This is a genomic window from Streptomyces bathyalis, assembly GCF_015910445.1.
In the GTDB taxonomy this organism is placed as follows: domain Bacteria; phylum Actinomycetota; class Actinomycetes; order Streptomycetales; family Streptomycetaceae; genus Streptomyces; species Streptomyces bathyalis.
Genome location: NZ_CP048882.1, coordinates 4,181,737 through 4,237,714, shown reverse-complemented (window position 1 = coordinate 4,237,714; position 55,978 = coordinate 4,181,737). Strand labels below are relative to the sequence as shown.

At 68.8% G+C, this 55,978-nt stretch carries 53 protein-coding genes and 2 rRNA genes (1 of these 55 cut by a window edge); 28 read left to right on the top strand and 27 right to left on the bottom strand.

Going from position 1 to position 55,978, the window contains the following annotated elements; all coding sequences use genetic code 11:
• Positions 1 to 731, top strand: the 3' portion of a protein-coding gene (locus G4Z16_RS18435; protein WP_197351838.1) for a nitrite/sulfite reductase. Its footprint begins 616 nt before the window's first position; 731 of the gene's 1,347 nt are visible here — the last part of the coding sequence; its start codon lies beyond the left edge, outside the window; its stop codon occupies positions 729 to 731.
• 11 nt (positions 732 to 742) lie between these two features.
• The gene (locus G4Z16_RS18430; protein WP_197354734.1) at positions 743 to 1,369 is read left to right on the top strand and encodes a precorrin-8X methylmutase; all 627 of its coding nucleotides are present in this window, start codon (positions 743 to 745) and stop codon (positions 1,367 to 1,369) included.
• A gap of 95 nt (positions 1,370 to 1,464) precedes the next feature.
• Here the strand turns inward: G4Z16_RS18430 and G4Z16_RS18425 are convergent, their stop codons facing one another.
• The gene (locus G4Z16_RS18425; protein ID WP_197351837.1) at positions 1,465 to 2,691 is read right to left on the bottom strand and encodes an RNA-guided endonuclease InsQ/TnpB family protein; all 1,227 of its coding nucleotides are present in this window, start codon (positions 2,689 to 2,691) and stop codon (positions 1,465 to 1,467) included.
• A 179-nt stretch (positions 2,692 to 2,870) separates the two neighbouring features.
• Between G4Z16_RS18425 and G4Z16_RS18420 the strand changes: the two genes are divergently transcribed.
• Both G4Z16_RS18420 and G4Z16_RS18415 read left to right on the top strand, forming a co-directional pair.
• Complete coding sequence (locus G4Z16_RS18420) at positions 2,871 to 4,403, top strand: precorrin-2 C(20)-methyltransferase (RefSeq protein WP_197351836.1); 1,533 nt, start codon at positions 2,871 to 2,873, stop codon at positions 4,401 to 4,403.
• Positions 4,404 to 4,597: 194 nt separating this feature from the next.
• Positions 4,598 to 5,386, top strand: a complete 789-nt coding sequence (locus G4Z16_RS18415; RefSeq protein WP_246530931.1) for a hypothetical protein — start codon at positions 4,598 to 4,600, stop codon at positions 5,384 to 5,386.
• Positions 5,387 to 5,432: 46 nt separating this feature from the next.
• On the opposite strand, the gene G4Z16_RS18410 is transcribed toward G4Z16_RS18415, so the two are convergent.
• Positions 5,433 to 6,083: a CGNR zinc finger domain-containing protein gene (locus G4Z16_RS18410; protein WP_197351835.1), complete on the bottom strand. Its 651-nt coding sequence runs from the start codon at positions 6,081 to 6,083 to the stop codon at positions 5,433 to 5,435.
• Positions 6,084 to 6,225: 142 nt separating this feature from the next.
• On the opposite strand from G4Z16_RS18410, the gene G4Z16_RS18405 reads away from it, so the two are divergent.
• A complete protein-coding gene (locus tag G4Z16_RS18405) occupies positions 6,226 to 6,909 on the top strand; it encodes a haloacid dehalogenase type II (protein ID WP_197351834.1) in 684 nt (227 codons plus the stop codon).
• 71 nt (positions 6,910 to 6,980) lie between these two features.
• Positions 6,981 to 7,121, top strand: coding sequence for a hypothetical protein (locus G4Z16_RS18400; RefSeq protein WP_197351833.1), 141 nt, complete (start codon positions 6,981 to 6,983; stop codon positions 7,119 to 7,121).
• Positions 7,122 to 7,323: 202 nt separating this feature from the next.
• Here the strand turns inward: G4Z16_RS18400 and G4Z16_RS18395 are convergent, their stop codons facing one another.
• Together G4Z16_RS18395 and map are read right to left on the bottom strand one after the other, a co-directional pair.
• On the bottom strand, positions 7,324 to 7,812 hold the full coding sequence (locus tag G4Z16_RS18395; protein WP_425508172.1) for a GNAT family N-acetyltransferase: 489 nt from the start codon (positions 7,810 to 7,812) through the stop codon (positions 7,324 to 7,326).
• A 178-nt stretch (positions 7,813 to 7,990) separates the two neighbouring features.
• Positions 7,991 to 8,758 carry a type I methionyl aminopeptidase gene (gene map, locus G4Z16_RS18390; RefSeq protein WP_197351831.1) on the bottom strand — a complete coding sequence of 256 codons (768 nt, stop codon included), beginning with the start codon at positions 8,756 to 8,758 and terminating at the stop codon, positions 7,991 to 7,993.
• 62 nt (positions 8,759 to 8,820) lie between these two features.
• Between map and G4Z16_RS18385 the strand changes: the two genes are divergently transcribed.
• Entirely contained in the window at positions 8,821 to 9,096 is a 276-nt protein-coding gene (locus G4Z16_RS18385; RefSeq protein ID WP_197351830.1) for a helix-turn-helix domain-containing protein, read from the top strand.
• A gap of 98 nt (positions 9,097 to 9,194) precedes the next feature.
• Here the strand turns inward: G4Z16_RS18385 and G4Z16_RS18380 are convergent, their stop codons facing one another.
• Positions 9,195 to 9,959 carry a cobalt-precorrin-6A reductase gene (locus G4Z16_RS18380; protein ID WP_197351829.1) on the bottom strand — a complete coding sequence of 255 codons (765 nt, stop codon included), beginning with the start codon at positions 9,957 to 9,959 and terminating at the stop codon, positions 9,195 to 9,197.
• Between the two features lie 17 nt (positions 9,960 to 9,976).
• Between G4Z16_RS18380 and G4Z16_RS18375 the strand changes: the two genes are divergently transcribed.
• Complete coding sequence (locus G4Z16_RS18375; RefSeq protein WP_197351828.1) at positions 9,977 to 11,092, top strand: cobalt-precorrin-5B (C(1))-methyltransferase; 1,116 nt, start codon at positions 9,977 to 9,979, stop codon at positions 11,090 to 11,092.
• Between the two features lie 13 nt (positions 11,093 to 11,105).
• Here G4Z16_RS18375 and cobM read toward each other — a convergent pair whose 3' ends face one another.
• The 6 genes from cobM to G4Z16_RS18345 form a co-directional block, all read right to left on the bottom strand.
• A complete protein-coding gene (cobM, locus tag G4Z16_RS18370; protein ID WP_197351827.1) occupies positions 11,106 to 11,855 on the bottom strand; it encodes a precorrin-4 C(11)-methyltransferase in 750 nt (249 codons plus the stop codon).
• 92 nt (positions 11,856 to 11,947) lie between these two features.
• Positions 11,948 to 13,183, bottom strand: coding sequence for a precorrin-6y C5,15-methyltransferase (decarboxylating) subunit CbiE (gene cbiE, locus G4Z16_RS18365; RefSeq protein WP_246530930.1), 1,236 nt, complete (start codon positions 13,181 to 13,183; stop codon positions 11,948 to 11,950).
• A 184-nt stretch (positions 13,184 to 13,367) separates the two neighbouring features.
• Positions 13,368 to 14,138 carry a sulfite exporter TauE/SafE family protein gene (locus tag G4Z16_RS18360; RefSeq protein WP_197351826.1) on the bottom strand — a complete coding sequence of 257 codons (771 nt, stop codon included), beginning with the start codon at positions 14,136 to 14,138 and terminating at the stop codon, positions 13,368 to 13,370.
• 405 nt (positions 14,139 to 14,543) lie between these two features.
• Complete coding sequence (locus G4Z16_RS18355; protein WP_197351825.1) at positions 14,544 to 14,696, bottom strand: hypothetical protein; 153 nt, start codon at positions 14,694 to 14,696, stop codon at positions 14,544 to 14,546.
• A 230-nt stretch (positions 14,697 to 14,926) separates the two neighbouring features.
• Positions 14,927 to 15,829: a S1 family peptidase gene (locus G4Z16_RS18350; protein WP_197351824.1), complete on the bottom strand. Its 903-nt coding sequence runs from the start codon at positions 15,827 to 15,829 to the stop codon at positions 14,927 to 14,929.
• Positions 15,830 to 16,213: 384 nt separating this feature from the next.
• On the bottom strand, positions 16,214 to 17,005 hold the full coding sequence (locus G4Z16_RS18345) for an SDR family NAD(P)-dependent oxidoreductase (RefSeq protein WP_197351823.1): 792 nt from the start codon (positions 17,003 to 17,005) through the stop codon (positions 16,214 to 16,216).
• 243 nt (positions 17,006 to 17,248) lie between these two features.
• Between G4Z16_RS18345 and G4Z16_RS18340 the strand changes: the two genes are divergently transcribed.
• Complete coding sequence (locus tag G4Z16_RS18340; RefSeq protein ID WP_246530929.1) at positions 17,249 to 17,815, top strand: TetR/AcrR family transcriptional regulator; 567 nt, start codon at positions 17,249 to 17,251, stop codon at positions 17,813 to 17,815.
• Positions 17,816 to 17,962: 147 nt separating this feature from the next.
• Here the strand turns inward: G4Z16_RS18340 and G4Z16_RS18335 are convergent, their stop codons facing one another.
• Positions 17,963 to 18,781: an SAM-dependent methyltransferase gene (locus G4Z16_RS18335; protein ID WP_197351821.1), complete on the bottom strand. Its 819-nt coding sequence runs from the start codon at positions 18,779 to 18,781 to the stop codon at positions 17,963 to 17,965.
• Positions 18,782 to 19,096: 315 nt separating this feature from the next.
• Entirely contained in the window at positions 19,097 to 20,164 is a 1,068-nt protein-coding gene (locus tag G4Z16_RS18330) for a hypothetical protein (protein WP_197351820.1), read from the bottom strand.
• A 377-nt stretch (positions 20,165 to 20,541) separates the two neighbouring features.
• Here G4Z16_RS18330 and G4Z16_RS18325 point away from each other — a divergent pair, with 377 nt between their 5' ends.
• Complete coding sequence (locus G4Z16_RS18325) at positions 20,542 to 21,288, top strand: VOC family protein (RefSeq protein ID WP_197351819.1); 747 nt, start codon at positions 20,542 to 20,544, stop codon at positions 21,286 to 21,288.
• Between the two features lie 51 nt (positions 21,289 to 21,339).
• Here the strand turns inward: G4Z16_RS18325 and G4Z16_RS18320 are convergent, their stop codons facing one another.
• The 3 genes from G4Z16_RS18320 to G4Z16_RS18310 all read right to left on the bottom strand — a co-directional run bounded on the left by G4Z16_RS18320 (position 21,340) and on the right by G4Z16_RS18310 (position 25,027).
• A complete protein-coding gene (locus G4Z16_RS18320; RefSeq protein ID WP_197351818.1) occupies positions 21,340 to 22,419 on the bottom strand; it encodes a right-handed parallel beta-helix repeat-containing protein in 1,080 nt (359 codons plus the stop codon).
• A gap of 201 nt (positions 22,420 to 22,620) precedes the next feature.
• Positions 22,621 to 23,694 (bottom strand): hypothetical protein, encoded by a 1,074-nt coding sequence (locus tag G4Z16_RS18315; RefSeq protein ID WP_197351817.1) that lies wholly within the window; start codon positions 23,692 to 23,694, stop codon positions 22,621 to 22,623.
• Between the two features lie 280 nt (positions 23,695 to 23,974).
• Positions 23,975 to 25,027, bottom strand: a complete 1,053-nt coding sequence (locus G4Z16_RS18310; RefSeq protein ID WP_197351816.1) for a right-handed parallel beta-helix repeat-containing protein — start codon at positions 25,025 to 25,027, stop codon at positions 23,975 to 23,977.
• Between the two features lie 368 nt (positions 25,028 to 25,395).
• Between G4Z16_RS18310 and G4Z16_RS18305 the strand changes: the two genes are divergently transcribed.
• The 3 genes from G4Z16_RS18305 (at position 25,396) to G4Z16_RS18295 (ending at position 27,051) form a co-directional block, all read left to right on the top strand.
• Positions 25,396 to 25,902 carry a helix-turn-helix domain-containing protein gene (locus G4Z16_RS18305; protein ID WP_197351815.1) on the top strand — a complete coding sequence of 169 codons (507 nt, stop codon included), beginning with the start codon at positions 25,396 to 25,398 and terminating at the stop codon, positions 25,900 to 25,902.
• A gap of 27 nt (positions 25,903 to 25,929) precedes the next feature.
• Positions 25,930 to 26,577 (top strand): hypothetical protein, encoded by a 648-nt coding sequence (locus tag G4Z16_RS18300; RefSeq protein ID WP_197351814.1) that lies wholly within the window; start codon positions 25,930 to 25,932, stop codon positions 26,575 to 26,577.
• A gap of 147 nt (positions 26,578 to 26,724) precedes the next feature.
• Positions 26,725 to 27,051 carry a DUF2516 family protein gene (locus G4Z16_RS18295; protein ID WP_197351813.1) on the top strand — a complete coding sequence of 109 codons (327 nt, stop codon included), beginning with the start codon at positions 26,725 to 26,727 and terminating at the stop codon, positions 27,049 to 27,051.
• 131 nt (positions 27,052 to 27,182) lie between these two features.
• Here G4Z16_RS18295 and G4Z16_RS18290 read toward each other — a convergent pair whose 3' ends face one another.
• Positions 27,183 to 28,661, bottom strand: a complete 1,479-nt coding sequence (locus tag G4Z16_RS18290; protein ID WP_197351812.1) for a PP2C family protein-serine/threonine phosphatase — start codon at positions 28,659 to 28,661, stop codon at positions 27,183 to 27,185.
• Between the two features lie 196 nt (positions 28,662 to 28,857).
• Entirely contained in the window at positions 28,858 to 29,907 is a 1,050-nt protein-coding gene (locus G4Z16_RS18285) for a C40 family peptidase (RefSeq protein WP_246530928.1), read from the bottom strand.
• Between the two features lie 541 nt (positions 29,908 to 30,448).
• Between G4Z16_RS18285 and pstS the strand changes: the two genes are divergently transcribed.
• The 4 genes from pstS to pstB all read left to right on the top strand — a co-directional run bounded on the left by pstS (position 30,449) and on the right by pstB (position 34,731).
• On the top strand, positions 30,449 to 31,564 hold the full coding sequence (gene pstS, locus G4Z16_RS18280) for a phosphate ABC transporter substrate-binding protein PstS (protein ID WP_197351811.1): 1,116 nt from the start codon (positions 30,449 to 30,451) through the stop codon (positions 31,562 to 31,564).
• Between the two features lie 183 nt (positions 31,565 to 31,747).
• A complete protein-coding gene (gene pstC / locus G4Z16_RS18275; protein WP_197351810.1) occupies positions 31,748 to 32,776 on the top strand; it encodes a phosphate ABC transporter permease subunit PstC in 1,029 nt (342 codons plus the stop codon).
• Complete coding sequence (gene pstA, locus G4Z16_RS18270) at positions 32,773 to 33,855, top strand: phosphate ABC transporter permease PstA (protein WP_197351809.1); 1,083 nt, start codon at positions 32,773 to 32,775, stop codon at positions 33,853 to 33,855. The genes pstC and pstA overlap by 4 nt, the downstream gene beginning before the upstream one ends.
• Before the next feature lie 99 nt (positions 33,856 to 33,954).
• Positions 33,955 to 34,731, top strand: coding sequence for a phosphate ABC transporter ATP-binding protein PstB (gene pstB, locus G4Z16_RS18265; protein ID WP_197351808.1), 777 nt, complete (start codon positions 33,955 to 33,957; stop codon positions 34,729 to 34,731).
• A gap of 172 nt (positions 34,732 to 34,903) precedes the next feature.
• Here the strand turns inward: pstB and G4Z16_RS18260 are convergent, their stop codons facing one another.
• Together G4Z16_RS18260 and G4Z16_RS18255 are read right to left on the bottom strand one after the other, a co-directional pair.
• A complete protein-coding gene (locus G4Z16_RS18260) occupies positions 34,904 to 35,899 on the bottom strand; it encodes an inorganic phosphate transporter (RefSeq protein WP_197351807.1) in 996 nt (331 codons plus the stop codon).
• Positions 35,900 to 35,905: 6 nt separating this feature from the next.
• Complete coding sequence (locus G4Z16_RS18255; protein ID WP_028437850.1) at positions 35,906 to 36,526, bottom strand: DUF47 domain-containing protein; 621 nt, start codon at positions 36,524 to 36,526, stop codon at positions 35,906 to 35,908.
• Between the two features lie 272 nt (positions 36,527 to 36,798).
• Here G4Z16_RS18255 and G4Z16_RS18250 point away from each other — a divergent pair, with 272 nt between their 5' ends.
• A complete protein-coding gene (locus G4Z16_RS18250) occupies positions 36,799 to 37,176 on the top strand; it encodes a metal-sensitive transcriptional regulator (RefSeq protein ID WP_197351806.1) in 378 nt (125 codons plus the stop codon).
• 224 nt (positions 37,177 to 37,400) lie between these two features.
• Here G4Z16_RS18250 and G4Z16_RS18245 read toward each other — a convergent pair whose 3' ends face one another.
• Both G4Z16_RS18245 and G4Z16_RS18240 read right to left on the bottom strand, forming a co-directional pair.
• On the bottom strand, positions 37,401 to 37,679 hold the full coding sequence (locus G4Z16_RS18245) for a hypothetical protein (protein ID WP_425508171.1): 279 nt from the start codon (positions 37,677 to 37,679) through the stop codon (positions 37,401 to 37,403).
• Positions 37,680 to 37,824: 145 nt separating this feature from the next.
• A complete protein-coding gene (locus tag G4Z16_RS18240) occupies positions 37,825 to 38,874 on the bottom strand; it encodes a hypothetical protein (RefSeq protein ID WP_484600482.1) in 1,050 nt (349 codons plus the stop codon).
• Between the two features lie 97 nt (positions 38,875 to 38,971).
• Here G4Z16_RS18240 and G4Z16_RS18235 point away from each other — a divergent pair, with 97 nt between their 5' ends.
• The gene (locus G4Z16_RS18235; protein WP_197355071.1) at positions 38,972 to 39,214 is read left to right on the top strand and encodes a hypothetical protein; all 243 of its coding nucleotides are present in this window, start codon (positions 38,972 to 38,974) and stop codon (positions 39,212 to 39,214) included.
• Between the two features lie 54 nt (positions 39,215 to 39,268).
• Here the strand turns inward: G4Z16_RS18235 and G4Z16_RS18230 are convergent, their stop codons facing one another.
• Both G4Z16_RS18230 and G4Z16_RS18225 read right to left on the bottom strand, forming a co-directional pair.
• Entirely contained in the window at positions 39,269 to 40,033 is a 765-nt protein-coding gene (locus G4Z16_RS18230; RefSeq protein WP_197351805.1) for a phosphatase PAP2 family protein, read from the bottom strand.
• Positions 40,034 to 40,345: 312 nt separating this feature from the next.
• Positions 40,346 to 41,263: a C40 family peptidase gene (locus tag G4Z16_RS18225; RefSeq protein ID WP_197351804.1), complete on the bottom strand. Its 918-nt coding sequence runs from the start codon at positions 41,261 to 41,263 to the stop codon at positions 40,346 to 40,348.
• 235 nt (positions 41,264 to 41,498) lie between these two features.
• On the opposite strand from G4Z16_RS18225, the gene G4Z16_RS18220 reads away from it, so the two are divergent.
• The 9 genes from G4Z16_RS18220 to G4Z16_RS18180 all read left to right on the top strand — a co-directional run bounded on the left by G4Z16_RS18220 (position 41,499) and on the right by G4Z16_RS18180 (position 51,504).
• A complete protein-coding gene (locus G4Z16_RS18220; RefSeq protein WP_197351803.1) occupies positions 41,499 to 41,807 on the top strand; it encodes a hypothetical protein in 309 nt (102 codons plus the stop codon).
• A 313-nt stretch (positions 41,808 to 42,120) separates the two neighbouring features.
• On the top strand, positions 42,121 to 42,765 hold the full coding sequence (locus G4Z16_RS18215; protein ID WP_197351802.1) for an O-methyltransferase: 645 nt from the start codon (positions 42,121 to 42,123) through the stop codon (positions 42,763 to 42,765).
• A 166-nt stretch (positions 42,766 to 42,931) separates the two neighbouring features.
• A complete protein-coding gene (locus tag G4Z16_RS18210) occupies positions 42,932 to 43,750 on the top strand; it encodes a maleylpyruvate isomerase N-terminal domain-containing protein (protein ID WP_197351801.1) in 819 nt (272 codons plus the stop codon).
• A gap of 201 nt (positions 43,751 to 43,951) precedes the next feature.
• On the top strand, positions 43,952 to 44,392 hold the full coding sequence (locus tag G4Z16_RS18205; protein WP_197351800.1) for a VOC family protein: 441 nt from the start codon (positions 43,952 to 43,954) through the stop codon (positions 44,390 to 44,392).
• A 337-nt stretch (positions 44,393 to 44,729) separates the two neighbouring features.
• Positions 44,730 to 45,587, top strand: coding sequence for a DUF8175 domain-containg protein (locus tag G4Z16_RS18200; RefSeq protein WP_197351799.1), 858 nt, complete (start codon positions 44,730 to 44,732; stop codon positions 45,585 to 45,587).
• Positions 45,577 to 46,893 (top strand): hypothetical protein, encoded by a 1,317-nt coding sequence (locus G4Z16_RS18195; protein WP_246530926.1) that lies wholly within the window; start codon positions 45,577 to 45,579, stop codon positions 46,891 to 46,893. Before G4Z16_RS18200 ends, G4Z16_RS18195 begins: the two co-directional genes overlap by 11 nt.
• A complete protein-coding gene (locus G4Z16_RS18190; RefSeq protein ID WP_197351798.1) occupies positions 46,890 to 48,455 on the top strand; it encodes an SCO6880 family protein in 1,566 nt (521 codons plus the stop codon). Before G4Z16_RS18195 ends, G4Z16_RS18190 begins: the two co-directional genes overlap by 4 nt.
• 176 nt (positions 48,456 to 48,631) lie before the next feature.
• Positions 48,632 to 50,053 carry an ATP-binding protein gene (locus tag G4Z16_RS18185; protein WP_197351797.1) on the top strand — a complete coding sequence of 474 codons (1,422 nt, stop codon included), beginning with the start codon at positions 48,632 to 48,634 and terminating at the stop codon, positions 50,051 to 50,053.
• A gap of 2 nt (positions 50,054 to 50,055) precedes the next feature.
• The gene (locus G4Z16_RS18180; protein WP_246530925.1) at positions 50,056 to 51,504 is read left to right on the top strand and encodes a site-specific integrase; all 1,449 of its coding nucleotides are present in this window, start codon (positions 50,056 to 50,058) and stop codon (positions 51,502 to 51,504) included.
• Here G4Z16_RS18180 and G4Z16_RS18175 read toward each other — a convergent pair.
• The 3 genes from G4Z16_RS18175 to G4Z16_RS18165 all read right to left on the bottom strand — a co-directional run bounded on the left by G4Z16_RS18175 (position 51,476) and on the right by G4Z16_RS18165 (position 55,652).
• Positions 51,476 to 52,039: a GNAT family N-acetyltransferase gene (locus G4Z16_RS18175; RefSeq protein WP_197351796.1), complete on the bottom strand. Its 564-nt coding sequence runs from the start codon at positions 52,037 to 52,039 to the stop codon at positions 51,476 to 51,478. The two genes, G4Z16_RS18180 and G4Z16_RS18175, sit on opposite strands and share 29 nt — an antisense overlap.
• A gap of 243 nt (positions 52,040 to 52,282) precedes the next feature.
• Positions 52,283 to 52,399 (bottom strand): 5S ribosomal RNA (gene rrf, locus G4Z16_RS18170).
• Between the two features lie 126 nt (positions 52,400 to 52,525).
• Positions 52,526 to 55,652: ribosomal RNA gene (locus G4Z16_RS18165) — 23S ribosomal RNA — on the bottom strand.
• Between the last annotated feature and the right edge of the window lie 326 nt (positions 55,653 to 55,978).

Below are 55,978 nucleotides of genomic sequence, written 5' to 3'. Positions count from 1 at the left end.
TCGCAGCCGAAGCGTTTCTTCAGACGTCGGCAGCGATGCGCGGAGAGGCCTGGCGGATCGGTGAACTACCGGACGGGCCCAGGGAGTTGACGGACGCGGTCGTCCGCCGCCTCGACGAGAGGGGCGTAGCCGCGACGACCTCCGTGGAGCCGCCCGGGACCCGCGCGTCCGCACCCCTTCCCGGCGTGGTCACCGGTCCTCACGGTGAGGCGGCGCTGTCGGTGCTCGCCCCGATGGGCCGGATCGACGCCGCCCAGTGGGATGCAGTCGTCTCCGTCGCCGCGCGGGCAGGGCACCGGGAGCTGCGGCTGACACCGTGGCGCGGCCTCGTCGTGCCCGTCGTCCCCGGGGCCGGTGCCGGTGCCGATGAGCTGATGCGCACGCTCGCGAACGCCGGCCTGATCACCGACCCCGACTCGCCCCGGGTCGGAGTGGGCTCCTGCATCGGACGGCCGGGCTGCGCCAAGTCGCTGGCCGACGTCCGCTCCGACGCGGCAGCACTCACGGGCTCCGGACAGCTGCCCGTGTACTGGTCGGGGTGCGAGCGCCGCTGCGGCCACCCGCGCGGCGACCGCGTGGAGGTGGTGGCGGTCCCGGAGGGCTACCGGGTCTCGGTCGTGTGCGACGGCCGCGTCCGTTCCGCGACCACGACCAGCCGTGCCCGAGTCGCCGCCGACGTCGCTGAAGCACGCAAGAGCGGCCCGAAAGCCCCGACACCCGTGAAGCGATGAGTGGGAGCACAGTGTTCGACTACGAGAAGGACGGCGCCGCCATCTACCGGCAGTCCTTCGCCACCATCCGGGCCGAGGCGGATCTCGAAGCGCTGCCTCCGGACGTCAGCCAGGTCGTCGTCCGCATGATCCACGCCTGCGGAATGGTCGATCTCGTACGCGACATCGTCCACACCCCGGCGGTCGTGGCCCGCGGCCGCGAAGCCCTGCGGGCGGGTGCGCCCATCCTCTGCGACACCTCCATGGTCGCCAGCGGCGTCACGCGCAGGAGGCTGCCCGCGGACAACGAGGTGGTGTGCGCCCTTTCCGACCCGTCCGTGCCCGGACTCGCCGCGGAGATGGGCACCACCCGCACCGCCGCCGCTCTCGAACTGTGGCGGGACCGCATGGAGGGAGCGGTCGTCGCCTTCGGCAACGCGCCCACCGCTCTCTTCCGGCTCCTGGAGATGATCGAGCAGGGCGCCCCCAGGCCGGCCGCCGTCATCGGCGTCCCCGTCGGCTTCGTCGGCGCCGCCGAGTCCAAGGACGCGCTCGCCTCCCACCCGTCCCGTCTTGAACACCTGGTCGTGCGCGGGCGGCGCGGAGGCAGCGCCATCGCCGCCGCAGCGCTCAACGCGATATCGAGCGAGGAAGATTGACTGCTCCGATCCGCCTGAAGTCGGGGGATTCCCGCTCGTCCTTGCGGACGTGCGCCCCTTGCGGGGTGCCGTCAAGCGTCTGCCGGATTCCAGGCTCAGGCAGCCTCCGGGGCCGGCGGCCCCGGAGGTCTTACACCCTCAACACCTGCCGGGCTCAGACCCGCCCGGATCAGCATCACATACGCGGAATTCTTGTCTCTCTCAAGGACAGCTCCGCACGCGGTGCAGGTATAAGTGCGCTCACCCAGCGGCAATGCATGCTTGGCTCTCGTCATGCAGTGCGCGCAGTCCATGGTGGTGTGCGCGGGATTGACCAGGTGCACGGCCCGGCCGTGCTTGCGGCCCATCTCGACCAGCGAGCACTTGGTCGCCCTGATCGCGGCGTCGGCGGCCTTGCGGGCCATGGTGGTCTTCGCGAGGAATTTCGGCCGGAAGTCCTCCACCGCGATCGCGTCGTGGTCACGCACGACCTGCTTGGCCCACTTGCGTCCAGTGTCCTGCCGCTGGCGTGCGAGCTTCTTGTGCAGCTTCGCCGCCTGCCGCTTCGCCTCCCGGTAGCCCTTCGACGCGGTCTGCCCCTTCTTCGGCTTACGCCTCGCCATCATCCGCTGGTACTTCGCGAGCTTCTGCGGCGCGGTCTTGCCGTACTGCGGGTGGGGCAGGTCGTGCGCGTGGGAGGTGGTGGTGGCGGTCTGGGCCACGCCCCAGTCGATACCGATCACGGCGCCGATTTCGGGCAATTGCTCGGTGGTGGCGGCGGCCACGAAGCTCACGTACCAGTGGCCGAGGCTGTCTCGGTACACCCGCGCGCTGGACGGCGGCTCGGGCAGCTCCCGGGACCACACGGGCCTGACCACGATCCCGCCGGCCAGGTGCAGGCGGCCCTCCTTCAGCCGGAAGCCGCGGCGGGTGTAGTTCAGGCTGAGGTCGGCCTCGCGCTTCTTCTTGAACGTCGGCATCCCTGCGCGCTGCCGCATCGGCAGCCGGGCTTTGATGTCCTTCAAGGCCTTGGCCCGCGACTTCGCGAAGTCGCGTATGACCTGCTGCTGAGGAACCGACGCACCCGCCGAAAGCCACGACGTGCGACCGCGGGTCTCGGTCAGCATCCTGTCGAGCTGGCCAGGACCACAGGTCAACTTCCCCTCGGGATGGGCCTTGTTGCGTGCGTGCACGGCCTTCGACTTCGCAACACACTCATTCCACAGCCACCGGCAGCGAGCCCACTCCGCCTCCAGGGCGGCCTGCGCAGTGGACGACACCCGCAGGCGGTAGGTGTACCGGGCGTGCTCGGCACCCTCCACCGTCTGCATCGCTGTCGTCATGATCCTCAAACTATCCGGGAGGACTGACAGATGAGAGTTCGTGATCAAGGCGGGCTCGCTCACTTCCGTGCGGAGTGGACGCCGTATCGCCCGGGCGGCGATACGGCTGCCTCTGCCCTGCACCACAGGAGTCCGATTCTTCCCTGGCCCGAAGGCCGCGGCATCCTCGGAGGAATCCGGTGACCGAGACCACGCAGACCGCCGGCAGGCTCTACGGTGTCGGGCTCGGTCCCGGCGACCCGTCGCTGATGACCGTACGTGCCATCGAAGTCATCGCCGAGGCGGACGTGATCGCCTACCACAGCGCCCGGCACAAGAGGTCCATCGCCCGCTCGATCGCAGCCCGGCACATCCGCGACGACCACATCGAAGAGGCCCTCGTCTACCCGGTGACCACCGAGGGCACCGACCATCCCGGCGGCTACCGGGGCGCGTTGGAGGAGTTCTACACCGAGGCGTCGGGCCGCCTTGCCGCGCACCTCGACGCGGGCCGCAGCGTCGCGGTGCTCGCGGAGGGGGATCCGCTCTTCTACGGCTCGTACATGCACATGCACAAGCGGCTCGCCGACCGCTACCCCACCGAGGTCATTCCTGGCGTCACCTCCGTAAGCGCCGCGGCGGCCCGGCTGGGCACGCCGCTGGCCGAGGGCGAGGAGGTGCTGACGATCCTCCCCGGAACCCTGCCGGAGGAGGAGCTCACGGCACGCATGGCCTCCGCCGATCCGGCCGTGGTGATGAAGCTCGGCCGTACGTTCGCCAAGACCCGCCAGGCGCTGGAGAATTCGGGACGCCTGGCAGAGGCCCGGTATGTGGAGCGGGCGACGATGGCCGGGGAGCGCACCGGCAACCTGGCCGACGTGGAGGCGGGTTCGGTGCCGTACTTCTCGGTGGCCGTGCTGCCGAGCCGGGCCGGCGCGAAACCGCCGGAGCCGGAGCCGGAACAGAAGCGGGAGCCGGGCGAGGTCGCCGTCGTGGGCACCGGTCCGGCTGGCCCCTTGTGGCTCACCCCGGAGACTCGCGGCACCCTGGCCGCGGCCGACGAGCTCGTCGGCTACACGACCTATCTGGACCGCGTTCCGGTACGTCCCGGTCAGGGCCGCCACAGCACGGGCAACCGCGTGGAGTCCGAACGCGCCGAATTCGCCCTGGACCTGGCGCGACGCGGCCGGCGCGTGGCCGTCGTCTCGGGAGGCGACCCGGGGGTGTTCGCGATGGCCACCGCGGTGCTGGAAGCGGCGTCGCAGGACCGGTACGCGCATGTCCCGGTGCGGGTCCTGCCGGGCGTGACCGCCGCCAACGCCGCCGCGGCCCGCGCGGGCGCGCCCCTCGGACACGACTACGCCAGCATCTCGCTCTCCGACCGGCTCAAGCCCTGGGACGTCATCGCCCAGCGCCTGCACGCCGCCGCAGCCGCTGACCTGGTGCTCGCTCTCTACAACCCCGGGTCGCAGAGCCGCACTTGGCAGGTGGGCAAGGCCCGGGAACTGCTGCTGCAACACCGGGCGCCGGACACGCCGGTCGTCGTGGCCACGGACGTCGGCGGACCGGACGAGACGGTACGGATCGTGCACCTCGCCGATCTGGAACCGGAGGAGGTGGGCATGCGCACGATCCTCATCGTCGGCTCCTCCCAGAGCCGGACCGTACGGCGCGGGAACGGCGAGACGATCGTCTGGACACCGCGCCGGTATTCGCCGGGTGAGGCGGACTAGGGGCCTGTCCGGCGGATCATGGCCGGGGGGTGGCCTGCCATACCCCGAGCGGGAGGCAAACCGCAGTGACCGGGCAGCGCCCGCGCGAAATGGTCAACGACATGTCAACGACGTCACGACCCACCGGCGCGCACGGACCGTTTCGATCCGCAGGTATCTCCGGTCGCGCACTCATTGTGCTCGTCGCTCTCGCCGTGGCCCTCGTCCCCGCCTTCATCTTCGCGCCCCGCCCAGTGGCGGCGAGCATGTCGGGCGGCGGCTTCGGCGATCAGCGCAACTTCATCGACAGCCTCTCCGAGTCGTTCGTCGACTACTGGAGTTCCGGCGACCGGAACCTCCCCCCGGGCTTGAAGAGGCTTGTCGAATACTGGTTCTACTACCACCTGGTCAAGGCCGTGATCGCCGCGATCTTGCTGATCGTGCTCATTGCGCTCGGCGTTCTTCTCTGGAAGGCATTTCTGCGGGCCGGCGGGCTCGGTGCGGGAAGCAGGGCAACTCTCGCGTCGGCCGGGGCCATCGTCACGGCGCTCGCGCTGTTCTCGCTGGTGACGGTAGAGGGCAACTTCCAGGATGCGATGGCGCCTTTCTCCTCAGTGATGTCGATGCTGCCGGTCCACGCGTCCCACGGGGAGCTCGCCGATACGCTCCATCAAGTCAGGCAGCACCTGGCCGACTATCCGGACACCGGTGCCCGAACTCCGCCTGCCCTCAAGGTGATGGTCGGCGACTTTTCCCGATTCCACGCGGTGAGAGTCGTGACCGCCACGATCTTGGCGGCCGTCCTCATCGGCATGAGTGTGGTGTCGTTCAGGAGGATCGCGAGGACAGGGGCGTCCGACAGGCGAACGCGGCGCGTGTTCAGGTCGTTCGGTCTTCTCTCCGCCTTGTTGGCGCCGGCCGTCATCGTTGTCGCTTGGGCGAACGTCACCGTCACAGCCGACCCGGCACCGGCGCTCCTGGGCTTCTTCAAAGGCGGATGGTGATGCGCCGCGTCAGACGTTGAGGTAGTCGGGAGCGCCGGTCGCTCACTCATGAGCCCCGCTCGGAGCCGGTGCGCCCATCGCGCGTTGCGGCTCGACGGGCGCGGTGGTTGGCGACGTTGACGCGGTTGCCGCACAGACCCGGCATGCAGTAACGGCGGCGACCGGGCCGGGTGGTGTCGATGAACGCTCCCCGGCAGGTGGGCGCGGAGCACGCGCGGAACCGCTGCTCGCCCAGGGTGTGCAGGACGCCGAGGATGCCGATCCCGCAGACCAGTGAGAGGGCGTCGGCGACGGTTGCTCCGTCGCGGAGCGGGGCGGCCCAGCGTGCGCGGTTCTCGTGTGCGGGGTCGGGAAGCAGGGTGAGGCCCTGCGCGGATGAGGTGAGCGTGGTCGCGCCGGGGACGAGGTGGTCCCGGTCGGGGTGATCGATCAGGTCGCGCACGGTCGTCCGGAGTGCGTGGACCGCCTGCAGGCCGGCTGCGCGTCCGCGGCGGGCGAGGGCGGACAGCGCGCCCGGGACGTCATCGCTTCCGGACCGCTGGGCGTGCAGGTCGCAGAAGGCGACGAGAGCGGCCGGGTCGGGCAGGCGGTCCTCGCCGCGCCAGACCTCTGCGGTGGTGTTGACCAGCTCGGTCGCGACTCCCGCCGCCCAGGCGTAGTCGTCCAGCGCCACGTGCATCCGTTTGCGAGCCTCCAACTCTCCATGCTCAGCCCCTCGGCTAACTGTCACTTTACCCCTTACATTTGTGTGGCCGGCTCGCTCCGGACTGGCTGCGTGGGTGAGGGGTGACGGCTGCCGCCCACGCATCTGCTTCTGCTACGTCGAGGAGACCTCGCCCATGTCAGAGCTGAAGATCGACGTCCTCGTGTTCGACGTGCTGGGCACCCTCGTCGACGAACCCGCCGGTATCCGCGCCGGCATCAGCGAACTCGGCCCGTCGCTCGACGATGCGAGGACCAAGCAGCTCCTGTCGCTCTGGCAGCAGCACATCGACCGGGAGCAGCGCCGCATTCTCGACGGCTCGCGGCCCTACGCCACCAGCGACGCGCTCGACCGGGAAGCCGCCCGGCTCGTTGCCGACGCCGCCGGAGTCGAGGACCCGGCCGCCGTGGAGACGCTGGCCCTGTCAGGGCGCCGGCTCCCGGCATGGCCGGACACCGTGTCAGGGCTCGCCCGGCTCGCCGAACGGTTCCCGCTGATCGGACTCTCCAACGCGAGCCGGACCGCGCTGCTGGGAATCAACGCCCACGCGGGACTGCGCTGGCACCAGGCCCTGTCAGCCGAGGACGCCCGGACCTACAAGCCGCACCCGGCGGTCTACGAGCTGGCCGTCACCGCCTCCGGACTACCGCCCGAGCGGCTGCTGATGGTCGCCACCCACGCATGGGACCTGCGTGGTGCGCAGGAACTCGGCCTGCGCACCGCCTACGTCGCCCGCCCCATCGGTGACCCGCCCGCATCCTCGGACCGGTTCGACCTGCACGCGGATGACCTGGCCGGCCTGGCCGGGCAACTCGCCTAGGCCGTTTCGTTCGGATCATCTGATCTGGCCCGGGCCCGCGAGAAGGGGCCCGGCGGGCGAGCCGGACGATCATGCCTCGGAAAGTCACCGGCGCCGAGCTGGTGGTCGTCGACGGCATGGGCCACGACATGCCCCGCGCACTGTGGCCCGAGATCATCTCGCTGATCACCGACCTCGTCCAGCGCGTCGAGGCGGCGGGGCTCAGCGACTGACCGGCGAAACAGTGCACCGCCTGCGGCGCGGCAGCCGGGGGGCAGACCACCCGCCGCCGTCGAGCGCAGGGTAAGCGGCAGCGCAACACCGTCCAGCGGCGCGCGGTCTCGCCACCCGCTACGGACCAACCACACGCGACTACTTCGCCGGCCCCCATCGCCGGGATCTCCTCCGGTCCGCCATTGATCCGAACGGAACTGCTCAGGCCGTACCGGACCGAGCGGCGCGGACGCCGACCCGTCGGGCCAGCACCTGTCCGGGCCAGGTCCCGTGCAGGAAGCGATCGGTCGGAGTGAAGCCGTTGCGCTCGTAGAACCTCACCAACTCGCCCCCGCCGCCTGCCCAGCAGTCGACCCGCAGCAGATCCACTCCCGTACGCCGGGCCTCCTCGGCGGCATGGACGAGCAGCGCCGCACCGATGCCCAGTCCGGCGAACCGCCGGTGGGAGACCAACAGCCGTACGTACTGCTCCGGTTCACCGGCCGGCTCGATCGGCATCTGTGAGCTGGGGCCGGAGTCCAGCACCAGGACTCCGGCGGGTGTTCCGTCCAACTCCGCGATGTACGGGGTCATCTCGGACGTGTACCGCTCGACCCGCTCAACTCGCCCGGGCCTCTCCGACCACGGTGTGGTGCCCCACTGCTCGGTGTTTCCGCGTTCGTTCATCCAGACCACCGCGGAGTCGAGCATGTCCAGCACGGCCGGTGCGTCGGCGATGCCGCCCGGTCGGATTCGTATGTCATGTGGGGTTTCGTGCACGTCGGCAGTTTAGTCTCCGGCTCCCGAAGTCTCCTGCGGGCGCGGTGAGTTCGGCCGGCGGCCGGCGTCGTCCGGCGCCGCGCGCTGCCGCGCGCGAGCGGGTTCGAGGTCAGGGCAGCGTGAGAATGCGGGGGCCGTCCTCGGTGACGGCGATGGTGTGCTCGATGTGGGCGGCGCGGCTGCCGTCGATCGTCCGCAGGGTCCAGCCGTCGGGGTCGGTGCGGTACTCGTTGCGCCCTCCGGCCATGAGCATGGGCTCGATGGCGAGGGTGAGGCCGTGACGCAGGGGGAAGCCGCGCCCGGGCCTTCCGTGGTTGGGGACGTGGGGATCCTCGTGCATCCGGCGGCCGATGCCGTGACCGCCGAAGTCCGTCGGCATGCCGCATTCAGCCGTGCGGGCGACGGCGCCGATGGCGTGGGAGATGTCTCCGATGCGGTTGCCGACGGTGGCGGCGGCGATGCCGGCATCCAGTGCCCGCTGGGTGGCGTCGATGAGTTCCAGGTCGGCCGGACGGGCGGTGCCGACGGTGAAGCTGATCGCGGCGTCGCCGGTCCAGCCGTCGAGCTCGGCTCCGCAGTCGATGCTGACCAGGTCGCCGTCGCGCAGGCGGTGGTCGCCGGGGATGCCGTGCACGAGGGCGTCGTTGACGGACGCGCAGATCACCGCGGGGAAGGGGGTGGGTGCGAAGGAGGGCCGGTAGCCGAGGAACGGGGAGCGCGCCCCGGCCTTGGCCAGGACGGTGCGTGCGGCCTCGTCGAGCTCGCGCAGGCGGACCCCCACGGCTGCCGATCGGCGGGCTGCCGCGAGGGCGTCGGCCACGACGCGTCCGGCTTCACGCATCGCCTCCAGTGCCGTGCCGGTCTTGATCTCCACCATGTGCCGTGACTCCCCGCGATGCGACGCTACCCAATTCTTATACCGGTATTAGTATCACGGGCATGGTGAGAGTTCCCTTGAGCCCGCAGGAGCGGCTACGCGGAGAGCGGTTCGGCACCCTGCTCCGCGAGGCCCGTGGCGACCGCAGCATGGTGGACGTGGCAGCGGCGGCCGGGGTGTCCGCGGAGACCCTCCGCAAGATCGAGACCGGCCGGGCCCCGACCCCGGCCTTCTTCACCGTGGCGGCCCTGGCCCACGCGCTGGACCTGTCGCTCGACGACCTGGCGGCAGCCTGCGCGAAGGAAGCCGACAGCGGTGGCCGGGCCATGTCGGCGTGAACGTCAGGAACCCCGCCGTCCGGCCGAAGGACGGATGCAACTGAGCGACGGGCGGATGTTCCTGTGACGGCTCGGGAGTGCCGGGTTTCTCAACTGCCTTACGCCACAATGCCGTCGGTGCCGTCGAGGTGCCCAATCAGCCACTCGAGGGCCTGCTCGGGCTCGGCCGTGACGGGGACCTCCTCGGGCACGGGCGGCCTGCGCACCACGACCACCGGGACGCCCGCCTCGCGCGCCGCGACGAGCTTCGGCGCGGTGCCCGAGCCGCCGCTGTCCTTGGTGACGACGACGTCGATGCGGAAGCGGCGCAGCAGTTCGCGCTCGCCGTCGAGGTCGAAGGGTCCCCGTTCCAGCAGCGCTTCCATGCTGCGCGGGTGAGGCGCCTCGGGCGGGTCGACCGACCGCACGAGGAACCACAGCTCGTCCAGTGCCGCGAAGGCGGCGAGACCCATGCGTCCGGTGGTGAGGAAGACCCGGCTGCCGAGCGTGGGCAGCACGGCTGCGGCTTCCTCCAGGGAACCGGCCGGATGCCAGTCGTCCCCCTCGACGGGGACCCAGCCTGGGCGGCGCAGAGCCAGCAGCGGAGTATGGGTGACGGCGGCCGCGTGCGCCGCGTTGAAACTGATCGTCCCGGCGAAGGGGTGGGTGGCGTCGATGAGTGCATCCACATCGTGCTCGCGCAGCCACCTGGCGAGCCCGTCCGCGCCGCCGAAGCCGCCGATACGCACCTGCCCCGGCAGGCTGCGCGGAGAGGCGACCCTGCCGGCCAGCGAGGACGTCACCCGCAGGTGCGGCGCCTGGGCGTTCAGCATCTCGGCCAGGCGCCGGGCCTCGGTCGTTCCCCCGAGAAGGAGCACGTGCACGGAGTCCGGGTCCATTCATGAGTGAGGCGAAGGGTGGGCGCGGTGCCCAACTCAAGCACACCGGGCTTCGGCCCGGCTGGACGACCGGTGCCTGCGCGACCGCCGCTGCCACCGCCGCCTACACCGCGCTGCTGACGGGCGACTTCCCCGACCCGGTCACGATCACGCTGCCCAAGGGGCACACGCCGTCGTTCGCGCTGGCGGCGGAGGAGCTGACCGATGCGCACGCCATGGCGGGGATCGTGAAGGACGCGGGGGACGATCCGGACGTCACGCACGGCGCGCTGGTGCGGGCCACGGTGCGGCGGCTGCCGGACGGCCAGGGTGTGATCTTCAAGGCGGGTCCGGGGGTCGGGACGGTCACCCGTCCCGGACTGCCCCTGCCCGTCGGGGAACCAGCGATCAATCCCGTACCGCGGCAGCTGATCCGCGACCACGTCGCGCTCGTCGCTGACACGCACGGAGCGGGCGGCGATGTCGAAGTCACCCTCTCCGTGGACCATGGTGAGGAGATCGCCCGCTCCACCTGGAACCCCCGGCTCGGAATCCTCGGCGGGCTGTCGATACTCGGCACCACCGGCGTGGTCGTGCCCTACTCCTGCTCGGCGTGGATCGACTCGATCCGGCGGGGGGTGGACGTGGCACGTGCCGCCGGACGCACCCACGTCGCCGGGTGCACGGGCTCCACCTCGGAGAAGACCGTCGTCTCCGAGTACCACCTGCCCGAGGACGCCCTGCTCGACATGGGCGACTTCGCGGGGGCGGTGCTGAAGTACCTGCGGCGCCACCCCGTGGACCGGCTCACGCTCTGCGGCGGTTTCGCCAAGCTGTCGAAGCTCGCGGCCGGGCATCTGGACCTGCACTCGGGACGCTCCCAGGTCGACAAGGCGTTCCTCGCCCGGCTCGCCCGCGACGGCGGCGGGGACGACGCGCTGTGCCGCGAGGTCGCCGACGCCAACACCGGCCTGGCGGCACTGGAGTTGTGCGCCGCGGCGGGGGTGCCGCTGGGGGATCTGGTGGCGGTGGCCGCCCGCGATCAGGCCCTGTCCGTGCTGCGCGAGGCACCGATCGACGTGGATGTGATCTGCATCGACCGTGCCGGCACGGTCGTCGGCCGCAGCAGCCGCGCGTAGTCGGGCGGAACGCTCAGCAGACGTGCCGCTCCCGTTCCGGCGAGTACAGATGGCTGTCGCCGAACTGCTCGGCGGCGAGTGTGCGTCCGACCATGATGACGGCGGTACGGACGATGCCCGCCGCCTTCACCGACTCCGCGATCTCCCCGAGCGTGCCGCGCAGCACCTGCTCGTCGGGGCGGCTGGCGTACGCGACGACGGCGGCGGGGCAGTCGGCACCGTAGTGCGGCAGCAGCTCGTCGACCACACGGTCCACGTACTTGGCGGCGAGATGCAGCACGATCAGCGCCCCGCTGCGGCCGAGGGTCGCCAGGTCCTCCTTCTCGGGCATCGCGGTGGCGCGGTTCGCGATCCGGGTCAGGATGACGGTCTGGCCCACCGTCGGCACCGTGAGCTCCCGCTTCAGGGCGGCGGCGGCCGCGGCGAAGGCAGGCACCCCGGGGACGATCTCGTAGGGCACGCCCGCCGCGTCGAGCCTGCGCATCTGCTCGGCGACGGCGCTGAAGACGGACGGATCGCCCGAGTGCAGCCTCGCCACGTCGTGACCGTCCTTGTGGGCGCCGGTCAACTCCTGCGTGATCTCGTCCAGGTTGAGCTGCGCGGTGTCCACCAGCCTTGCGTCCGGCGGGCATTCGGCGAGCAGTTCCGGCGGCACCAGGCTGCCTGCGTACAGGCAGACCTGGCAGGCCGCGAGCGTACGGGCGCCGCGCACGGTGATCAGGTCCGCGGCGCCGGGTCCGGCGCCGATGAAGTACACGGTCACTTGTCTGCTCCTGGTGCTGTGGTGTGCGTGTGCGTGGTGGCCTGGATCGGTCGGGCCTGTCAGGGGTTTCCGAAAGGGGCAGCGGCTTGGGGTCAGGGCGCCCTCTCGACGGCCCACTGGGTGATGGGCATCGCCTGCCGCCACCCGGTGAAACCGCCGACGGGCGCGGCGTGTGCCACCGACAGCCGCACCAGGTCCCCGCCGAGCCGCTTGTGCCACTGGGCCAGCAACGCCTCCGACTCCAGTGTCACGGTGTTGACGACGAGCCGCCCGCCGCCCGGCAGCCGGTCCCAGCATGCTTCGAGCAGACCGGGCGCGGTGAGTCCGCCTCCGATGAACACCGCGTCGGGAGTGGGCAGTTGGGTCAGGCTCTCCGGTGCGGTACCGGTCACGACGCGCAGGCCGGGCACGCCGAGGCGGTCCGCGTTGCGTTGGATGCGCTCCGCGCGTACGGGATCACGCTCGACCGCCACGGCCGCGCACGACGGGTGCGTGCGCATCCACTCGACGCAGATCGAGCCGGAGCCCGCGCCGACGTCCCAGAGCAGTTCGCCGGGGGCGGGAGCCAGCGCGCCGAGCGTGGCGGCGCGCACGTACCGCTTGGTGAGCTGCCCGTCGTGCTCGTACGCGTCGTCCGGCAGCCCGGGAACGGCACCGAGCCGCAGCGCGTCCGGGGCGCGGCGGCACTCGACGGCGACGATGTTCAGGGCGTCGACGGATGTACCGGGCCACTCCTCGGCCGTGGTCACCGACGTGACGCGCTCTCGCTCGCTGCCGAGCTGTTCGAGCACACGCATCCGGCTCGGACCGAACCCGCGGTCACGCAGCAACTCGGCCACCTCGCCGGGGGTTCCGGTGCCTGCACTGAGCACCAGCAGCCGCCGCCCCTCGTGCAGGGCGGCCGTGAGCCGTGCGGCGGGACGGCCGACGAGGGTGACGACCTCGGTGTCCTCCAGCGGCCAGCCGAGCCGGGCGCACGCGTAGGAGACGGACGACGGGTGCGGCAGGATTCGCAGCCGCTCCCGGCCGAGCTCCTCGCCCAGCAGCTTTCCGATCCCGTAGAAGGAGGGATCGCCGCTGGCGAGGACGGCGATGCGTCGGCCGGCGTGTTCCGCGATCAGGCCGGGCACTGCGGGGCGCAGAGGCGAAGGCCAGCTGACCCGCTCCCCCTCGCACTCCGGCGGCAGCAACGCCAGCTGGCGCCCGCCACCGATGAGCACGTCGGCCCCGCTGAGCGCGGCGCGCGATGCTCCGGGAAGTCCGTCCCAGCCGTCCGCCCCGATCCCGACGACGGTCACGTCCGGCGCTGCCGGGGATGCACTGGTCACTGCCTGATTCCTAGGGGCTCTGAACGGGGGGACCGAGTCGCACTCTACTGAGCCGCGGCTCCGCGCCCCTGCCGGGGCTCGGCTCCGAGCGGCCCAGTTGCTCGTCAGGAGAGCGACGCCGGCCTGTCCGGCGCCTGTCGAACGTCACCCGAAGGGGCCGCATCAGCGGGATGCGGATCGGATCCTATTCGCCCGGGTTGATCCACAGCTGGATGGCGAGGCCGATACCGATCAGTGCGACCAGCCAGCGCAGCAGCGTGGCCGGCAGTCGGCGGGCAACCCTCGGGCCGAGCGTGGAGCCGATGAACATGCCGAGGCCCAGCGGCAGCACCGCCACCCAGTCGACGGGTCCGAAGACAGCGAAGACGAGGGCCGAGACGAGTGTCAGGGCGCCGATGAGCATGTTCTTCAGGGCGTTGGCGGTGGCCATGTGTGGCTCGGCCGTGATCAGCAGGAGAGCGAGGGTCATCACGCCGGACCCGGCGCCGAAATAGCCGCCGTACACGGACACCGCGATCAGCCCCACGGGAAGAACCGCACCCCGCACCCCCGAGGTGTGACCGTGCCGGCGCCTCGACGCGTCGCCGACGAGCCAGGGCTGTACGAGCAGAGCAAGCGAACCGGCGGCCACCAGGAACGGCACCACGCGAGCGAACGTCCCCGGCGGCGTGGACAGCAACAGCACCGAACCCATCGCTCCGCCGAGGGCCGACAGCAGCACCCAGCGGCGCAGCCACCGTCCCCGTCCCGCCAGCTCGGGCTGGGAGGCGAGAGCCGCGCCGGGCCAGCAGGCCACGCCCGCCACGAGGTTGGTCACGTTCGCCGACAGAGCGGGAAGGCCCACGGCCAGCAGGGCGGGATAGGAGAGCAACGAAGTGATGCCGCCCGCCGACCCGACAAGCCCGGCGATGACCCCTGCGGCGGCCAGCAGCGCAATGTCGTCGAGGCCCGTCATGACCGGACCGCCCGAGCCGCGGTCATGCGATCGATGGTCTCCATGACCTCCAACGGAAGGGCCCTCCCCCGGTCAAGCCCCACAACGAGCAGCTCGTGCCAGTGTAGGGACGATCAAGATCCGCCCCTCCGCCGCCCCCGGCCCGGCCACGCGCCCATCCGCTGCGGCACGGGAGCGTCCCGGGCAGGCGGCCACGCGAACCGACCCACGATCGATGCGCTCGGCCGCGTCACCTCGGTCCCGCCCGGCCCCGAGCGAGCCGGGCCACCAGCCGTTCGGAAATCGCCGAACCCCGGCGCGACCACTGGCACCGGGGTTCGACGGCAAGAGAAGACCAGCTGCGTCATCGCACGCGAGCGACGCGATGAGGTGACCGCTCATGGGAGTTGGGGTGCTCGCCTCCGGTCAGTGGGGCGGCCTGGGCAGTTGCGTGAACGTGCACGGCCCGAGCGGCTGGCCGGCGGTGGCGGCGCACGAGCCCTCCCAGGCCCGTCCGTTCTTGGTCAGCACGGAGATGAACACCGGCCCGCCGGCGACGTCCCGGGTGTTGGAGGCCACCGATACGTCGGTGACGTGGCGGGGGGCTCTCGCGTTGACCCAGCCGCCGACGGGCGTCCCGGGCGTTGTGCGCTCGTCACGGCTTCACCCACGAGCGCCCCAGGTTGGTCTGATCGACCGCGGCCGGTACAGCGGGCCAGGGGCCCCGGCTTCGCCGGGTGGAACCGACAGAGCCCGGGTCGATGCTCGACCCGGGCTCGTGCCGACGGTGACAGTGCCGTCAGTTCACATCAGTACACGCTGACGCCATAGGCGTTGAGCGCTTCGGTGACGGGCTGGAAGAACGTCGTACCGCCCGAGGAGCAGTTGCCACTGCCGCCCGAGGTCAGGCCGATGGCCCTGCTCCCCGAACGCAGCGAGCCGCCGCTGTCGCCCGGCTCGGCACAGACGTTCGTCTGGATCATGCCGTAGACGATGTCGCCGCCTCCGTAGTTCACGGTGGCGTTCAGGCCGGTGACGGTGCCGCTGTGGGTGCCTGTCGTGCTGCCGTGCCGGGTGACGGACATCCCGACTGTGGCGTTGGCCGCGCTGGTGATGTCGGCGCCTCCCGCGGTGCCAGGGTGGCTGGCGGACGCGGAGCTGTAGCGGATGAGGCCGTAGTCGTTGACCGGGAAGCTCGACCCGACGGTCGGGCCGATCGTGGAGGTGCGGGCCGAGTTGGACCACCACGTGCCGGCGCCGTCCGTGCAGTGCCCGGCGGTGACGATGTAGTACGTGGTGCCGCTGCGGACGTTGAAGCCCGCCGAGCAGCGCCAGCTGCTGGCGTAGATGGCGTCGCCGCCCTGGAGCAGCTTGCGGATCTTGCCAGGAGTGCGCTCGATCTTCAGGGCCGCGGCCTCGGAGCCGGTCGCCTTCTTGATCTTGGCTATCTCGGCGCGGGAGACGGTGCTGTCCGCCGTGACGACGAGGGTGTCGGTCTTCTTGTCCACGTGCCACGCGGTGCCGGCGACGTCGGCGTCGAGCACCGCGTCACTCGCCGCGGACAGCTGGGAGGCGCTGAACCGGGGGGTGGGGGCGTCGGCAGCAACGGCAGGCGTGGTGAGCGCTGCAGCGGCGACCAGTCCGGACGCGATGGCGATCAGCCGGATGCGTCTCTGGGTGCCCGTGGTGGGGGTGATGCGCCTGATCCTCACTAATGCCTCCAGGAGGGGAATCGGGGACCCGTTTCACGGGCCCGTACGGCGCAGTCATGGGCACGGCGGAGCTGTGGCTCTCGTGCCCATGACAAGCGCCGAGAGGGAGTATTTGGTGCCCCCGAACCGAAAGACAAGAGGCTTGTCCGTTGTGATTCATGTTTTGACTGATCTAACCCCTTCTGTAGTGCTGTTTTCTGACAAGACAGTTGTGAGGGTGAGAAAAAGTGACGAAGCGGAAGGACGTGCGGACGACAGGACACCGGGGTCCGCGTGAGGATGAACCGGGTGATCAGCCGTGCCAGGACCGGGAGTTGACCACGACGACGGCCGATCGGACCGGCCACCGGGACAGCACCGGCGAGCGTCGTGGTCGGCCCCCTGTCACCGCTTACTGCGCTGGGCGGCCACGATCTGCCTGATCGTGCCTTCGGCGCCGGAGCGGCGCTGGACCTTCTCCGCGAAGCCGGGGAACTGCCCCGCGATGGCGCTGAGCAGCCTCATCTCCGGCGGGGCGACGTTGAGTTCGCACAGATCCCGTTCGACGGCACGCGTAACGCCCGCCGCGACCTGTGCGGGAGAGACCGTGCGCATGCCGCCGGGCGGTGTGGCGCCCGTCGCCGCGAACATGCCCGCATCACGTACGAAGCCGGGCTGAACGACGGAGACTCCCACTCCTGTTCCGTGCAGGTCCTGCCGGAAGCCGGCCGCGAAGCCGCGCAGACCGAACTTGGTCGCGTTGTAGAGGGACGAGGACTTGGTGGCCGCCTTGCCGGAGATGGAGCCGATCATGGCGATGTGGCCCCGCCCCGCCCCGACCATGCGCGGGGCGAGGAGCCGGGCCAGGACGATCGGGGCGCGGAGATTGACGGTCAGGGCCCGGTCGATCTGCTCGGGTGTGTAGTCGAGGAGATCGCCGCTGGAGGGGAGGGCGGCGTTGGCTATGAGGATGTCGGTGTCGGCACAGCTTTCGGCGAGACGGTCGACGTCGGCCGGGTCGGCGAGATCTGCGACGACGGCGCGGGCGCCGAACTCGTCCGCGATCGACTCCAGGGCATCGGCACGGCGCCCGGAGACAACCAACTTGGCTCCCCTGGCTGTGAGTTCACGCGCGAGGGCGTGGCCGATACCGCCCGTGGCGCCGGTGAGCAGAACGGTTGATCCGGTGATGCGCATGGTTCAGGCCTCCCATATATTGTTCGTTCGAACGAACAATATATGGGGAACGGCACGGCCACGGCGGGCCTTTGAACGGCTCGGCTCGGAGCTCGGATCGGAGCTCGGACGGGCGGCACGTCCGACGAAGCCGGAGTCGACGAGGCCGCCTCCGGGCCACCCAACTCGCCATCGGACGCTGCCTATCGGTGAGCCGACAGCTGCCGCTCATGCGGCAGGGACTCGAATGGAACAATGATCCGCGTGCCCAAGGCCTCCGAGACCCGCCAGCGAATCATCGACGCGGTCCTGCGCATCATCGGACAGGACGGCATCGCAGGCGTCACCAACCGGCGGATCGCCACGGAGGCCGCGATCTCCCTCGGCTCCGTCACGTACCACTTCGAGACGCAGCACGAGTTGCTGCGCGAGAGCCTGTTGCACTTCGTCGCGGAGGAGACCCGGCGTCTCGCCGAGCTCGCCGATCAGTGCCAGGCGCAAGTGATCGACCTCGACGGCGCCGCAGCGATGGTCGCCCAGGTCGCGGGCGGCACCGAGTTCGACAGCAGGCACATCGCACCCTTCGAGCTGTACATCCAGGCAGGCCGCGACGAGCGGCTGCGGGCCGCGGCAACCGACTGTTTCGACGCGTACGACCAGCTCGCCGCCCAGATCCTGACCGGGCTCGGCGTGCCGGATGCCGAACGGCTCGCACGTACCTGTGTGGCCCTCGTCTTCGGCCAGCAACTGCGCCGCCTGGCAACCGGATCACCCGCCGAGGAACTCGTCGACGCGCTGCTGGTTCTCCTGCCCGGGTTGCACGGCGACTGACGTGCGCCTGCCGCAACTCGTCGGCACGCAGCGGTAATTGGTGCCTGTCCGGGCTCCCGCGTCGCCACGTCACCGCGTCACCGAACGGCGCCCGACACCGCCGAGCCGCGGTCTCAGGGCGTGCGCGGCCTCAGGGCGTGCGCGACCTCAGGGCTTGCGTGCCAGGCCTCCCACGATGAGCCGCTCCCAGACGGACAGCTCGTGTTCTGACGAGCTGATGCTGGTCAACTCCCCTGCCGAGTCGGGCCGCCACAGGGAGCAGGGCACGATGCCCGGCTCAAGGATCTCCAGGCCGTCGAAGAGGGAACGGATCTCCTCGTCGGTCCGCCATCGCCCGCGGCCGAAGGTGGCTTGGAGCACCGCCTCGGCCTCGAGGGTCTCCGGGTTGTCGCCGCTGCGGAAGTGGGAGATGAAGAAGTAGCTGCCCGAGAGGACCTGCTCCTGCCAGTAGCGGACGATCGCGCCGGGGCCCTCGTCGTCGTTGAAGTGGTGCAGGACGGCGCTGTGGATCACGGCCACGGGACGCTCGAAGTCGATCAGGCCGGTGGTGTCCGGATGCTCTCGGATGCTCCGGGGGTCCCGGCCATCGGCTGGGACGACGCGGGTGCCCGGGTTGTCCTCGAGCAGGGCGCGGCCGTGGGCGAGGACGATGGGGTCGCTGTCGATGTAGACGACGCGGGCGTCGGGGGCGTGGCGTTGCGCGACCTGGTGGACGTTGTCCGCGGTCGGCAGCCCGCTGCCGATGTCGATGAACTGGTCGATCCCCGCGAGCGCGATCTCCCGCACGGCGCGTATCAGGTTCTGCCGGTTGGCGTGCGCGATGGCCACCGACCCGGGCAGATCGTTCTTGAACTTGTCCCCGATGGCACGGTCCGCCTCGTAGTTGTCCTTGCCGCCGAGGAGATAGTCGTAGACCCGGGCGATACTCGGCTTCGACTGATCCACTTCGGAAGAGGCCTCGGTCATGACAACTGCCTTTCCGTCGGCGCGGGTTGCGAAGCGTCATCGTAGGAGAGAGCGGTGGTTCCCGGGACCGGTCCGGGATTTCGGGATCTGCGCCTCCCCGCCCGCCTGGCAGGGGTGCTGCGTGCAGTGAGATCACGCGAATGACCAGCGCGCGCAGAGAAAGGGTGGGACCCAGCGAGTGGGTCCCACCCTCCTTGTCGTTCACCGGAGTTGCCGCTCTTGCCGTTCACCTGTGTTGCCGCGAGGTCCATCGGGCCCCGGCCGTACGGGAGTTGGTCAAAGGCTGGTGGCCGTGTCCGTCCCGTTCCCGGCGACCTACTTGCGGACCTTGTTGTCCTTGGCAGGCGGCGCGAGTTGCGAGGCGGGAGGTGTGACGACGGTCGCGGGGTTGGTGCATCCGGGCACGCTGCCCGCGGGGCTGCAGTTGTCCGGCCTGTTGCGGACGACCCTGCTGTCGGTGAGCGTGACCTGACCGCCCGGTTCATTGAGGATGCCGCCACCGGCGGTGATCGCCGTGTTGCGCGTGACCAGGCTCCGTACCAGCGTGACGGTACTGGTGCCGAGCACGGAGTTGTTCGAGATACCCGCGCCCGACACGGCGATGTTGTCGCGGACAGTGGTCGACCTCAGGTGCAGGGTCGAGGCATTCGTGTTGCGGAGGCCGCCACCGATCGTGGCCGTGTTCCCCCTGACCGATACGGAGTCCAGGGACGCGGTGCCCCCGATGTTTTCCAGACCGCCGCCAGGACCGGTGACTGCACGGTTCCTGAGCAGGGCCCCGCCCTTCATCGTCATCGTGCCGTTGCCGCCGTTGACGATTCCACCGCCGAAGCTGCTTGCGGTGTTGCGCTCGACGGTGCTGCGGTCGAGGTCGATCCGTCCACCGCTGTTGCCGATGCCGCCACCCGTGCCGGCAAGGTTGTTCCTGACGACCGTGCGGTTCAGGTTCAGCGTGCCGTTGGTGTTCGCGATGCCGCCGCCGGAGAGGGTGGCGCCCACGCGGCCGTTGCTGACGGTGAGCGAGTTCAGGGTGAGGGTGCCGCCGGAGACGACGTGCAGGATGCGGAAGTCCTGCGTCGCACTCGGGGCACGCCGGATGGTGGTGTCCCGGCCGGTGATCGTCACGTTCCCGGTGATCTCCGGAAGCCCGTCGTCGGCATTGTCGGGGGTGGTCAGGTTGTAGGTGCAGTGGGGTGCGAGCGTGATGCGGCCGGCATTGGGGCTGGCGTTGGCCCGGTTGATCGCGTTCACCAGGCCGGTGATGTCGTTGCACCGCACATGAGCACCGGCCGCTGCTTTCGCCGACCCGGTCGGCAGGACCGCAAGGGACAGCCCCACACCGAACGCGGCCGCCACGGCACCGGACCGCAAGACGTTCTTCATCGCTACGACTCCCTCGAGACTGGAGAGTGAAACGGCACGTCACCGGCAGCCAGCGGCAATGCTGGAGGAGCCGGGGTGCTGAGATGACGTCTCATCCGTAGCCCCAGGTGACGGCAGCCTCACCTGGCCCACCGCCGAACGGCCCCAGCCCCCTCGCAGACCTCCAACCCGGCGCCCCTCGGCCGAGGTTGCGGCGGCCGGTCCGAAATCGCGTGGCTTCCGCACACGTCAGAGTCCGAGGGCGGCAACCGGGCTCCACGAACCTGGGCGCCGACGGCCCTCAACAGCCGACTGGAGACGTCGGCTTGAGAGTTGACCCCGTTTTTGCCGATGGTTCCGCTGATGTCGTCGCAGAGCGGGCACATAGGATCGCCGGCATGGCACTGCGACCTGTTCAGGTGAACATCAAGGCCCTCGATCACTCGGCGGTCGGCCGGTTCTGGGCGGAGGCGCTCGGCTGGAGTGTTCGCGGCGGGGAATCCGGCATGACGACCTACGTCGGACCCGCCGGCGACTTCGCTTGGCCCGACCCGGTCGCGCTCGGCATCGACTTCATCACCGTCCCGGAGCCCAAGACGACGACAAAGAACCGGGTGCACCTCGACCTCGCCACCACCTCCGAGGTCCATCAGGCGGAGCTGGTCGCGCGTCTGCAGGCTCTCGGTGGGACGCCCGCCCACGTGGGCCAGGGCGAAGTGCCGTGGACGGTCCTCGCAGACCCGGAGGGCAACGAGTTCTGCGTGCTGGAGCCTCGGGAGATCTACCAGGACACCGGTCCGATCGCCGCGGTGGTGGTCGACTGCGAGGATCCGCGGGCCATGGCCCGGTTCTGGGGTCAGGCGACGGACTGGACCCTGCATGAGGTGACTGACGATCAGGCAGTGTTCCGCTCCGCAAAGGGTGTCGGCCCGTACCTCGAGTTCCTTCGCACGCCCGGCGTGAAGACCGTGCCGGACCGCGTCCACCTCGACCTGCTGCCGTACCCCGGTGACGACAAGGCAGCGGAGGCGGCCCGGCTGCGCGCCCTCGGCGCCGCCGACCTCGACGTCGGCCAGGGTGACGTCCCATGGACGTGCCTGACCGACCCGGAGGGCCACGAGTTCTGCGTCCTCGGCCCGTCCTGACGCGCCGTCCTCGGCCCGTCCTGACGCGAAGCGTGTTCCGTTCTCGGATTCCTACCTTCGGGACTTGCTCTCCGTGGCCGGCGCGGGCAGCTGCGGGGCCGGAAGCGTGACGGCGTTCGCGGGGTCGGGGTTGGTGCACCCCGGCACACTCCCTGCGGGGCTGCAGTTGTCCGGTGTGTTGCGGATGACCTTGCTGTCGATGAGGGTGACCCGGCTGGGGGGCGGGTTGTCGATGCCGCCGCCGTTGTTGATGGCCGTGTTCCGCGTGACCAGGCTTCGCATCAGAGTGGCTGTGGAGTCGAGGTTCGAGAGGCCCGCGCCTGACACAGCGACGTTGTTGCTGACGGTGCTGGACGTGAGGCGCAGTACGCCCCTCTGTGTCTGACGGATGCCGCCACCCAGAAGGGCCGTGTTCCCCCTCACGGATACCGAGTTCAGGTGAGCGGTGGCCTGGCGGATGTTCTCCAAACCGCCGCCGTTGCCGATCGGGGACCGGTTGTTGATCAGGGACCCGCCCCTCATCTTCATCGTGCCGCTGTCGGTGTTGAAGACGCCGCCACCGGCGGTGGCGCCGACGGTGGTGTTGGTGTTGCGCTCGACGGTGGTGCGGTCGAGGTTGAGGCGTCCGCCGAAGTTGTGGACGCCGCCACCCTGCGAAGCCTCGTTGCCCCTGATGATCGAGCGGTTCAGGTTCAGCGTGCCGTTGGTGTTCGCGATGCCCCCGCCCATGGTGTCGGCAAGGGAGAGGCGTCCCCCGCTGACCGTGATCGAGTTCAGGGTGAGGGTGCCGCCGGAGACGACGTGGAAGATCCGGAAGTCCTGCGTCGCACTCGGGGCACGCCGGATGGTGGTGTCGCGGCCGGTGATCGTCACGTCCCCGGTGATCTCCGGAAGCCCGTCGTCCGCGTTGTCGGGCGCGGTCAGGCTGTAGGTGCAGTGGGACGCGAGGACGATGCGGCCGGCATTGGCGCTGGCGTTGGCCCGGTTGATCGCGTTCTTCAGCGCGGTGATGTCGTTGCACGGCACACGGATCGCCGCCGCTGCACCGGCCGGCACGGCCGGCAGGACAGCGAGGGACAGCCCCACACCGATCGCGGCGGTCGCGGCACCGGACCGCAAGATGATCTTCATCGCTACGCCTTCCTCAGCGGTCGAGAGTGAACGGCACGTCACCGGCGCCCGGCGGCTTGCTGGGCAATCGGAATGATCAGACGACGTTCCATCCGTAACCGCTGCCGCGCGCAACTTCACCTGGCCTACCGCCGAACGGCCTCCGGCCCTCGCACCTCCGGCCCGCGACACCGTCCTGGCCGCGCTGTCGCTCCCGACGGCCTACTTGCGGGCCTTGCTGCCTTTGGCAGGCGGGGAGACCTGCGAGCTCAGCGGAGTCACCGTGCGCGTGGGGTCGGTGCATCCGGAGACGCTGCCCGCGGGGCTGCAGTTGTCCGGCCTGTTGCGGACGACCCTGCTGTCCCTGAGCATGACCGAGCTGGAGTTCTCGTTGAAGATGCCTCCGCCCGCGGTGATCGCCGTGTTGCGCGTCACCAGGCTTCGGACCAGCGTCGCCGTGCTGAAGGAGTTTCTGAGGCCCGCTCCGGTCACCGCGATGTTGTTGCTGAGGGTGGCCGACTTCAGGTGGAGGGTGCCGACGAACTGGTTGATGCCGCCGCCCCGGGGAGCCGTGTTTCCCTTGACCGCGACGGAGTCCAGGTTCGCGGTGCTTCTGAGGTTCTCCAGGCCGCCACCGCCGTCGTTGAGTGCCCTGTTGTTGAGCAGCGCCCCGCCCTTCATCGTCAGCGTGCCGGGTTGGTCGAGGAGTTGGTTGCGTCCGTTGAGGATTCCGCCGCCGTTCCGGGTCGCGGTGTTGCGCTCGACGGTGCTGTGGTCGAGGTTGAGCCGTCCGCCGGTGTTGTGGATGCCTGCGCTCGTCTCAGCGCGGTTGTCCCTGACGGTTGTCCGGTTCAGGTTCAGCGTGCCGTTGTTCCACAGGCCCCCACCGGCGAAATTCGGCAGACTGCCACCGCTGACCGTGAGCGAGTCGAGGGTGAGAGTGCGTGGGCCGCCGGCGGCCGGTACGTGGAAGATCCGGAAGTCCTGCGTCGCGCTCGGGGAGCGGCGGATGGTGGTGTCGCGGCCGGTGATCGTCACGTTCCCGGTGATCTCGGGGAGCCCGTCGTCGGGGTTGTCGGCTGTGGTGAGCGTGTAGGTGCAGTGGGACGCGAGGACGATGCGCCCGGCATTGGCGCTGGCATTGGCCCGGTTGATCGCGTTCTTCAGGGCGGTGATGTCGTTGCACGGCACGCGGATCGCCGCCGCTGCGCCGGCCGGGACGGCCGGCAGGACAGCGAGGGACAGCCCCACACCGATGGCCGCGGTCACGGCACCGGATCGCAGAATGATCTTCATCGCTACGCCTTCCTCATCGGTCGGGAGTGAATCGGCACCGGCACCCATCGGCCACGCGGGCGGGCCGGATCGAGTTGACGTGTCGTCGGTAACCGCAGACGCAGCGGCCTCACTTGGCCTACCGCCGAACGGGCCCGGCTGCGCAGGCCCTTCGAACCGACGCAAGGGCGGGACCCAGAGTGGGCCCCGCCCTTCTGCGCCGCGCACCGGTGCGTGCTACGAGCCATCAGCCGTACCGGAGCCGGTCAGAGGCGCATGGCCGTATTCCGTTCCCGGCGGCCTACTTGCGGACCTTGCTGTCCTTGGAGGGCGGGGGCAGCTGCGAGGCCGGAGGTGCGACGGTGGCCGCAGGGTTGGTGCATCCGGGAACGCTGCCCGCGGGGCTGCAGTTGTCCGGAGTGTTACGGACGACCCTGCTGTCGGTGAGCGTGACCTGACCGCCACCCTGGTTGAGGATGCCGCCACCCGCGGTGATCGCCGTATTCCGCGTGACCAGGCTTCGGACCAGCGTGGCGGGGCTGGCGTTGTTCGAGATTCCAGCGCCGAACACAGCGATGTTGTCCCGGACAGTGCTCGACTCCATGCGCAGGGTCGAGCCATTCGTGTTGCGGATGCCGCCACCCACGATGGCGGTGTTGCCCCGCACCGAGACGGACCGCAGAGTCGCGGTACCGAGGATGTTCTCGAGCCCGCCTCCGTTGTCGGTGGCGGCCCGGTTCTTGAGCAGGGCCCCGCCCTCCATCGTCAGTGTGCCGTTGCCGCCGTTGACGATTCCGCCGCCGAAGCTGCTCGCGGTGTTGCGCTCGACGGTGGTGCGGTCGAGGTCGACCCGTCCACCGGTGTTGCCGATGCCACCGCCCTCCCGGGCTGAATTGCCCTTGAGGACCGTGCGATTCAGGTTCAGCGTCCCCCCGAAGTTCAGGATGCCGCCGCCAAAGCCGCTGGCAAGGCTGCCGCCGCTGACCGCCAGGGAATCGAGAGTGAGGTTTCCCCCCACCTGCACATGGAAGATGCGGAAGTCCTGCGTCGCGCTCGGGGCGCGGCGGATGGTGGTGTCCCGGCCGGAGATCGTCACGTTCCCGGTGATCTCCGGAAGCCCGTCGTCGGCATTGTCGGGTGCGGTCAGGTTGTAGGTGCAGTGGGACGCAAGGACGATGCGGCCGGCATTGGCGCTGGCGTTGGCCCGGTTGATCGCGTTCTTCAGGGCGGTGATGTCGTTGCACGGCACGCGGATCGCCGCTGCCGCGCCGGCCGGGACGGCCGGCAGGACCGCAAGGGACAGCCCCACACCGAACGCGGCCGCCACGGCACCGGACCGCAAGATGATCTTCATCGCTACGACTCCCTCGACGCTGGAGAGTGAAACGGCACGTCACCGGCAGCCAGCGGCAATGCTGGTCGAACCGGGGTGCTGAGATGACGTCTCATCCGTAACCGCAGGTGACGGCAGCCTCACCTGGCCCGCCGCCGAACGGCCTCAGCCCCTCGCAGACCTCCAACCCGGCGCCCCTCGGCCGAGGTTGCGGCGGCCGGTCCGGAATCGGCGTGACTTCCGCACACGTCAGAGGTTCAAGGTCGGCAACCGGCACCTCACGAACCTCAGGGAGTCCTCCGCGACAGCCGTGTGCACGTCCTGCCCGACAGACACACTTGCAAGCAGGGCGCTTGCAAAAGTTAGCAAAGCCAGGCATGGTGGTGGCCATGGCTTCCCTGAACGTCGGCAATGTGGGCGAGTTCCTGCGTGAGCAGCGGCGCAACGCCAAGCTCTCGCTGCGGCAGCTCGCCGACGCCGCCGGGGTGTCCAACCCGTACCTGAGCCAGATCGAGCGCGGCCTGCGCAAGCCGAGCGCCGACATCCTGCAGCAGCTGGCCAAGGCCCTGCGGATCTCGGCCGAGACGCTGTACGTGCAGGCCGGAATCCTCGACGAGCGGGAGCGGGACGATCTGCTGCAGGTACCGGCAGCGATCCTCGCCGATCCGTCGATCAACGAGGGTCAGAAGCAGGCGCTGCTGCAGATCTACGAGTCCTTCCGCAAGGAGAACGGGTCCGCGCAGCAGAACGGCGCCGGCCGGGATGCCGGGGAGGACAGACGCGGCGAGCACGCCGGCCGCAGGCGCGGCAAGGACAACGAAGGCTCGGAGAACGCGGAGAACGCCGAGAACGCCGGGGAAGACGAAGCCGAGGCCACAGGGGCCGACGCCCGATAGCAGTCAGTCCACAGGGAGAGACCTCTCATGCCCAGCACGAACGACATTCGCAACACCCTCACCGACCCCAAGCCCCTCTACTTCGCCGCCGGTGTGATCGACAAGATCCGCGAGGAGGCTCCCGAGCGCATCGCGGCCGTACGCGCGACCGACCCCAAGGAAGTCCAGGCGCGGTTCACGAAGCAGGCCAAGGAGACGCAGGCGAAGGTCAGTCAGACCCTGGGCAGCATCGACACCGACATCAAGAAGCTGCGCGAGCAGGCACAGCACCTGGCCCTGCAGAGCGTGGGCATCGCCGCGGAGTACGCGGTCAAGGCCCGCGAGGCGTACGACGAACTGGCGGACCGGGGCCGGGGCGCCGTGGCGAACTGGCGGGGCGAGGAATCCGGCACGACCGAGGTGACCGTCGAGCGCGAGCCGGTGAAGGTCGCCGAGCCGCCGGCCCAGCCGCGTGGCACCACGAAGCCCGGCGCGACCAGCACCACGAGCACGGCCGGCACCACCGGCACGACCGGTACGTCGAAGAACGGCCAGGGCTCCGCCGGCGCTGCCTCCTCCGCGGCCAAGAAGAGCGCAGCCGCCCGGAAGACCACCACGGCCAGGACGACCACCCCGAAGCCGGGCACGGCTAAGGCCAACGGGAGCAAGAAGACGCCCCCGAAGTCCGATTCCTGAGCCGACGCCCGCCTCCTCCCTGCCGAGCCGTTCGCCGGGCCCGGGTTCCCGGTCCGGCGAACGGGTACGGTGGCATGACGAGCGGCACCACAGCAGGCCGCCGGCCAGGCCACTCACGGATTACGGACTCGCAGGGAAGTGAACGACATGATGCAGGGATTCCAAGGGCTGCTGTGGGTGATTTCCCTGGTCCTGCTGGCGATGGCGGTGTTCGCGTTCATCGACGGTGCGATGCGCCGGACCGACGCCTATCCCGCCGCCGGCAAGCAGACCAAGCCGTTCTGGCTGATCATTCTCGGCCTCACGATCGCCGTGAACATCTACCCGATCGTCTTTCTGCAGATCGCGGGTCTGATCGCCACGATCGTCTACATCGTCGACGTACGTCCCGCGCTCAAGCAGGTCATGGGCGGCGGTCCGCGATTCGGCGGCAGCAGCAGCGACGGTCCCTACGGGCCGTTCAACGGCCGCTGAAAGCAAGCCTGTCGGGACTCCCCGGCCGGACACCGGGCTGCGGCAGCACGCTTCCAGTCGCACACGTGGCCGCGCGCCCTTGAGGCGCACTCCGCATCGGCACCGGGCTGCCCGCGGGCGCGGGCGTCCGGTCACCTCCGGTCGAGCAGCAACACAGCCACGTCGTCGGTGAGTTCGCCGCCGTTGAGGCGTCGTACGTCCTCCATCGTCGCGTCCAGCAGACGCTCGCCCTCGATGCCCTGCGCCATGCGGCCGGCGACGATGTCGATCATTCCGTCCTGGCCGAGACGCTGACGGCCCTCCCCGATATGGCCCTCGATCAGGCCGTCGGTGTACATCAACATGCTCCAGGAGCGGCCCAGTTCGACCTGACGTCGCGGCCACCGCGCGTTCGGGACCACACCGAGCGCCGGACCGCTGTCGTCGTACGGGAGCAGCCGCGGCACCGAACCGGCCGCTCCGGCGACGAGCGGCGAGGGGTGTCCGGCCAGGCAGACACCGGCCCGGTGTCCGTCGGGCGCGATGTCGACGGTGCACAGTGTGGCGAAGATCTCATCGCTGGCCCGCTCGTTGTCGAGCACCTTCTGCAGTGTCCCGAGAAGTTCGTCGCCGCACAGGCCGGCGAAGGTCAGCGCACGCCATGCGATGCGGAGCTCGACGCCCAGGGCCGCCTCGTCGGGACCGTGACCGCAGACGTCACCGATCATCGCGTGGACGGTGCCGTCGGCCGTGCGGACCGTGTCGTAGAAGTCGCCGCCGAGCAGGGCGCGGGAGCGGCCGGGGCGGTACCGGGCGGCGAAGCGGAGTTCGCTGCCGGACAGCAGGGGTGTCGGGAGCAGTCCGCGCTCCAGACGGGCGTTCTCCTGGGCGCGCAGCCGTGACTCGGTCAGCTGGCGCTGGGCGAGGTCGGAGCGCTTGCGTTCGACGGCGTAGCGGATGGCCCGGATGAGCAGCCGCCCGTCGAGTTCGTCGCGGAAGAGATAGTCCTGTGCCCCGACGCGTACGGCCTCGGCGGCACGCTCCGCGTCCGTTCCGTCCGTCAGCGCGAGCACCGCGTGCCGGGGCGCGAGCCGCAGCACATGGCGAAGGATCTCCAGTTCACCGGCGGCGGGACCGCCGTCGGCGGGAGGCTCCGGGGCGTCCGCCGCAGGCCCGGCGGTCCCGGTCCCGGTCCCGGTCCCGGTCCCGGCAGTAGCCCACTCCGTGCCTCCCGTGTCCTGTGCGACGGGGGCCGACGGGGATTCGGACGCGGCGGGGGCGGCAGCCGCCGCGGGCCTCGTTCCGCTCGCCCCGGTCAGCGCCAGGTCGAGAAGGATGCACTGCACATCGTCCGTCAGCAGTCGAGCGGCCTCGGTGAGGTTACGGGCCGTGCGTACCTTGATGCGCCGGCCGGAGGCCTCGGAATGCGCGTCACCGGGCAGGTAGCCGCCCGCCGCGTCGAGGATCTCGGGCACGCTCCGGCCGCCGGCGCGCATGTCCTCGATGACGAGGAGCGTGAGAGCCCCCTTCACGCTCGCCCCGGACCGCTCGTGCGATCCGTCGCTCTGCTGGGGCACCGACGCGCGAGGAGGCGCGGAAACAGCGTCCTCACGTGGCACGCCTACGGGCATACGTGTTCCTTTCCCTCCCCCCGAGGGCGCGGTCGTGAGCCAGCCGGCACACCACCAAGCCCGGTGCGGCGGCGATGGGTCCTGCGCGCCTGCACACGACCGGGCTGTCCTGGGGACCCTAGCGCCCCCGTACGCAGGTACGGAATGGCTGGAGGCAATCCGCCCCTGTCATATGCCAGCGGCCATGGAATCGCCCTCATTTGTCCGGACGGACGACACCCTTGATCACGAGGGAGCCGGCCCCGGCGACGGTGATCTGACGGCCCGTGCGCGGCGCGTGGATCATCTCGCCCCCGCCGACGTACATCCCGACGTGGCTCGCGTCACGCTTGTAGATGATCAAGTCGCCGGGGCGCATCTTCCTGATCGGCACGCGCTTCAGCTGCCTCCACTGCTCCTGCGAGGTCCGCGGGATCTCCTTGTCCGCCGCCTGCCACGCACGCAGCGTCAGCCCCGAGCAGTCGAACGTACGGGGGCCCTCGGCGCCCCACTCGTAGTCCTTGCCGATCTGGTTCGTGGCGTAGGCGATGGCCTTCTTGCCGGCCTTCGACGCCTTGCCGGATATCTCGTCCAGTACCCCGGATTCGAGCCACTTCGACTGCCGCGCCCGCGCCGCCTCGTCCTCCAGCTCGATGAGGCGCTCCAGCTCCTTGGCCGCCAGCTGGGACTCGATCTGCTCGGCCGCCTCCAGATCCTTCTCGATCTTCTTCTTGGCGGCCGCCTTGCGCTTCTTCTCCGCCTCGAGCTTCCGCAGCTTCTTCGAGGCCTCTCCGGCGTACTCGTCCAGCCGGGACTCGGTGTCGGCGAGGGTGCTGATGACGCCCTTGGCGGCCTGCTGCCCCTTGCGCATGATCACCGCGTCGTGCATGAACTCTTCGGGGGTCTTGCGCAGGATCAGATGAGCCTCGTCGGGCATTCCGCCGCTCCGGTACTGGGCCCGCGCCAGCGCTCCGGCCGTCTTCTTGTACTTCCCGCGCGTCTCCCGCAGGGAGTCGATCTTCTCGGTGAGCCTGTCGACGGCCTTCTGCTGCTTCTCGGCGCGCTCCTGTGCGCCGTTGTACGCGTCCGTCGCCGACTCTGCCGCGGCGTGGAGGCGGTCGATCTTCTTGCTGATCTCCTCCAGGCTCCGCGGCCCCCCGTCGCCCGGCTCCGGCGCGGCTGCAGAGGCGCTTCCCGCCAAGGGTCCCGCCAGCAGCCCCAGCGTGCAGGCCACCACCAGTATCCGGCGCTTCCCCGTCCCGCTCACCTGGCCCCCTCGCCGTAGTCCGTCCCTGCGGGTCTTCCTCGTTCCTGGTCGTGCTCGGTGCTCGTGGTCCTGGTCGACCGCGGCGCCCTGTGCCACTGCCCCTTAGGCCGGCTTCACGCCGTCCCGGCGGACGGGCCCCTGGCCTACGTCTTCCACCGCCGGCTCCGCCCAACCGCCCCTGATGCAGCGGATGTTGCCATGCACGAGCGGAATCCGACAGGGCGGCAGCCGGTCCACGCCCCCCTTCCCGGGCGCGGAATCAGTGGTTCCAGTCCGTACCTCCGCACGTCACGCGCGGTACGGCAACCACTCGTACCGGGCGGAACACGGCCTGCCCGATCCTCCGGCGCGGCCGCTCACCGGGCCACTGGGCCGACCGCCGAGGTTCACCGTGCGTTCATTCACCTTCGTGAGCCGCTTCACCTGATCTGTCTAATTTCAGCCTTACGGAGCGCGAACGTACGCACTCCGAAAACCAAAAGATCTGAACGTCTCGCGCGCCGCCCCCCAACGGCGGGCTCCAGGAAGGAACCGAACGAAAGTGATGCTTCAGCGCACGATTCGACTGCGCGCCCTCGCTCTCGGCGCCGTCGCGGTCTCCGGCGCCCTGGTACTCACCGCCTGCGGCTCGGACACCAACACCAGCAAGGATGCCAAGAAGGCCGCCGCGAACATCAAGTGCGACGGCAAGGGCAAGTTGCTCGCCTCCGGCTCCACGGCGCAGAAGAACGCCGTCGACGCGTGGGTGAAGAACTACCAGACCGCCTGCAAGGAAACCCAGATCAACTACAAGGACATCGGCTCCGGCGGCGGCGTCCAGGAGTGGCTGCAGGGCACCACGGCCTTCGCCGGCTCCGACTCGGCACTCAAGCCGGAAGAGGTCGCCAAGTCCAAGAAGATCTGCAAGGGCGGCCAGGGCGTGAACCTGCCCATGGTCGGTGGCCCCGTCGCGGTCTCCTACAACGTGCCCGGCGTCGACAACCTGGTCCTGGACGCGTCCGCAGTCGCCAAGATCTTCGACTCGAAGATCAAGAAGTGGAACGACCCCGAGATCAAGAAGCTCAACCCCGACGCGAAGCTTCCGAGCACGGACATCCAGCCCTTCCACCGCTCCGACGAGTCGGGCACCACCCAGAACCTGGGCAAGTACCTGGGCACCGCCGCCAAGGACGACTGGAAGTACCCGGACGAGAAGTCCTGGCCCGCCAAGGGCGGACAGTCCGCCTCCGGTTCCGCCGGCGTCGCGCAGCAGGTGAAGCAGACCGACGGCGCCATCGGCTACTTCGAGCTCTCCTACGCCACCGCGAACAACCTCGACACCGTCAAGCTCGACACGGGCGCCAGCGAGCCCGTCGAGGCCACCACGGAGAACGCCTCCAAGGCCATCGCGGACGCCAAGGTCGTCGGCAAGGACAAGGACCTCGCGCTCGACCTGAACTACGCCACCAAGACCGAGGGTGCCTACCCGCTGATGCTCGTGACCTACGAGATCTTGTGCGACAAGGGCAACAAGCCGAGCAGCCTCAAGGCCGCCAAGTCCTTCCTGACCTACACGGCCAGCGAGGACGGCCAGGGCGAGCTGGCGAAGCTCGGCTACGCGCCGCTGCCGGACGAGATCGCGAAGAAGGTCCGCAGCGCCATCCCGGAGCTCGCCTGATCGCCACTGCCGCACGGGCCACAGCAACGGCCACGGCGCACGACGCGTGAACGGCCGGCCCGGGACCCGGGCCGGCCCCACGCCACGTCACCTCCGAGACAGACCGAACCCACCGACCGACACCTGCGACCCATCCGGTGCACCGCCGCCAGGGGACCCATCCCCGACCAGACCGGAGACACCATGGACACCACCAGCACTTCCGAGAAAGCACCGCCGCCCACCGATCCCAAGGCCGGCGACACCGCCGCCCCCGGCACGGCCGCCCAGGTGAAGGGCACCTCCGTACGCCCGGGCGACAAGGTATTCCTCGGCCTCTCCCGCGGCTCGGGCATCACACTGCTCGTGATCATGGCCGCGATAGCCGGGTTCCTGGCTTACCGCGCCTCCATCGCCGTTTCCAAGGACTCGGTCAACTTCCTGACCGCCTTCGAGTGGAACCCGCAGGGCGACCCGCCTGCGTTCGGCATCGGCATCCTCGCCTTCGGCACCGTGGTCAGCTCGCTCATCGCGATGATCATCGCCGTGCCCATCGCCGTGGGCATCGCCCTCTTCATCTCGCACTACGCGCCGCGGCGGCTCGCCGCCCCTCTCGCGTACGTGATCGACCTGCTGGCAGCAGTGCCCTCGATCATCTACGGCCTCTGGGGCGCGCTGTTCCTTGTCCCGTACCTCGACGGGCTCACCCGCTGGCTCGACCAATTCCTCGGCTGGACAACGGTGTTCGAGATGTCGAACCCCGGCAGCCCGGCCCGGTCGATCTTCACGGTCGGCATCCTGCTCGCGATCATGATCCTGCCGATCATCACCAACGTCTCCCGCGAAGTCTTCCTGCAGGCACCGAAGATGTACGAGGAGGCGGCGCTCGCGCTCGGCGCGACCCGCTGGGAGACGATCCGGACCTCGGTCCTCCCCTTCGGCCGCTCCGGAATCATCTCCGCCTCGATGCTCGGCCTCGGCCGCGCGCTCGGCGAGACGATGGCCGTGGCCACGGTCCTCTCGCCCGGCTTCCTCTTCAGCCTGCACATCCTCGACCCGGGCAGCGGCACCTTCGCGCAGAACATCGCCGCGAAGTTCAACGAGGCCGACGACTTCGGCCGTGACGCCCTGATCGCCTCCGGCCTCGTCCTCTTCGTCATCACACTGCTGGTCAACGGCGCGGCCCGCTGGATCATCGCGCGCCGCAAGGAGTACTCGGGGGCCAACGCATGAGCAACACGATTCTGGAAAAGCCGCAGATCACCGACCCGCCTCCATCCTCCGCACCCCTGGCGCGCCGCCGCCTGCCGCGGTGGTCCCCGGTCGCCGTCGCCCTCGTCTCCGCAGGGCTCGGCATCGGCATCGGCAATGTCGCCGGTTGGGAGAGCCGCGTCCAATGGGGCCTGATCGCCGCCCTGTTGTTCGTGGTCATCACCTACGCCGTGACCACGCTCGTCGAGGACCGCCGTCAGGCACGCGACCGGGTGGCCACCAGCGTCATCTGGGTCTGCTTCGTCCTCGCCGTCGTCCCGCTGGTCTCTCTCGCGTGGACGACGACCAGCCGCGGCGCGAAGCTCCTCGACGGATATTTCCTCTCCCACTCCATGGGCGGCATGACCAACCTGGAGGAGGGCGGCGGCGTCTACCACGCGCTGCTCGGCACCCTCGAACAGGTCGGTCTGGCAACCCTGATCGCCGCTCCCGTCGGCCTGCTCACCGCGATCTACCTCGTCGAGTACGGGCGGGGCCGTCTCGCCCGAGCGGTCACGTTCTTCGTGGACGTCATGACGGGCATCCCGTCCATCGTCGCGGGCCTGTTCGTCCTCGCCTTCTGGAATCTGGGCCTCGGCTTCGGCCCGTCCGGGTTCGCCGGCTCCATGGCGCTGGCGATCCTGATGATGCCGGTCGTGGTCCGCTCCACCGAGGAGATGCTCAAGCTCGTACCGAACGAACTGCGTGAGGCGTCCCTGGCGTTGGGCGTGCCGAAGTGGCGCACGATCCTCAAGGTCGTGCTCCCCACGTCGATCGGTGGCATCGCCACCGGCGTGATGCTCGCGATCGCCCGAATCACCGGCGAGACGGCGCCCGTCATGCTGCTCGTCTTCGGCAACACGCTGATCAACCCGAACCCGTTCTCGGGCGCGCAGGAGTCCCTGCCGCTCTACGTCTGGAACCAGTACAAGCTCGGCAACGCGGCGAGCATCGACCGCGCCTGGGCCGGAGCGCTCACGCTCATCGCCTTCGTGATGCTGCTCAATCTGGTGGCCCGAGGCATCGCCCGCTGGAAGGCGCCGAAGGCGGGGGGCCGCTGATGCCCGCTCCCGCTTCCGCCTCCACGCCCGCGTCCGCGCCCGTACGCGCGAACGCCCCGAACTCCTCGTACTTCCCGCACCCAGAAAGTGACTGACACCATGGCCAAGCGCATCGACGTCAGCGGCCTGACAGCCTTCTACGGCTCCCACCGGGCCATCGACGACATATCCATGAGCGTCGAACCCCGCTCCGTCACGGCCTTCATCGGGCCCTCCGGCTGCGGCAAGTCCACCTTCCTGCGCACCCTCAACCGCATGCACGAGGTCACCCCCGGCGGACGCGTCGACGGCAAGGTGATGCTGGACGACGAGGACCTGTACGGGTCGCAGGTCGACCCCGTCGCCGTACGCCGCACCATCGGCATGGTCTTCCAGCGCCCCAACCCGTTCCCGACCATGTCCATCTACGACAACGTCGCGGCCGGCCTGCGGCTGAACGGCGAGAAGAAGAAGCGTGACCTGGACGAGACGGTCGAGCGTTCCCTCAAGGGAGCCAACCTCTGGAACGAGGTCAAGGACCGCCTCAACAAGCCGGGCTCGGGCCTCTCGGGCGGTCAGCAGCAGCGTCTGTGCATCGCCCGCGCCATCGCCGTGCAGCCGCAGGTGCTGCTGATGGACGAGCCCTGCTCGGCGCTCGACCCGATCTCGACGCTGGCGATCGAGGACCTCATCGCGGAACTGAAGTCCCGGTTCACGATCGTCATCGTCACCCACAACATGCAGCAGGCGGCGCGCGTCTCGGACCGCACGGCGTTCTTCAACCTCGCCGCGGTCGGGGAGCCGGGCAGGCTCATCGAGATCGACGACACCGAGCGGATCTTCTCCAACCCCTCGGTCCAGGCCACGGAGGACTACATCTCCGGCCGCTTCGGCTGAGCCGTCCGAATGCGCCGGCCGGCCGGGCCCGTCCGTCCCGGCCGGCGCTCATACGGCCTCGCGGTGCTGCATGGCGGTGCCACCGCAAGGCGGCGGGCTCGTCCCCGACACCACCGGGGGCGAGCCCGCACACGTTTCGCGCCTGCAGCAACGTCTCTGGGACGCGGCTGTCTCAGCCGAAGAACAACAGGATGATCCCGTAACAGAGCCCCGCCACGAGCGCCGCCGCGGGCATCGTGATGAACCAGCCCATGACGATGTTCTTCGCCACGCCCCAACGCACCGCGGAGACACGTTTCGTCGCCCCGACGCCCATGATCGCGGAGGTGATGACGTGCGTCGTGGAGATCGGCGCGTCGAAGATGAAGGACGCCGTGTACATCACGGACGCCGCCGTGGTCTCACCGGCGAAGCCCTGCGGCGGGTCGAGTTCGATGATCCGGCGCCCCAGCGTCCGCATGATGCGCCAGCCGCCGGCGTACGTACCGAGCGAAAGCATCCCCGCGCAGGCGAACTTGACCCACAGCGGGATGCCCTTGCCCTCCTGCACATCGGCGATGGTCAGCGCCATCACCACGACGCCCATGGTCTTCTGCGCGTCCTGCAGACCGTGCCCGAGTGCCATTCCCGCGGCGGAGACCGTCTGCGCTATGCGGAATCCCCGCTTGGCCCGGTGCGGGTTGGACCGCCTGAAGAACCACAGGATGCCCACCATCACCAGATAGCCGAGGACCATCCCGACGATCGGCGAGATGAACATCGGGAGCACGACCTTCTCGACCACGCCCGTCCAGATGACAGCCGTGCCGCCCGCCAGCGCCGCTCCCACCAGGCCGCCGAAGAGGGCGTGCGAGGACGAGGACGGCAGCCCGAAGTACCAGGTGATCAGGTTCCATACGATCGCGCCCGCGAGCCCCGCGAAGAGGATGGCCATACCGTTCTGGCCGTGCGGGGTCTCGATCAGACCCTTGCTCACCGTCTGCGCGACGCCGCTGCCCAGGAAGGCGCCCGCCAGGTTCATCACGGCGGCCATGGCCAGCGCGGCGCGCGGCGTCAGGGCACGCGTGGAGACGGACGTGGCGATGGCGTTCGCCGAGTCGTGGAAACCGTTGGTGTACGTGAAGAAGAGCGCGACCCCGATGGTCACGACCAGAGCGAACGTGTCCACAGGTGGTCAGGACTCCTTGACCGCGATGGTCTCGACCGTGTTCGCGACGTGCTCGAACGCGTCGGCGGCCTCCTCGAGCACGTCCACGACCTGCTTGAGCTTCATGACTTCCATCGCGTCGTACTTGCCGTTGAAGAGGTACGCGAGCAGCTTGCGGTGGATCTGGTCGGCCTGGTTCTCCAGCCGGTTGACCTCGATCCAGTACTCGGTGAGGTTGTCCATCGTGCGCAGGTGCGGCATCGCTTCGGCGGTCAGCTCCGCGGCCCGCGCGAGCACCTCGATCTGCTGCTCGATGCCCTTGGGGAGATCCTCGATCTCGTAGAGCACGACAAGATCGACGGCCTCCTCCATGTAGTCCATGATGTCGTCGAGCGAGGAGGCCAGCTTGTAGATGTCCTCCCGGTCGAACGGCGTGATGAAGGACGAGTTGAGCTGGTGGAAGATCGCGTGCGTCGCGTCGTCGCCAGCGTGTTCCGCCGCCCGCATACGTTCGGCGATCTCGGCGCGAGCGGAGGACTCCGCCCCGAGCAGTTCCATGAGGAGCTTCGAGCCGGTGACGATGTTGTCCGCGGACGCCGCGAACATGTCGTAGAAGCTCGTCTCCCTGGGGGTCAGACGAAAGCGCACTGGAGATCCTCGGGGTGCATCGGAAACGGTCTGGCTGATGCTAAGCACATCATCCGGCCACACGAGGCGGCCTCAGACAGTGTCGCCCATAGCTGCTTGTGCCCTGAAGCGCCCTCCCCGAATCCGCTACGATATACCCACGAGGGGTATGTTCCTCGCAGGTACCGGCCCAGTTGTCCGACCCGGCCCGGGCCTCCGGACCGTACATTTCCGGCCATCGGCTCTTCCCGGACGCCCCTCTCCGAGGCCGCCCGACGACTATCGGAGGACCCATGACGAAACCCGCCACCTCCGGAGATCCGGGCGCCGCCGACGCACACGGCGGCGCCGGCACGGACGACCAGTGCTCGGCACACGCGGCCACCGGCGAACACGGCTACAGCAAGGACAAGGACGCCCATCTCAAGCGGCTCCGCCGCATCGAGGGCCAGGTGCGCGGTCTGCAGCGCATGGTCGACGAGGACGTTTACTGCATCGACGTCCTCACGCAGGTCTCCGCGTCGACGAAGGCACTCCAGTCCTTCGCCCTGCAGCTGCTCGAGGAGCATCTGCGCCACTGCGTCGCGCACGCCGCGAAGGAGGGCGGCGCGGAGATGGACGAGAAGGTGGAGGAGGCCACAGCCGCCATCGCTCGCCTGCTGCGCACGTGAGTTCTAGATCGAGGGGCGGGCGAACGGGGCGAGAAGGCATCAGGGCCGACGGAATACTGACGGAACGGGCCAAAGGTGCGAGGGCGTACGGGGCGTACCCGAGGCGTGGATAAAGGCGCGTCCGCACACCGCTCTCAGTGACGGATCACACAGGAAGCATTCGCGGCGGAGCTCAACTTCCGCTCAAGTGCGGGCTCGCACCGGTCCTGGGAGTTCCTACGGGTTCAGCTTCGCTGCCCGGAAGGCTGAGTGGACCGTCCGGCCTGTGCGGGTCTGGAGGACGCCGAGCATCGCGGACCCGGCCGCGGTGCCGCCTTCCAGGCACCCTCGTCCACCTCACCGGGCACGGTGCCGAGAACCTCGTCGATGCGCGCGAGACTCAGCCGCTCCTCGCCGGCGGCCTCCGCCGCGGAAGCCGCGATCATCAGCTCGCCGCACAGCTCGATCTCGGCGAGGGCCACGTGATCCTGGACCACAGAACCCCGCGGACCACGTCCGGGCACACCGGGAACGCCTCCAGGCACACGCACCACCTCCTCGTGTATCCCCACAGTAGGGATGGACGCACCCTCCGCACATGGCAATTCCGAACCATTTCGCACTCGTCACCGCAGCCGCAGCGTGCCGTGCGAACCCGGTCCAAGACGCCTAGAAGGGCGCGATCTTTCCCGCGTAGATGTCCTCCGGTTCCGGCATCACGACCTTCACGTGCGCACCGTAGCCGTGGAACCACGTGGTCGACGCGACAGCGACTCCGTCGTCGGGGCCGCCGGCGGCGTCCGCCCCGGAGCCGGACTCCGTCCCGTCCCGGCCGCCCGGCGCACCGCCCGCAAAGGTGAACAGATGCCGAACCTTCCGGAGGCGCCCCTGCCCATCGATCTGCGCGTCAAACGGGACGGTTCTCTCCGAGAATCCGTGCGCCGCCGCCTTCAGTTGACCCCGCCGGTGCGGGGACGCCGCCCGCGCCGCATCGCCCAGGTCGAGGGTGCCGCGGTAGCGCCGCAGCACCGCGCCGCCGGCAGCGCGCACCTTCCCGGTGTACCTCACCTGCCGCGCGCCTCGGAGCAGTTCCGCCGCGCTCACCGGGTCGGTCGCACCGGCGGTGATCAGATTCCCGTCGGCGAGCTCGTTCGTGTCCACGCGCACCCACTTCCCGTCGGGCACTCCCGCGCCCCGGTTCTTCATGTAGAGCGCGCCGGGGACGACGAGTTCCGTGACGGTACGGCGCTCACCGGGCCGCGCACCCGAAGTTCCCTCCGGAAGCCGCACGGTGAGGCTGCCCTCCCCCTTGCCGTAGTCGAAGCCGCCCTCGCCCTCGACGGCGAGACGGGTGCCGCCGCTCGCCATCGACATGGACGTGCGGGTACGTGAAGTGCCGTACCCGGCCAGGGCCTCGGCCGCCGCCGTCACGGCCTTGCGGGGGTCGGAGGGAACCGGGTGGCCGGGTGATCCGGCCGTTCCGTGCGCCGCGCGCGACCCCGCTCCCGGATCACCGGACGAACCCTGCCGATTCTTGTCGCTGGCGGCGGCCGTCCCGTCGTCCGTGCACCCCGTGGCCAGGAGCAGCGAAGCTCCTGCGGCAACAGCCGCGACGAGAGTGATCCACGCGTGCCTGCGCCCACCCCCACGACCTCTCGGCCCGAGTAGGGGATCCCCCGGGGGAGCCGGGGGGCGTGCCCCCAGCCACTGCGCAACCATCGTTCTGCCGGCCCCCAACAAGCGCTCTGTTCGCGGGATTCGATCCCTTAACGACAGGCCCGGGCCGACCGTCACGGGGGACGGATACGGTTGGCAGGTGCGACAGCGAACCGAGCGGGACGAGGCCCCTGGCCAGGACGGTCACCGCACGTCAACGGTCGAGCGGGGCGCCTTCAGTCACGCGCGCTGTACCTGCGGCTGGATCGGTCCGGCCCGCCGCGCGAGAGAGGTGTCCCGCGCCGACGCGGAGGCGCACGGCGGGCGGGCCGAAGGCGGCGAAGGCGAGCGTGTCGCCGACGACGACAGCGCTGGGGAAGAAGGAGTGCGCGGCTCCCTCTGATTCCGGCCCGGGGGGGGCAGATGCCCCTGAGCACAGGCCGGGTGCCGGTTTCGGCTACGCGGCCAGATCGCTGTCGTCGGGACCGCCGCGGCGGCGCTGCGCCGGCTCGGTACCGGAGCCGGAATCAGAGGCCCCGGACGCCTGCTCCACCGGCTCCTCCCGCAGTGCCGAGGTGACCTTCTCGCGTGCCTCGTGCCTCGTGGGCCCCACCCAGACGATCGCGCCCGCACGCGTCGAGCGGGCGAGCGACCGCGCGAGCGGGGTCAGCACCCAGATCGCGACCGGGGCGAGCAGGAGTGCCACCGCCGCGCCGAGAGCGAGCCCGCCGACCACATCGGTCGGGTAGTGAACGCCCAAGTAGACGCGGCTGAAGCCGACGAGCACGGCGAGGAGGATCCCCAGCAGCCCGTACCGGCGGTGAACCATGAAGATGCCCACGGCCAGAGCCATGGCCAGCGTGGAGTGGTCGCTGACGAACGAGAAGTCGTCCACGCGCCGCACGAGCACGTCGAGGCCCTTGTGTTCGACGAAGGGACGGGGCCGCTGGACGAGCCCTCGGATCGGGATGTTCACCAGCAGGGCCACTCCGGCGGCGAGCGGCGTCCACATCAGGCCGGCGAAAGCGGCGACCGCCTCTTCCCGCGTCTCCTTGCGGCGCCCGACGCGCCACCACGCCAGGATTCCGAGCAGCGCGAGCCCGGCGAAGACCCCGTACTGACCGACGAACTGCATGGTGCGGTCCGCCCAGCCGGGGGCGGACTCGGCCAGACCGTTGATCTCGTAGAGCAGATCGACATCCGGGTCGTCCCAAACTGCCATCGTGATGCTGACCTCACTCTGCTGTGCTCGTGGTCTCGTGCCGCCGTCGACCCCCGTGCCCCCGTGGCCCCAGATGCGGAAGTGGCCTTCCGCCGTAAAGGGAACGCCAGTTGGCGCGCCCCCCGTTCCGGGGTCTACCGAACGATCACCCGATGGTTATCGAAGGGTGACCGGTCTGCCCAGCTCAGGCTGGTTTCCTCACGCACCGTCCCGCAATGATTACACGTTTCTGCACACCACCCTCCCGGCTCCACCTGCTGCCACCCGCAGCACACTTGTCCGGTGGTGTGACGTGTCGTCAGCCCTGTCGGTTCACCCGTCGCCGCTCGGCCTCGTCGCCCCGAAGTAATTGGGGGTGTCGATCGGGTCGAAGCGGATCTTCGCCCCCGTGTAGGGCGCGTTGATCATGTGACCGCCGCCGACGTAGATGCCGACGTGGTCGATGGAGCGTGAGTTGTTCATGTCGGAGCCGAAGAACACCAGGTCGCCGGGGAGCAGTTCGTCGCGCTTGGGGTGCGGTCCACTGTTCCACTGGTCGTTGGCAACGCGCGGCAGCTGAACGCCGACGCTCCTGTACGCGGCCAGCGTCAGACCCGAGCAGTCGAACCGCCCGCCCTGTTCCGGTGTTCCGTTGCCGCCCCACAGATAGGGCGTGCCGAGCTTCTTCTGCGCGTAGTAGATGGCTCCGGCCGCCCGCCTGGACGGGTCGACGCGTCCCTTGGTGGAAGCGAAGCTCTGCTCCATCTTCCGGATGGTGGACACGTAGTTCTTCGTCTCGCGGTACGGCGGCACGCCCCCGTACTTGATCACCGCGTACGCGCCGGCGTTGTAGGCGGCCAGCATGTTCTCCGTCGGGTCGCCCGCCGCGTCCTTCACGTACGAGGCCAGCTTGCAGTCGTAGCTGGCCGCGGAGGGGATGGCGTCCTTCGGGTCCCATACGTCGCGGTCGCCGTCACCGTCCCCGTCGATACCGTGCGTGGCCCAAGTCCCGGGAATGAACTGGGCGATGCCCTGTGCCTGCGCTCCGCTTCGGGCGTCGGCCCGCCAGCCGCTCTCCTGGTAGAGCTGCGCGGCCAGCAGCGCCGGATTCAGCGCCGGGCACAGCGAGCCCCACTTCTGCACAAGGCTCTGATACGCCGTCGGTACCGCGCCCTTGGCCAGCCCGACGACACGTCCGCCGCCGCCGAGGTGAGCCGCCGCCACATACGTACCGACGATCAGGAGTGTCATGAAGGCGGCGAACAGCCCTAACCCGCCGCCGACACCCAGCAGCCAGACCTTCCTACGTCCCGCACCACGCACCCGCACCACTCAACCATCCCTCATGCCAGCGTGGTTCACTGCCCATCCCGTCCGACTCATGACAGAATCCGATTGGGCGTGCCGAACACGCGCGCCGTATCCTCACTCAACCTTCATTCCCTGACTGCAGGTTCAATCTCCGACATGGGGCGGTGAGTTCACCATGTTTCTGGCGGCCGACAAGGGCGATATCACCACCATCATCGGCGGAATCGCGCCCGACTGGGGTCCGTTCGGGTCACTGGGCAACGAGGCCCGCGTGATGGTCGAGGTGGTCATGGCCATAGCCATCCTCCTCTGCCTGGGCATCGCCATCTGGGGCGCGGCGAAACAGCGGATCGGTGCCACGGCACTTCGCGACACCTTCAGCGCCGAGCAGGGCAAGGGCCTCATCGTCGCGGGCCTGACCGGCGTATTCATCATCGGATCGCTCGGCACTCTCTTCACGATCGTCTACGGGATGGCCGTATAGCGCGCCCGGCCCGCGGTCGGGTGCCGGCAGAACCGGCACTGGGGGTGGGTGAGTTGACTGCCCCACCACCGGGGTCGCCGTGCGCGGGCGCCGACGGGCCGCGTCCCTCCGCGCCGACCATTCCTGACGGTGACTTCGGTCACCCCGGATTCCGAACCAGCCTGCCGCCCCCGCAACTGCCGTCCCTTCCGCATCACTTGAGCCCCGGCCAACTCGAGTCCCGGCCGGCTCACAAGCCGCTGCCCACCGCCCGCTTCCACGCCATCTCAGCGCCTCCCCCGGGCTGACGGCACGACGAGAACTCCGGAGACGCATGGACATCGTCAATCCCGCCCTCGAGGACTACCTGCTCGCCCACGCCTCCCCCTCCGACGACATTCTCCGTGACCTCGTCGAGGAGACGCACCAGCTGGAACCGGGCACGACGATGCAGATCTCGCACGACGAGGGCGAGTTCCTCACGATGCTCGTCCAACTCACCAAGGCTTCCTTCGCCGTTGAGGTGGGCGTCTTCACCGGCTACTCCTCCATCTGCATCGCCCGCGGCCTCAGCGAGGGCGGCCGCCTGCTGGCGTGCGACGTCTCCGAGGAGTGGACGTCGGTGGCACGCCGGTACTGGGAGCGCGCCGGGCTGGCCGACCGCATCGACCTGCGCCTCGCCCCGGCCGACCGGACGCTGCGGGCTCTTCCGAGCGACGAGGCCGTCGACTTCGCCTTCATCGACGCCGACAAGACCGGCTACCCGACGTACTACGAGGAGCTGGTCCCGCGGATGCGCCAGGGCGGTCTGATCGTCCTGGACAACGTGCTGAGGGGTGGCCGCGTCGTCGACCCTTCGGCGCAGGACGAGGCCGACCGGGCCATCCGCCAGATCAACGACACGATCACGGCCGACAGCCGCGTCCAGTCGGTCATGCTCCCGCTGCGTGACGGGGTCACGCTGGCGCGGAAGCGTTAACTCCCGGGCCGGAGGCGTCAACTCCCGGACCTGAAGCGGGTAACGGCGGGACCGGAAGCCGCAGCGGCCGGAGCGGACGCGGGCGGGGTCCGGGACTCCGACACCTCCGCGAGGCCTTGATCACGGTTTCCGGCCCGCCGCCGGGTGCTGCTCGTAGGCTGCACACATGACCGACGCCACCGTCTTCGAGCGCTACTGCACCGAGATCGTCGAGCAGAACCGCCTCTTCCGGGAGACCCTGAAGCCCGGCCAGCTCGACGCACCGGTCCCTGCCTGCCCCGGCTGGACACTGCGCGATCTGACCATCCACCTGGGCAGCGACCACCTTCGTGCGGCGCAGCTCGTACGGACGCGGGCAGACACGTTCGTCCGGCCGGACACCGTTCCCGGCTACGGCGGTCCCGCCGAGCTCGCAGAGGCCGCCGCAACGGACACGTACGCGGAACTGCTCGGCGAGTGGCTCTCCGCATGCGCGCGGCAGGTCTCGGACGAACTGCGGCTGGCCGGCGAGGACTCTCCGGTGTGGACACTCACCGGTGAGGACCGCGCCTTCTTCTGGGCCCGGCGCAGGACCCTCGAAACGCTCGTCCACCGGGCGGACGCGGCCCAGGCCACGGGCGGCAAGTTCGAGGCCTCGCCGGAACTGGCGGCCGACGGCATGGACGAATTCCTCGAACTCACCTCCAGCGGAGCGGCGTTGAGGTGGTGGCCCGCAATGCGCACTCTGGCCGAACGCGACGGTGACTCTCTCCACCTGCACGCGACGGACACCTCGCAGTCCGACGCGGCGGAGTGGCTGATCCGCATCGGGAAGGAGGGGTTCGGCTGGACCCGGGCCCACGAGAAGGCGACAACCGCTGTACGCGGTCCGGTCGCCGACCTGCTCCTCGTCCTCACCCGGCGCCTTCCGCCCACCGATGAACGCGTCGAAGTGCTGGGCGACCGGGAGCTGTTGGACTTCTGGCTGGAGCGCGTCGGCTTCTGACACCGGGGAGCGGACGTGTCTGGTCGTGGGCGTGGACAGCCGGGTCGTCGGACGGTCGGCCACGATATCCACAGCCTGTGGACGAAGCGCGGGCTCGTAGGAGCCGGGGAACTCGCGGAGGCGATCGGCCAGTTCGTTCGTCGCGCGGGCGCGAACGGCGAAATCGGCTGCTCACACGCGCAACCATGCCAAACTCACCGCATGGATCAGCGCACCCACTTCATCACGCTCGCGACGCGGGACCTGGACGCCGCCCGTCGCTTCTACCGCGACGGACTCGGGTGGGAACCGCTCGCCGACGTGCCCGGGGAGATCATCTTCTTCCAGACGGGCCCCGGCCTCGTGCTCGGCTTCTTCGAGGCGGAGAAGTTCCGCGAGGACATCGCCGACGCCGTGCCGGAGACGAGCACTTCGGGCGTGACACTGGCACACAACGTCGACAGCCGCGAAGCCGTGGACAGCGTGGTGGACTCGGCCGTCGCCGCCGGCGCACGCCTGATCAAGTCCCCGCAGCCCGTCCCGGTCTTCGACGGCTACCACGGTCATGTCGCCGACCCCAACGGCGTGATCTGGGAGATCTGCTACAACCCCGGCTGGTCCGTGGACGATTCGGGCCGCGTACGCCTCGGTCCGGCCGACTAGCGGACCGTCAGGGCCGGTTCGCGTCGCACGGGGCCTGCTCGGTGAACCGTGGACGCACATGACGCACACGGGTGCAGCTACTCGGTTCCTGACAGGCCTTTGGGGACCCCGGCGCCCCTGTACGCCCCCGCGCGCCCCCTTCGGCAGCCGTGACGACGGCGAGGCTGGACGTGCCTAGTGAGACGCATGGGGCAACAGGCGTACCGCATGGCAAGACGCTGCGTCACCCGTTGTCCACAGGTGCCCCGTACGGCCAGTGACACAGCTACCTTCGTTTGAGGAGACAATGCACTGACGACAGTTGACTGAGTATGAGGTTCGAGGGGGCACGTCCGGGATGAGCATCGGCGGCGAGGGGTACGGCGAGCGCGACCGTACGGGCGACGAGGGCACGGCCGGGGGTTTCGGCCGCGGTCCGGCCGGCCTCACCACGACCCGAACGCGGCTTCCGGGCAGTGAGGGCGGCGGCAGACCACCCGCGCGCCCGGGACGCAGCATCGTCACGATCGTCGGCGTCGTCGTCCTGCTGATCGCGGCGATCGCCTTCGCCAACCAGAGCGGGGGCGGGGGCGGCGACGACTCGAGCGCCAAGGAAGGCAGCGAAGCCCAACCGACGGCCCCCACGGGACAGAAACCGGTCAAGGGCGGGAAGGGCGGCATCGCGTCCGGCTTCCCCCAGTCGCAACAGGGCGCGGAGAGCGCGGCGGCGAACTACGCGGTGGCGCTCGGCGGCGACGGGATGTTCAGCAAGGACAGCCGTCACCAGATCGTCGAAGCGGTCAGTGCCCCTGGCTCACTGAAGCAGCTGCAAAAGGGCTTCGACGCGGACTACAGCGACGAGTTGAACAAGAAGATCGGCATCGACGACGAAGGCAAGGCGCCGGCCGGGTCGACCTTCGTGAACCGGACAATGCCCGCGGGTACGACCGTGCGGAGCTTCGACAGCGATGCGGCCACGGTTGCAGTGTGGTGCTCAGGACTCTTCGGCGTTGCCGGGGAGGACTCGACCAAGCCGGTGAAGAACAGCTGGTTCACCGTCACCTTCAAGTTGAAGTGGACGGACGGGGATTGGAAGGTCGTTGACTCCACGCAGAAGGACGGACCGACCCCGGTGAACGGCGACAGCCCCATCTCCGGAGCTGAGGAAATCAGCAAGGCGGTAGACGAGTTCGGAGGCTTCACCTATGCGCGCTAGTCGTAGCCACCGGGCGCTTCAACTTGCCAGCCTTGTGGCGGGGGTGCCTACTGCCCTCTTGCTGTTCGCGGGTCGCGCCGCCGCGGCACCCTCTGCTCCGGAGGATGACCCGTGTGAGCTGGTGGCAGGCCCCGCCAAGGAGTACTGCGAAAAGGGCGACAACGGCGGAGGAGGCGGGGGCGGGGCCCCCGACCCCGCCAGCACGCTCGACCCGCTGTCGTCCCTCGCCAAGGGCTGCGCCAAAGCCGCCTCCTGGACCGTCGAACAGCTCTCCGAGCTCGTCAACAAGACGACGAACGTCGACTTCACCAACCCCGAGTTCCTGCGCCAATACGCCGTCGTCTTCGCCGCGTCGACGATCCTCACGCTCACCATCTGGCTGCTCGCCGTCGCCAAGCGCGCGATCCGCGGCGTGCCCTTCGTCGAGGCCATCACCGAGGCGATCGGCTTCCTCTGGCTGACCGTCATCGCGTCGGCGTTCACGCCGCTCATCCTCTACACCGTCGTCTCGGCCACGGACGCAGTCACCGACGTCGTCGCGGCCGGCACCTCCGACCAGACGGACAAGTTCTTCGGAACGTTCTCCGAAGCGCTCAAGGACGGCAACGACATCGGCGGCGGTCCGATCATGCTGATCGTCGTCTCGCTCATCTCCGTGCTCGCCGCGGGCGTCCTCTATCTCGAACTGGTCGTCAGGGCGGCCCTGTTGTACGTGGGTGCACTGCTCGGTACGGCCGTCTACGCGGGCCTGGTCGACAAGAACATGTGGGGCCACGTCCGCCGCTGGGCGGGCATCATGATCGCGGTCATCCTCGTCAAGCCGGTGATCGTGATCGTTCTCGGGCTGGCCGGCGCGCTGTCCTCGTCCGACGGCCCGGACGCCTTCTCGGCGATCGTCTCCGGCCTCTCCATCATCCTCCTGGCGATCTTCGCGAGCGCCATGATCTACCGCTTCGTCCCCGGCTTCGGCGACGAGATCGTCAACCACCGCAACGCCTCCCGCGATCCGGCATCCCGCTCCGCCGCGGCGGTCGTGTCCTCGCCCGCCGCACTCGTACGGCAGGGCATCAACACGCACAGCGCCCGTGGCGGAGGCGGCCAGTCCGGGTCCGGAGGCGACTCCGGTGCCAAGCAGCAACCCGCCGGCCAGGTGTCCGGCGGCGTGGCCGCACACAGCTCCCGCGGCGGCAGCGGCGACGCTCCCCGCCCGCAGGCACCGCCCGCCCCACGCACGTACGACCGTTCCGCACCGAACCGCCCGGCCAAGAATGGCGGCGGCAACCGCACCGGAGGTGACCGCAGGTGACGACGGCATCCCACGCCGCCGCCGCTCCGCGCCGCACGTACATGATCGGCCGGGCACGGCCCAACGCGGTGATCGGCAAGAACCGGGAGACAGGCGAGATCGGCCTGATCATCGCGGGCGCGTTCCTCGGCATGATGAGCGGCCTGCTGATCCCCGTGCTCGCGTTCCGCATCCCGGCCCTCCTCGGCTTCCCGATGCTGTCGCTCGCGGCGATCTACGTGCCGTTCAAGGGCCGCACCTTCTACAAGTGGTTCGAGATCAACCGCTCGTACCGCAGGATGCTGCGCAGCGGAGGGGCCACGTACCGTTCGGACGCCGCCGAGGCCGGCACGTACCTGGACGGGCGCGAGGTGGAGGTCGGCCCGCCGCCCGGCGTCGGGCGCATCAACTGGCTCACCGCGCCCTTCGGCCCGGACGAGCTGGCGGTGCTGCTGCACGCGGACCGCCGTACGGTCACGGCTTGCATCGAGATCGAGGGGCCGGGCGTGGGCCTCCGCGACAGCGAGGACCAAGAGGCCCTCGTCGACCGCTTCGGCACCCTCCTCAAGCACGTCGCCAACGGCGACGGCTTCGTCACGCGCCTGCAGATGCTGGCCCGTACGCTGCCCGCCGACCCGGACGCACACGCCAAGGACGTCGAGCAGCGCGGGGACGAGCGCTCCGCGCCCTGGCTGCGCGACTCCTACGACCAGCTCCAGTCGATGGTCTCCACCTCCAGCGAGCAGCACCGCGCGTATCTCGTCGCGTGCATGCACTACGGGCGTGAACTCGCCGCGGAGGGCGCCACGATCGCCAAGGCGGCCCAGCGCTCGGCGGGTCGTTCCGGCAGGAAGCTGACGAAGGACGAGGGCCTCGCGATCATCATGGCCCGCGAACTGACCGACATCTGCGCCCGGTTGACGGAGGCGGACATCCGCGTGCGCCAGCCGCTGGGCCAGGCACGCTTGGCGTCGCTGATCCACTCCATGTACGACCCGGACCACCCCATCGACCATCTCCAGGCCATGTCGAAGCGCAACGCCTGGCCGGCCGAGCTGGACGCGATGGAGCCGACGTACCTTCAGGCCAAGACGCGGGAGTCCTCGACCCGCGCACCGTGGTGCCATTCGACGGCATGGGTGAAGGAGTGGCCGATGACGCCGGTGGGCGTCAACTTCCTTGCCCCGCTTCTCGTTCACACCCCGGACGTGATCCGTACGGTGTCGGTCGCCATGGACCTGGAGCCGACGGAGCTGGCAATCGAGCGGATGCTGACCGAGAAGACCAACGACGACGCCGAGGCCAGCCGGCAGGCGAAGATGAACCGCACCATCGACCCTCGCGACGTCGCGGCGCACGGCCGCGTCGACCAGCGCGGTGAGGATCTGGCGTCGGGCGCGGCGGGAGTCAACCTCGTCGGCTACATCACGGTCTCCTCGCGCTCGGCGGATTCGCTGGCCCGTGACAAGCGGACGATCCGCGCCTCGGCCGGAAAGAGCTACTTGAAGCTCGAGTGGTGCGACAGGGAGCATCACCGGGCATTCGTCAACACGCTGCCGTTCGCGACCGGTATCCGGCGCTGAGGAGGACGCGCAAGATGACCAACGGCCGCTGCCCGCACGGCAGTTGTCCGGACCACTCGCCGCACCGGCGGACCCCGGGTCACCGGGCGCCCGCCGGCGCACCGCACGTCGTCCGGCCCGCCGCATCCGTGACGTCTCCGACCGGCATGCGCCGCGGAAGGGGCTGAGGGACTCCCATGGCCGCGCTCGACCCGCTCACAGCAATCACCGACGCCTTCACCAGCTTCCTCTTCGGCAAGACCGAGACGACGAGGCTGCCCGTGCGTACCTCCACCGGCCAGGCCCAGGCCGTGTATCTGCCCACGGCCGCTCCCGGCCTGGGCGACTCCGGTGTCATCATCGGCCGCGAGGTCTACAGCGGTAAGGGATACATATACGACCCCTTCCAGCTCTACGGACAGCAACTCCCCGCCCCTCACTGGCTGGTGCTGGGCGAATCCGGAAACGGCAAGTCGGCCCTGGAGAAGACGTACGTGCTGCGTCAGCTCCGCTTCCGCGACCGCCAGGTCGTCGTGCTCGACGCGCAGGGCGAGGACGGCGTCGGCGAATGGAACCTCATCGCCGAGGAGATGGGCATCACCCCCATCCGCCTCGACCCGACGGCAGCCCTCGACCAGGGCATCCGCCTCAACCCACTCGACCCGTCCATCACCACCACCGGGCAGCTGGCCCTTCTCCGTACGATCATCGAAGTCGCCCTGGGCCACGGCCTGGACGAGCGATCGGGTTTCGCGCTGAAGGTGGCGCACAGCTACGTCAACGAGACGACGGCCGGCCGCCAGCCCGTCCTCACCGACATCGTCGAGCGGCTCCGCCACCCCAAGCCGGAGTCGGCGGAAGCGATGAACGTCGCCCTCGACGACGTGCGGGCCTGGGGCCTCGACGTCGCCCTCGTCCTGGACCGGCTGGTCGACGGCGACCTGCGCGGCATGTTCGACGGCCCGACGACAGTCGGCATCGACCTCGACGCCCCGCTGATCGTCTTCGACCTCTCCCACATCGACCGCAATTCGATCGCCATGCCGATCCTGATGGCCATCGTCGGCGTATGGCTGGAGCACACCTGGATCAGGCCGGACCGCAGGAAGCGCATCTTCCTGGTCGAAGAGGCCTGGCACATCATCAACAGCCCGTTCGTGGCACAGCTCTTCCAGAGGCTCCTCAAGTTCGGCCGGCGGCTGGGTCTTTCATTCGTTGCGGTGGTCCACCATCTCTCCGACGTCGTCGACGGAGCGGCGGCGCGCGAGGCCGCCGCGATCCTCAAGATGGCCTCTACACGAACCATTTACGCTCAGAAGGCCGACGAGGCGCGTGCAACGGGCAAGGTCCTCGGCCTGCCGCGATGGGCCGTCGAGATCATCCCCACGCTCTCGCCCGGCATCGCCGTATGGGACGTCAACGGCAACGTGCAGGTCGTCAAGCACCTGGTGACGGAGGCGGAACGGCCGCTGGTCTTCACCGACCGCGCCATGACGGAGAACTCGTCCGGGCCCGAGAACTTCGACGCTTCCCTGGAGGCCGACCTGGACGCCGAGGCAGAGGCCCGCGCCCTGGCGATCGAGCAGTCTCCGTCGTCCTCCAACTCCACCGTGGCCTAGCCATGCCGTACGACTACGACCATGGCTACGGCCGGGACTACGGCTACGAGCACGACCGCGCACACGGCTATGGCAGCGGACGCCCCGGCGGCGGACGATTCGACAACCGGTCATGGCATCCGCATGGCCCGTCACGCCTACCTCGCCGCGGTCCGTCCCGAGGTGGGGCGGGCGGAGGCGGCATCCCCGACGGCCTCCTGGTCGGTGCGCTCGCGCTTCTCCTCGGCACCACCGTCCTCACCTGGACCGCCACCGGGCTCGCGGGTCTCCTCGCCCACGGCTCGTGGCCTGAAGGCGTCTCCTTCACCCGTACCCCCATGGCGATGCGCGACCTGGCAGCCGACCCGAAGGACCTGGCCGCCGCCTGGCCGGGCGTGAACCCTTCGCAGCTGTCCGGATACGGGCTCTTCTGGGGCCTGTTCATCGGGCAGCTGCTCGTACTGGCCGTCCTCACCGTCTTCGCCGTCGGCACCGTCACCCGAGCCCGCGCGGTACGCGCCGCCCGCCGCGCACAGTCCGCCGCGGAAGCCGCCGTGCCCGACACCGACGTACGGCCCGAGCCGTCCCAGGAACCGACCCCGCCAACCGAGTCCGCAGTGCCGGTGGCGGCGGCCGCGCCGCCGGCACCCGCTCCCACCCCACCCGTCGCAAAGCTCAGCCAGCCGATTCAGGAAGACACGGGGTCCACCGCCACTGACGACCTCGACGACATGGCAGCAACGCACACCCGCGTACAGGACGCTCCCGGAGCCGTCCTCGTCGCCACGTCCGACATCGCTCTGTGGGAGGCGACCAAGGACTCCAGGGCAAAGATCGGCCCTGTGCACCTCTTCGACCCGGGCCAGCTCTGCGACACCCCTGACCGCCTGCGCTGGTCACCGCACCACGGCTGCGCCGACCGGAACACAGCGGCGGCACGCGCCACTGCGCTCCTCGCACCGCTGCGCTCATCCCGTCCCATCGACGCGGAGATGCACTCCGCAGCCGAGACCCTCCTGCGCTCATGGCTCCACGCGGCAGCCCTCGACGACCGGCCGTTCCGCGAGGTAGCCCGCTGGGCGCTCGCCAAGACGGCCCCCGCCGATCCCATTCAGACACTCCGCACCCACCCCAAGGCAGCGCCCGGAGCCGCCGGCGAACTCGAAGCCACCCTCACGGGCCACCCCGAGCGCCGCAAGGAAGCCACGGAGCTGGTGCGCCGCGCCCTCTCCCCGCTCTCCCAGCTCCACGTCCGCAACGCGTGCACGGCCGCACGAGCTGACCGAATCGCGCTGGAATCGTTCATCGACGAAACGGGCACGCTCTATGTGGTGGGCGACGACCCCGAGTTGATGCCCATCCTCAACGCACTCGCCCAGAGCGTGGTCGAGCACGGCCGGCGCATGGCCGCACGGTCATCCTCCGGCCGGCTCGGCCCACCACTCACGACGATCCTTCAACTGCCGATCTAGGGAGGGCTCTCGGGGCGGAACGACGCGGCAACTCCCGCATCATCTCGAATTCCTTCAGCACGGGCGCCTTCGGGTCACTCACGAACCCGCCCGTGCGCACGAACCCGATCCTTCGGTAGAACGCCTCGGCCCTCCGATTGTGCTCATGGACATGCAGCACCATCCGCTGCACGTAGGGCCGTTCACAAGACCAGTCCTCCGCCGCCTGGAACAACTGCTCCGCCAGGCCCGTCCCCCTGTGCGCGGGCCGCACATAGACACCGACGACGTGCGCACTCTCCCCCTCATCCAGCACGGTCGCACTCCCGGCCCAGCGCCCGCCGTTGGCCTCGTCCTCCCCGATGAACGTCTCAGCGAGCAACCCCTGCGTCCCCTGCGCCGCACGACGACGCCAGAACTCGTCATCCTGAAGAGCAACCAGCTCATACGTCTCGTTGAAGGCCACTGACGCCACAGGGTCGGCAAGTGCGGCCAGCCGCAGTTCCCGCAGCAACTCCCAGTCCTCGGCCAGCACCGCCCGGATCTTGTACGCCATGACCCGATACTCCCGCAGCAGCACAAGCCGCAGCACCGATTTGCGCTGCTCTTGAGGTACGAAGCGGCGGGGCCGGCGCCCCACGCCGACCCCGCCTTGTGCACTCCCAGACCCCCCGCTTTCCCCGACGACGCCCGCACATGCACACTGCTGTCGACCCGAGGTTGTCTGGGCATGAAGAAGCCCCGTTGGTGTGTGTGGGTTGTTGTCCCACCCCTTCCAACGGGGCTTCTCCTACAGATAGTTCGGCGGTGACCTACTCTCCCACACGCTCCCGCATGCAGTACCATCGGCGCTGTAAGGCTTAGCTTCCGGGTTCGGAAAGTAACCGGGCGTTTCCCTCACGCTATGACCACCGAAACACACCCCCGGAATACCGGAACCCGGCCCGGGGAAAACTCATGTGTGTCAGCGACTATCGCTGTTCAGTTGTATCCGCACAATGGTTGTTGTTTCAGATACCGCACAGTGGACGCGAGCAAATCTGTGGTCAAGCCCTCGGCTTATTAGTACCGGTCAACTCCAACCCTCACGGGTCTTCCATATCCGGCCTATCAACCCGGTCATCTCCCGGGAGCCTTAACCCCACACGGGGGTGGGAGTCCTCATCTCGAAGCAGGCTTCCCGCTTAGATGCTTTCAGCGGTTATCCCTCCCGAACGTAGCCAACCAGCCATGCTCCTGGCGGAACAACTGGCACACCAGAGGTTCGTCCGTCCCGGTCCTCTCGTACTAGGGACAGCCCTTCTCAAGACTCCTACGCGCGCAGCGGATAGGGACCGAACTGTCTCACGACGTTCTAAACCCAGCTCGCGTACCGCTTTAATGGGCGAACAGCCCAACCCTTGGGACCGACTCCAGCCCCAGGATGCGACGAGCCGACATCGAGGTGCCAAACCATCCCGTCGATATGGACTCTTGGGGAAGATCAGCCTGTTATCCCCGGGGTACCTTTTATCCGTTGAGCGACGGCGCTTCCACAAGCCACCGCCGGATCACTAGTCCCGACTTTCGTCCCTGCTCGACCCGTCAGTCTCACAGTCAAGCTCCCTTGTGCACTTACACTCACCACCTGATGACCAACCAGGCTGAGGGAACCTTTGGGCGCCTCCGTTACATTTTAGGAGGCAACCGCCCCAGTTAAACTACCCACCAGACACTGTCCCTGATCCGGATCACGGACCCAGGTTAGACATCCAGCACGATCAGAGTGGTATTTCAACAACGACTCCACACCCGCTGGCGCGAATGCTTCACAGTCTCCCACCTATCCTACACAAACCGAACCGAACACCAATATCAAGCTGTAGTAAAGGTCCCGGGGTCTTTCCGTCCTGCTGCGCGAAACGAGCATCTTTACTCGTAGTGCAATTTCACCGGGCCTATGGTTGAGACAGTCAAGAAGTCGTTACGCCATTCGTGCAGGTCGGAACTTACCCGACAAGGAATTTCGCTACCTTAGGATGGTTATAGTTACCACCGCCGTTTACTGGCGCTTAAGTTCTCAGCTTCGCCACACCGAAATGTGACTAACCGGTCCCCTTAACGTTCCAGCACCGGGCAGGCGTCAGTCCGTATACATCGCCTTACGGCTTCGCACGGACCTGTGTTTTTAGTAAACAGTCGCTTCTCGCTGGTCTCTGCGGCCACCACCAGCTCCCCCAGCACGTGGGATCACCAGCCGTGGCCCCCCTTCTCCCGAAGTTACGGGGGCATTTTGCCGAGTTCCTTAACCATAGTTCACCCGAACGCCTCGGTATTCTCTACCAGACCACCTGAGTCGGTTTAGGGTACGGGCCGCAACAGCACTCGCTAGAGGCTTTTCTCGACAGCATAGGATCATCCACTTCACCACAATCGGCTCGGCATCAGGTCTCACCCTCAACAGGGAGCGGATTTGCCTACTCCCCGAGCTACACCCTTACCCCGGGACAACCACCGCCCGGGCTGGACTACCTTCCTGCGTCACCCCATCACTCACCTACTACAAGCTCGGTCCGCCGGCTCCACCACACCAGCAGCATCCCGAAGGACACCACTGGGGGCTTCACGGGCTTAGCATCACCTGATTCAGCGTTGGCGCACTGCCACGGGTACCGGAATATCAACCGGTTATCCATCGACTACGCCTGTCGGCCTCGCCTTAGGACCCGACTTACCCTGGGCAGATCAGCTTGACCCAGGAACCCTTAGTCAATCGGCGCACACGTTTCTCACGTATGTATCGCTACTCATGCCTGCATTCTCACTCGCATACCGTCCACAACTCGCTTACACGGCTGCTTCACCCGGCACACGACGCTCCCCTACCCACCCACACACCCGTTAGGGCTACCTATGTGAGTGACACGACGTCGGCGGTGTGCTTGAGCCCCGCTACATTGTCGGCGCGGAATCACTTGACCAGTGAGCTATTACGCACTCTTTCAAGGATGGCTGCTTCTAAGCCAACCTCCTGGTTGTCTCTGCGACTCCACATCCTTTCCCACTTAGCACACGCTTAGGGGCCTTAGTCGATGCTCTGGGCTGTTTCCCTCTCGACCATGGAGCTTATCCCCCACAGTCTCACTGCCGCGCTCTCACTTACCGGCATTCGGAGTTTGGCTAAGGTCAGTAACCCGGTAGGGCCCATCGCCTATCCAGTGCTCTACCTCCGGCAAGAAACACACGACGCTGCACCTAAATGCATTTCGGGGAGAACCAGCTATCACGGAGTTTGATTGGCCTTTCACCCCTAACCACAGGTCATCCCCCAGGTTTTCAACCCTGGTGGGTTCGGGCCTCCACGAAGTCTTACCTCCGCTTCACCCTGCCCATGGCTAGATCACTCCGCTTCGGGTCTTGAACACGCTACTCAAACGCCCTCTTCGGACTCGCTTTCGCTACGGCTCCCCCACACGGGTTAACCTCGCAACATGCCGCAAACTCGCAGGCTCATTCTTCAAAAGGCACGCAGTCACGACGCACCAAGCAAGCTTGGCACGCGACGCTCCCACGGCTTGTAGGCACACGGTTTCAGGTACTCTTTCACTCCGCTCCCGCGGTACTTTTCACCATTCCCTCACGGTACTATCCGCTATCGGTCACCAGGGAATATTTAGGCTTGACGGGTGGTCCCGCCAGATTCACACAGGATTTCTCGGGCCCCATGCTACTCGGGTGGTCCTCAAACAAGTTGCCGACATTTCAGCTACGGGGGTCTTACCCTCTACGCCGGGCCTTTCGCATACCCTTCGCCTACATCAACAATTTCTGACTCGCCGACCGGCCGGCAGACCGATCAAGAGAACTCCCACAACCCCGTACATGCAACCCCTGCCGGGTCTCACACACATACGGTTTAGCCTCATCCAGTTTCGCTCGCCACTACTCCCGGAATCACCGTTGTTTTCTCTTCCTGCGGGTACTGAGATGTTTCACTTCCCCGCGTTCCCTCCACACACCCTATACATTCAGATGCGGGTGACAGCCCATGACGACTGCCGGGTTTCCCCATTCGGACACCCCCGGATCACAGCTCGGTTGACAACTCCCCGGGGCCTATCGCGGCCTCCCACGTCCTTCATCGGTTCCTGGTGCCAAGGCATCCACCGTGCGCCCTTAAAAACTTGGCCACAGATGCTCGCGTCCACTGTGCAGTTCTCAAACAACAACCAGCCACCCACCACCCCCACCCCAAACAGGGCGAAGTACACCAGGGCCGGCAACCAAGAGACACACACCACCACCTCAGCGGCGGCGCCCGCACTCTCAGACACCCAACAGCGCGCCCAACACCACCCCGCACAGACCGATTGCTTTCCACGCCGAAGCAGTTACTCACAACCGCCCCACAGGACGGTGCCGAATAGTCAACGTTCCACCCATGAGCTACCAGCACCGGACGTGCGCCGGTGTACTGGCTCTGGACGGCAGGACCCTCCGGTTGGGAGGTGAACCT

Bases quoted from the DNA above. Each gene is read 5' to 3' on its own strand.
- G4Z16_RS18425 (WP_197351837.1), bottom strand. From the start codon at position 2,691: ATGACGACAGCGATGCAGACGGTGGAGGGTGCCGAGCACGCCCGGTAC.
- G4Z16_RS18405 (WP_197351834.1), top strand. From the start codon at position 6,226: ATGTCAGAGCTGAAGATCGACGTCCTCGTGTTCGACGTGCTGGGCACC.
- G4Z16_RS18400 (WP_197351833.1), top strand. From the start codon at position 6,981: ATGCCTCGGAAAGTCACCGGCGCCGAGCTGGTGGTCGTCGACGGCATG.
- G4Z16_RS18395 (WP_425508172.1), bottom strand. From the start codon at position 7,812: ATGCTCGACTCCGCGGTGGTCTGGATGAACGAACGCGGAAACACCGAG.
- map (WP_197351831.1), bottom strand. From the start codon at position 8,758: ATGGTGGAGATCAAGACCGGCACGGCACTGGAGGCGATGCGTGAAGCC.
- G4Z16_RS18385 (WP_197351830.1), top strand. From the start codon at position 8,821: ATGGTGAGAGTTCCCTTGAGCCCGCAGGAGCGGCTACGCGGAGAGCGG.
- G4Z16_RS18375 (WP_197351828.1), top strand. From the start codon at position 9,977: ATGAGTGAGGCGAAGGGTGGGCGCGGTGCCCAACTCAAGCACACCGGG.
- G4Z16_RS18360 (WP_197351826.1), bottom strand. From the start codon at position 14,138: ATGACGGGCCTCGACGACATTGCGCTGCTGGCCGCCGCAGGGGTCATC.
- G4Z16_RS18345 (WP_197351823.1), bottom strand. From the start codon at position 17,005: ATGCGCATCACCGGATCAACCGTTCTGCTCACCGGCGCCACGGGCGGT.
- G4Z16_RS18335 (WP_197351821.1), bottom strand. From the start codon at position 18,781: ATGACCGAGGCCTCTTCCGAAGTGGATCAGTCGAAGCCGAGTATCGCC.
- G4Z16_RS18330 (WP_197351820.1), bottom strand. From the start codon at position 20,164: ATGAAGAACGTCTTGCGGTCCGGTGCCGTGGCGGCCGCGTTCGGTGTG.
- G4Z16_RS18325 (WP_197351819.1), top strand. From the start codon at position 20,542: ATGGCACTGCGACCTGTTCAGGTGAACATCAAGGCCCTCGATCACTCG.
- G4Z16_RS18320 (WP_197351818.1), bottom strand. From the start codon at position 22,419: ATGAAGATCATCTTGCGGTCCGGTGCCGCGACCGCCGCGATCGGTGTG.
- G4Z16_RS18315 (WP_197351817.1), bottom strand. From the start codon at position 23,694: ATGAAGATCATTCTGCGATCCGGTGCCGTGACCGCGGCCATCGGTGTG.
- G4Z16_RS18310 (WP_197351816.1), bottom strand. From the start codon at position 25,027: ATGAAGATCATCTTGCGGTCCGGTGCCGTGGCGGCCGCGTTCGGTGTG.
- G4Z16_RS18305 (WP_197351815.1), top strand. From the start codon at position 25,396: ATGGCTTCCCTGAACGTCGGCAATGTGGGCGAGTTCCTGCGTGAGCAG.
- G4Z16_RS18300 (WP_197351814.1), top strand. From the start codon at position 25,930: ATGCCCAGCACGAACGACATTCGCAACACCCTCACCGACCCCAAGCCC.
- G4Z16_RS18295 (WP_197351813.1), top strand. From the start codon at position 26,725: ATGATGCAGGGATTCCAAGGGCTGCTGTGGGTGATTTCCCTGGTCCTG.
- G4Z16_RS18290 (WP_197351812.1), bottom strand. From the start codon at position 28,661: ATGCCCGTAGGCGTGCCACGTGAGGACGCTGTTTCCGCGCCTCCTCGC.
- pstC (WP_197351810.1), top strand. From the start codon at position 31,748: ATGGACACCACCAGCACTTCCGAGAAAGCACCGCCGCCCACCGATCCC.
- pstA (WP_197351809.1), top strand. From the start codon at position 32,773: ATGAGCAACACGATTCTGGAAAAGCCGCAGATCACCGACCCGCCTCCA.
- pstB (WP_197351808.1), top strand. From the start codon at position 33,955: ATGGCCAAGCGCATCGACGTCAGCGGCCTGACAGCCTTCTACGGCTCC.
- G4Z16_RS18250 (WP_197351806.1), top strand. From the start codon at position 36,799: ATGACGAAACCCGCCACCTCCGGAGATCCGGGCGCCGCCGACGCACAC.
- G4Z16_RS18240 (WP_484600482.1), bottom strand. From the start codon at position 38,874: ATGGTTGCGCAGTGGCTGGGGGCACGCCCCCCGGCTCCCCCGGGGGAT.
- G4Z16_RS18230 (WP_197351805.1), bottom strand. From the start codon at position 40,033: ATGGCAGTTTGGGACGACCCGGATGTCGATCTGCTCTACGAGATCAAC.
- G4Z16_RS18225 (WP_197351804.1), bottom strand. From the start codon at position 41,263: ATGACACTCCTGATCGTCGGTACGTATGTGGCGGCGGCTCACCTCGGC.
- G4Z16_RS18220 (WP_197351803.1), top strand. From the start codon at position 41,499: ATGTTTCTGGCGGCCGACAAGGGCGATATCACCACCATCATCGGCGGA.
- G4Z16_RS18215 (WP_197351802.1), top strand. From the start codon at position 42,121: ATGGACATCGTCAATCCCGCCCTCGAGGACTACCTGCTCGCCCACGCC.
- G4Z16_RS18210 (WP_197351801.1), top strand. From the start codon at position 42,932: ATGACCGACGCCACCGTCTTCGAGCGCTACTGCACCGAGATCGTCGAG.
- G4Z16_RS18205 (WP_197351800.1), top strand. From the start codon at position 43,952: ATGGATCAGCGCACCCACTTCATCACGCTCGCGACGCGGGACCTGGAC.
- G4Z16_RS18200 (WP_197351799.1), top strand. From the start codon at position 44,730: ATGAGCATCGGCGGCGAGGGGTACGGCGAGCGCGACCGTACGGGCGAC.
- G4Z16_RS18195 (WP_246530926.1), top strand. From the start codon at position 45,577: ATGCGCGCTAGTCGTAGCCACCGGGCGCTTCAACTTGCCAGCCTTGTG.
- G4Z16_RS18185 (WP_197351797.1), top strand. From the start codon at position 48,632: ATGGCCGCGCTCGACCCGCTCACAGCAATCACCGACGCCTTCACCAGC.
- G4Z16_RS18180 (WP_246530925.1), top strand. From the start codon at position 50,056: ATGCCGTACGACTACGACCATGGCTACGGCCGGGACTACGGCTACGAG.
- G4Z16_RS18175 (WP_197351796.1), bottom strand. From the start codon at position 52,039: ATGGCGTACAAGATCCGGGCGGTGCTGGCCGAGGACTGGGAGTTGCTG.